The 57,671-nt window shown below is 61.2% G+C and carries 43 protein-coding genes, 1 tRNA gene and 2 pseudogenes (2 of these 46 cut by a window edge); 27 read left to right on the forward strand and 19 right to left on the reverse strand.

The genetic code is table 11. The annotated features are described in order from the left end of the window. The 10 genes from CCICO_RS04375 to CCICO_RS04420 form a co-directional block, all read left to right on the forward strand. Window positions 1–716, forward strand: partial view of a Gp37-like protein gene (locus CCICO_RS04375; RefSeq protein WP_301354962.1) — the 3' end only. It extends 967 nt beyond the left edge of the window; the window shows 716 of its 1,683 coding nt (coding positions 968–1,683); its start codon lies off the left edge, out of view; the stop codon is at window positions 714–716. Then, on the forward strand, window positions 713–1,072 hold the full coding sequence (locus CCICO_RS04380; RefSeq protein ID WP_301354963.1) for a phage gene 29 protein family protein: 360 nt from the start codon (window positions 713–715) through the stop codon (window positions 1,070–1,072). Before CCICO_RS04375 ends, CCICO_RS04380 begins: the two co-directional genes overlap by 4 nt. Continuing rightward, window positions 1,069–1,854 (forward strand): hypothetical protein, encoded by a 786-nt coding sequence (locus CCICO_RS04385; RefSeq protein ID WP_301354964.1) that lies wholly within the window; start codon window positions 1,069–1,071, stop codon window positions 1,852–1,854. Before CCICO_RS04380 ends, CCICO_RS04385 begins: the two co-directional genes overlap by 4 nt. Next, complete coding sequence (locus CCICO_RS04390) at window positions 1,854–3,848, forward strand: phage tail fiber repeat family protein (protein WP_301354965.1); 1,995 nt, start codon at window positions 1,854–1,856, stop codon at window positions 3,846–3,848. Before CCICO_RS04385 ends, CCICO_RS04390 begins: the two co-directional genes overlap by 1 nt. A 12-nt stretch (window positions 3,849–3,860) precedes the next feature. Continuing rightward, on the forward strand, window positions 3,861–4,211 hold the full coding sequence (locus tag CCICO_RS04395) for a hypothetical protein (protein ID WP_301354966.1): 351 nt from the start codon (window positions 3,861–3,863) through the stop codon (window positions 4,209–4,211). Next, window positions 4,208–4,717 carry a hypothetical protein gene (locus tag CCICO_RS04400; protein ID WP_301354967.1) on the forward strand — a complete coding sequence of 170 codons (510 nt, stop codon included), beginning with the start codon at window positions 4,208–4,210 and terminating at the stop codon, window positions 4,715–4,717. The genes CCICO_RS04395 and CCICO_RS04400 overlap by 4 nt, the downstream gene beginning before the upstream one ends. Window positions 4,718–4,753: 36 nt before the next feature. Further along, window positions 4,754–6,268, forward strand: a complete 1,515-nt coding sequence (locus CCICO_RS04405) for a glycoside hydrolase domain-containing protein (RefSeq protein WP_301354968.1) — start codon at window positions 4,754–4,756, stop codon at window positions 6,266–6,268. An 18-nt stretch (window positions 6,269–6,286) separates the two neighbouring features. Then, complete coding sequence (locus tag CCICO_RS04410) at window positions 6,287–6,658, forward strand: phage holin (RefSeq protein ID WP_301354969.1); 372 nt, start codon at window positions 6,287–6,289, stop codon at window positions 6,656–6,658. 77 nt (window positions 6,659–6,735) lie between these two features. Then, a complete protein-coding gene (locus CCICO_RS04415) occupies window positions 6,736–7,143 on the forward strand; it encodes a hypothetical protein (protein WP_301354970.1) in 408 nt (135 codons plus the stop codon). Next, window positions 7,136–7,480 (forward strand): hypothetical protein, encoded by a 345-nt coding sequence (locus CCICO_RS04420; protein WP_301354971.1) that lies wholly within the window; start codon window positions 7,136–7,138, stop codon window positions 7,478–7,480. The genes CCICO_RS04415 and CCICO_RS04420 overlap by 8 nt, the downstream gene beginning before the upstream one ends. Before the next feature lie 67 nt (window positions 7,481–7,547). On the opposite strand, the gene CCICO_RS04425 is transcribed toward CCICO_RS04420, so the two are convergent. The 3 genes from CCICO_RS04425 to CCICO_RS04435 all read right to left on the reverse strand — a co-directional run bounded on the left by CCICO_RS04425 (window position 7,548) and on the right by CCICO_RS04435 (window position 8,756). Continuing rightward, window positions 7,548–7,862, reverse strand: a complete 315-nt coding sequence (locus CCICO_RS04425; protein ID WP_301354972.1) for a hypothetical protein — start codon at window positions 7,860–7,862, stop codon at window positions 7,548–7,550. A 99-nt stretch (window positions 7,863–7,961) separates the two neighbouring features. Further along, window positions 7,962–8,354, reverse strand: a complete 393-nt coding sequence (locus tag CCICO_RS04430) for a hypothetical protein (RefSeq protein ID WP_301354973.1) — start codon at window positions 8,352–8,354, stop codon at window positions 7,962–7,964. Between the two features lie 33 nt (window positions 8,355–8,387). After that, the gene (locus CCICO_RS04435) at window positions 8,388–8,756 is read right to left on the reverse strand and encodes a hypothetical protein (RefSeq protein WP_301354974.1); all 369 of its coding nucleotides are present in this window, start codon (window positions 8,754–8,756) and stop codon (window positions 8,388–8,390) included. Window positions 8,757–9,336: 580 nt separating this feature from the next. Between CCICO_RS04435 and CCICO_RS04440 the strand changes: the two are divergent. Beyond that, window positions 9,337–9,804, forward strand: a pseudogene (locus CCICO_RS04440) (YflT domain-containing protein); the annotation flags it as partial. Window positions 9,805–10,143: 339 nt separating this feature from the next. On the opposite strand, the gene CCICO_RS04445 reads toward CCICO_RS04440, so the two are convergent. Then, window positions 10,144–11,232 carry a magnesium and cobalt transport protein CorA gene (locus CCICO_RS04445; protein WP_018020045.1) on the reverse strand — a complete coding sequence of 363 codons (1,089 nt, stop codon included), beginning with the start codon at window positions 11,230–11,232 and terminating at the stop codon, window positions 10,144–10,146. A 220-nt stretch (window positions 11,233–11,452) separates the two neighbouring features. Here CCICO_RS04445 and CCICO_RS04450 point away from each other — a divergent pair, with 220 nt between their 5' ends. Then, window positions 11,453–12,190 carry a hypothetical protein gene (locus CCICO_RS04450; RefSeq protein ID WP_156809872.1) on the forward strand — a complete coding sequence of 246 codons (738 nt, stop codon included), beginning with the start codon at window positions 11,453–11,455 and terminating at the stop codon, window positions 12,188–12,190. Window positions 12,191–12,373: 183 nt separating this feature from the next. Here CCICO_RS04450 and CCICO_RS04455 read toward each other — a convergent pair whose 3' ends face one another. The 3 genes and pseudogenes from CCICO_RS04455 to CCICO_RS04465 form a co-directional block, all read right to left on the reverse strand. Next, window positions 12,374–16,171, reverse strand: a complete 3,798-nt coding sequence (locus CCICO_RS04455) for a multifunctional oxoglutarate decarboxylase/oxoglutarate dehydrogenase thiamine pyrophosphate-binding subunit/dihydrolipoyllysine-residue succinyltransferase subunit (protein WP_018020043.1) — start codon at window positions 16,169–16,171, stop codon at window positions 12,374–12,376. Between the two features lie 193 nt (window positions 16,172–16,364). Next, window positions 16,365–20,126 carry an ABC transporter ATP-binding protein gene (locus CCICO_RS04460; protein WP_026161503.1) on the reverse strand — a complete coding sequence of 1,254 codons (3,762 nt, stop codon included), beginning with the start codon at window positions 20,124–20,126 and terminating at the stop codon, window positions 16,365–16,367. A gap of 680 nt (window positions 20,127–20,806) precedes the next feature. Next, window positions 20,807–21,577 (reverse strand): annotated as a pseudogene (locus tag CCICO_RS04465) (hypothetical protein); the annotation flags it as partial. 375 nt (window positions 21,578–21,952) lie between these two features. Here CCICO_RS04465 and CCICO_RS04470 point away from each other — a divergent pair. The 3 genes from CCICO_RS04470 (at window position 21,953) to CCICO_RS04480 (ending at window position 25,243) form a co-directional block, all read left to right on the forward strand. Then, entirely contained in the window at window positions 21,953–23,560 is a 1,608-nt protein-coding gene (locus CCICO_RS04470; RefSeq protein WP_018020040.1) for a carboxylesterase/lipase family protein, read from the forward strand. Further along, window positions 23,561–24,406 (forward strand): (2Fe-2S)-binding protein, encoded by an 846-nt coding sequence (locus CCICO_RS04475; RefSeq protein ID WP_018020039.1) that lies wholly within the window; start codon window positions 23,561–23,563, stop codon window positions 24,404–24,406. A gap of 150 nt (window positions 24,407–24,556) precedes the next feature. Beyond that, window positions 24,557–25,243 (forward strand): hypothetical protein, encoded by a 687-nt coding sequence (locus tag CCICO_RS04480; RefSeq protein ID WP_018020038.1) that lies wholly within the window; start codon window positions 24,557–24,559, stop codon window positions 25,241–25,243. 33 nt (window positions 25,244–25,276) lie between these two features. On the opposite strand, the gene CCICO_RS04485 is transcribed toward CCICO_RS04480, so the two are convergent. Continuing rightward, a complete protein-coding gene (locus CCICO_RS04485; protein WP_244264001.1) occupies window positions 25,277–25,831 on the reverse strand; it encodes a hypothetical protein in 555 nt (184 codons plus the stop codon). A gap of 93 nt (window positions 25,832–25,924) precedes the next feature. Here CCICO_RS04485 and CCICO_RS04490 point away from each other — a divergent pair, with 93 nt between their 5' ends. Both CCICO_RS04490 and CCICO_RS04495 read left to right on the forward strand, forming a co-directional pair. Further along, on the forward strand, window positions 25,925–27,178 hold the full coding sequence (locus tag CCICO_RS04490) for an MFS transporter (RefSeq protein ID WP_018020036.1): 1,254 nt from the start codon (window positions 25,925–25,927) through the stop codon (window positions 27,176–27,178). A 51-nt stretch (window positions 27,179–27,229) separates the two neighbouring features. Beyond that, window positions 27,230–29,215 (forward strand): DEAD/DEAH box helicase, encoded by a 1,986-nt coding sequence (locus CCICO_RS04495; RefSeq protein ID WP_018020035.1) that lies wholly within the window; start codon window positions 27,230–27,232, stop codon window positions 29,213–29,215. 198 nt (window positions 29,216–29,413) lie between these two features. Here CCICO_RS04495 and CCICO_RS04500 read toward each other — a convergent pair whose 3' ends face one another. The 3 genes from CCICO_RS04500 to putP form a co-directional block, all read right to left on the reverse strand. Next, window positions 29,414–29,887 carry a hypothetical protein gene (locus tag CCICO_RS04500; protein ID WP_026161502.1) on the reverse strand — a complete coding sequence of 158 codons (474 nt, stop codon included), beginning with the start codon at window positions 29,885–29,887 and terminating at the stop codon, window positions 29,414–29,416. A 31-nt stretch (window positions 29,888–29,918) separates the two neighbouring features. Then, the gene (locus CCICO_RS04505; protein WP_018020033.1) at window positions 29,919–30,671 is read right to left on the reverse strand and encodes an HNH endonuclease family protein; all 753 of its coding nucleotides are present in this window, start codon (window positions 30,669–30,671) and stop codon (window positions 29,919–29,921) included. 64 nt (window positions 30,672–30,735) lie between these two features. Continuing rightward, window positions 30,736–32,304 (reverse strand): sodium/proline symporter PutP, encoded by a 1,569-nt coding sequence (gene putP, locus CCICO_RS04510; RefSeq protein WP_026161501.1) that lies wholly within the window; start codon window positions 32,302–32,304, stop codon window positions 30,736–30,738. 582 nt (window positions 32,305–32,886) lie between these two features. On the opposite strand from putP, the gene CCICO_RS04515 reads away from it, so the two are divergent. From CCICO_RS04515 to CCICO_RS04535, 5 genes are all read left to right on the forward strand, one after another. Beyond that, window positions 32,887–35,964 (forward strand): DEAD/DEAH box helicase, encoded by a 3,078-nt coding sequence (locus CCICO_RS04515; protein ID WP_018020031.1) that lies wholly within the window; start codon window positions 32,887–32,889, stop codon window positions 35,962–35,964. A gap of 4 nt (window positions 35,965–35,968) precedes the next feature. After that, complete coding sequence (locus CCICO_RS04520; RefSeq protein ID WP_018020030.1) at window positions 35,969–37,114, forward strand: SWIM zinc finger family protein; 1,146 nt, start codon at window positions 35,969–35,971, stop codon at window positions 37,112–37,114. Between the two features lie 72 nt (window positions 37,115–37,186). Next, a complete protein-coding gene (locus CCICO_RS04525; protein WP_026161500.1) occupies window positions 37,187–38,341 on the forward strand; it encodes a metallophosphoesterase family protein in 1,155 nt (384 codons plus the stop codon). A gap of 9 nt (window positions 38,342–38,350) precedes the next feature. Next, window positions 38,351–40,999 (forward strand): AAA family ATPase, encoded by a 2,649-nt coding sequence (locus CCICO_RS04530; RefSeq protein WP_018020028.1) that lies wholly within the window; start codon window positions 38,351–38,353, stop codon window positions 40,997–40,999. Window positions 41,000–41,522: 523 nt separating this feature from the next. After that, window positions 41,523–41,930, forward strand: a complete 408-nt coding sequence (locus tag CCICO_RS04535; protein WP_083878316.1) for a MarR family winged helix-turn-helix transcriptional regulator — start codon at window positions 41,523–41,525, stop codon at window positions 41,928–41,930. A 310-nt stretch (window positions 41,931–42,240) separates the two neighbouring features. Here CCICO_RS04535 and CCICO_RS04540 read toward each other — a convergent pair. From CCICO_RS04540 to CCICO_RS04560, 5 genes are all read right to left on the reverse strand, one after another. Then, window positions 42,241–42,313, reverse strand: a tRNA-Arg gene (locus CCICO_RS04540). A gap of 168 nt (window positions 42,314–42,481) precedes the next feature. Then, entirely contained in the window at window positions 42,482–43,126 is a 645-nt protein-coding gene (locus CCICO_RS04545; protein ID WP_018020026.1) for a LutC/YkgG family protein, read from the reverse strand. 2 nt (window positions 43,127–43,128) lie between these two features. Further along, complete coding sequence (locus tag CCICO_RS04550; protein WP_018020025.1) at window positions 43,129–44,676, reverse strand: LutB/LldF family L-lactate oxidation iron-sulfur protein; 1,548 nt, start codon at window positions 44,674–44,676, stop codon at window positions 43,129–43,131. Continuing rightward, window positions 44,673–45,458, reverse strand: a complete 786-nt coding sequence (locus CCICO_RS04555; RefSeq protein ID WP_018020024.1) for a (Fe-S)-binding protein — start codon at window positions 45,456–45,458, stop codon at window positions 44,673–44,675. Before CCICO_RS04555 ends, CCICO_RS04550 begins: the two co-directional genes overlap by 4 nt. 553 nt (window positions 45,459–46,011) lie before the next feature. Next, a complete protein-coding gene (locus CCICO_RS04560) occupies window positions 46,012–47,685 on the reverse strand; it encodes an L-lactate permease (protein WP_018020022.1) in 1,674 nt (557 codons plus the stop codon). Window positions 47,686–48,028: 343 nt separating this feature from the next. Between CCICO_RS04560 and argS the strand changes: the two genes are divergently transcribed. The 4 genes from argS to thrB all read left to right on the forward strand — a co-directional run bounded on the left by argS (window position 48,029) and on the right by thrB (window position 53,659). After that, window positions 48,029–49,687: an arginine--tRNA ligase gene (gene argS, locus CCICO_RS04565; protein ID WP_018020021.1), complete on the forward strand. Its 1,659-nt coding sequence runs from the start codon at window positions 48,029–48,031 to the stop codon at window positions 49,685–49,687. Between the two features lie 166 nt (window positions 49,688–49,853). Beyond that, window positions 49,854–51,206, forward strand: coding sequence for a diaminopimelate decarboxylase (gene lysA, locus CCICO_RS04570; protein ID WP_018020020.1), 1,353 nt, complete (start codon window positions 49,854–49,856; stop codon window positions 51,204–51,206). A 186-nt stretch (window positions 51,207–51,392) separates the two neighbouring features. Continuing rightward, window positions 51,393–52,730: a homoserine dehydrogenase gene (locus tag CCICO_RS04575; RefSeq protein WP_018020019.1), complete on the forward strand. Its 1,338-nt coding sequence runs from the start codon at window positions 51,393–51,395 to the stop codon at window positions 52,728–52,730. 5 nt (window positions 52,731–52,735) lie between these two features. Beyond that, window positions 52,736–53,659, forward strand: a complete 924-nt coding sequence (gene thrB / locus CCICO_RS04580) for a homoserine kinase (protein ID WP_018020018.1) — start codon at window positions 52,736–52,738, stop codon at window positions 53,657–53,659. Window positions 53,660–53,760: 101 nt separating this feature from the next. Here the strand turns inward: thrB and CCICO_RS04585 are convergent, their stop codons facing one another. Genes CCICO_RS04585 through modA form a run of 3 tightly spaced genes read right to left on the reverse strand, consistent with a single transcriptional unit; the run spans window position 53,761 to window position 57,343 of the window. Next, window positions 53,761–54,504: a helix-turn-helix transcriptional regulator gene (locus tag CCICO_RS04585; protein ID WP_018020017.1), complete on the reverse strand. Its 744-nt coding sequence runs from the start codon at window positions 54,502–54,504 to the stop codon at window positions 53,761–53,763. Window positions 54,505–54,515: 11 nt separating this feature from the next. Beyond that, window positions 54,516–56,549, reverse strand: a complete 2,034-nt coding sequence (locus CCICO_RS04590) for an ATP-binding cassette domain-containing protein (protein ID WP_018020016.1) — start codon at window positions 56,547–56,549, stop codon at window positions 54,516–54,518. A 23-nt stretch (window positions 56,550–56,572) separates the two neighbouring features. Then, a complete protein-coding gene (modA, locus tag CCICO_RS04595; protein WP_167540153.1) occupies window positions 56,573–57,343 on the reverse strand; it encodes a molybdate ABC transporter substrate-binding protein in 771 nt (256 codons plus the stop codon). A gap of 202 nt (window positions 57,344–57,545) precedes the next feature. Between modA and CCICO_RS04600 the strand changes: the two genes are divergently transcribed. Continuing rightward, on the forward strand, window positions 57,546–57,671 hold the start of the coding sequence (locus CCICO_RS04600; RefSeq protein ID WP_018020014.1) for a MogA/MoaB family molybdenum cofactor biosynthesis protein. 468 nt of this gene lie beyond the right edge of the window; the window shows 126 of its 594 coding nt (coding positions 1–126); the start codon lies at window positions 57,546–57,548; its stop codon lies beyond the right edge, outside the window.

The following is a 57,671-nucleotide window of genomic DNA, read 5'->3' on the forward strand; positions in this document are numbered from 1 at the left end:
AGCACGCCGTCTCACGTTTCCTCGGCACTCATCCGCGCTACCCGTGGGTTGTTTTTCGCGACGGGGACTTTACGCCCGTGGAGTCTGGGTCGTGGACGTGGCAACCGGCGACGGTGGGGCAGATCACCGCTGGTGGTAGAAGTGCCCCCGGTGTTAATACCGCTGTATCCATGGTGACGCAGTTGGTGGGGAATCTGGTGGGCAGTGTGTTTTTGATGCCCGCCGCCGGCGGTATCGTCGACACCGCCTTAAAGCCCCTGTATGAGGATGTTTTTCTGGCGTTCGGCAGTGTGAAAAGTCCGCTGCGCACCATGATGGCCGGATGGTCCTACTATCACGAAGGATGGGCTGAGGGGGCGGAATCGGCGTGGAGTTTCAGTGGCCTTGTGGCTATGCGGGAGGCGTTTTACAAGACCCGCGCCCGTGATTTCGCGTCACTGTCCATCAATGATGGCGCGCCCTACATCATCGCGGATCAAGGTCGTGGCCACATCTGGGTAGGGGACAGGGCCGGTGTGTGGCTCGAGGGAATGCCGAATGGTTATTACCCCGTGCTGCGCATGTCTCAGGTCGTGATGTCGTGCACGCGGGATGAGCCGGTGAAACTCGTGGCCTCGTTCGGTGATCCGCGCGCCGATCAATCCCCGCTGGCTAGGTTGTTTGGCCAGTCGAAGCAGGTGTTCGAAACGCTGAAAGAGCTAGGAGTGTGGGCATGATACCGATTCATCAAGATAAGGCCGACATGTCGGATCCGGAGCAGCATTTGGGGTGGGCGTTGGCGTCTATCCCGCCGGCGGATTTCGCTGAGGATCAGCCGAGTCTGGTGTTCCCGCTGCTATACATTCCGTGGTTTTCCCGCTTTCTCTACATGTGTGGGTTTCGTCACCACGCTGAGCTGCAGACGGTGGAGCAGGTGGTGGATGAATCATCTCCGATCCGTAACGCCGGTGTGGCGTGGCGCCCGAAGGATGGATCATCCGAGAAGTCGGCCGGTGATGTGGATCTGACATGGCTTAGCGACGAGCAGGCCGAGGCGCTGCTGGATGCTCTGCAAGAAAGGCTGGGACGATGACAGCACCGCATGGTACACAGCCGGATGGTTTTATTGGCGTGAGCGGGCTGCATGCTATGCAGCAGATGACTGAGGAGGATGTGAAGCGCCGCCTCACAGCCCCGCTGCAGGGCGCGGTTGATGAAGCGCGCGGCAAATTCCTCGAGGGGTTGAAGGCGCATGTGTTTGCTCCTCTGGCTGCGATTTTCCGTGGGGAGAAGCCGGCGGGTTTGGCGGATGTTGCTGATGCTTTTCAGGACGGGCAAGAGGCGCTGCGTAACCGGCTGGATTTGTTGGATGGGGTTCGTGGCTATGCGCAGGCCTATATGTCGAAGAATGTTAATGGGGCGTGGGGGTCGGATAATACGCGCGCGTTGCCGTTTGATGCCCCGCTGGGGCCTTCACGCGGCGCGCATGTTGATGCCCGTAAGGGCGGGATCGTGCTGGATGAGAAGGGTTTGTGGACGATCTCTCTTTTTGTGACGGCCCGTTGGACTGCCTATTCGTCGTCGTGGCTGGATACCGATTCGGTGCGTGTGACGCTGCGGGTTCACCGGCCCGATGGGCGGGTGTATTCGGAGAAGAAGTTGCAGTATTTGGCTGGTAAATCGGCTGTGACGCCCACGATCTCGGTACCGGTAGTGGTGGACCAGCCCGGCTTCTACACCTCAGTGGAAGCGTACTCGTCCCGCTGGCGCTGGTGGGACGGGGGCACGCGTTTTTCGTCACTCGCAGCAGTGAAACACGACCACAGGGCGATCAATCCGGGCACGGATACGGTGCCCGACGAGAAGGAGCAGTAATGACGATCCTTGTATGCGATTTCCGCTCTATCGTGGGGGATGCGGTGCATGGCACTGTCACGATCGAGTCGGCGGTGGATAGGCCCGCGCAGCAAATACCTGGCGCGGTCATCACCCCCGTGCGTGAGGAGTATCCGCTGCGTGACGGGCAGTGCATCATTGATGATATCGACCCGGGGCCGGTGGTGCTTGAGCTATCGGCCGAGGGCGTGTTTCGCCGCTGGGAGATTAATATTCCCGAGGACGGCAGGCACCAGTTTTCCACGATGCTGGAGGATCAGGTTCAGTGGACGCCCGCGATTTTATCGCAGGTGCAGGAGCTAAATGCTGAGATGGCCCGCTACGCAGCGGCGGCTGGTAAATCGGCCACAGCAGCAAAGCAGGCAGAGACACGCGTAGCGGCCGTCGTGGCTGATGGCGCTGGCGCTTTACGCGTGGAGATCGCGGGAACGCTGCGTGAAGTTGATGAGCGCCTTGCGGCAGCAGCACGGATGAGGGATGAATCCCGCGCCGCTGTCGTGGAATCTACCCGCCAAGCCGATAGGTCCGAGAAGGCCGCAGATCGAGCCGCCGAGGACGCCCGCGCCAAGATTTCCCCACTCGTGGAACAATCCCGCGTGGATCGGGCGGCGGTGGAGGCCACAGCAGAACGCGTCGACGCATCCGCTCTAGCGGCCGCAGGTGACGCCGCAGCGGCACAGGATGCGCGCGGTGAAGCAGTCGATGCCGCAACCCGCGCCGGATACTCGGAGCAAGCCGCCGATAGGCACCGTGCACGCGCGATGGATGCCGCCGATACGGTGGAAGCATCGAAGGAGCATATCGACGCCGCCGAGGAGCGCGTGAACACTTCCCGCGATACGGCTGTGGATGCGGCGCGCCGGGCCGAATCGAGCGCCGATAGGGTGGATGTACACGAGGCCACTTCCCAGCAGTTAGGGCTGGTGAAGCTTGCTGGTGATTTGGCTGGTACGGCTGAGTCCCCGCAGGTGCCGCGCCTGTCTGAGCTGGATGGTAAGGCCGAGAAGACCCATGGACATGACGTCTCCGAGGTGGCTGGTTTGTCGGATGCTTTGGCTAAGCGTGCTCTGCGTGAGCACAGGCATCTGACTTCGCAGATTGATGGGCTGGATGGGGTGTTGGCCGGTAAGGCTGATACGGCCCATAAGCACAGCATGTCTGATGTGACTGGTTTGTCGGAGGCTATCGCTGGGCGCGCTGAGCGCTCGCATACGCACCCGACTTCGCAGATCACTGGGCTGGATGCTGCTTTGAAAGCAAAGGCCGAGCAGTCCCATAAGCATGTAAGTGCTGACATCTCGGATAGCACTGGGTCTATTTCTGCAGCTAACGTAGGAAAATCAATCAAGATTGAGTCTCCCAGCGGCACCAATGACGGGTACCTTTGGGTATCCGATAATGGGGTGCTTTACGTAAACAAGGGTGCGCTCGTGATCGCGAGTGAGGCTGAGGGTAAGCAGTACGGTACGCCGTCTGAATGGCATCACATCACTAACAAGAAGTACGTGGATGATTCCACGCAGCATGCGTCGTGGTCGAGCTCGCGGGTGTCTTTTAGAGATAATGGCAGCATTCGGCTTGGGTCCGGCGGCGGGGAAACCTATAAGTGGCGCGTGGATAGAGGCCGCTTTGAGCTTTACTTCGACATCCGCTGGGGGCGTAACGCGTCTAGCGGCGGGGGAGAAGTCAAGATCAAGATTCCTGTCAAAAACGCCTCCGGTATTGAGGCTATCGGTACGGGGTCTTATTGGTCGTCCGTGGGGAATTTCGGCTTTGTCATCACCCCTACGGTGGAGCCGAAGTCTAACGAGGTGAAGTTTCTCGTCGCCCACCACGGGGATACTTCAACGATGAAGCTGTTCAGGCTCTGGGACGGCAGAAATGGCAGTGGCACCGGAATCCCGGGCAACCCAGGATTCCGATTGGACGAAAATGGCAGTTCGATCAAGGGCATGATTAGCTTCCCCGCGTAGAAAGGACTCGCCTTGGCGACTTTGATTTGTGACGTGCGCTCCATCGTGGGCCGGCCGGTTCAGGGAACTGTGACCGTGTACGCCGATGCGGCGCGTAAGCACAGCTCCGAGGATGCGGTGATCGTCGGTGTGCGGGAAACTACAGCCCTCGTAGACGGCCAGTGCACCATCGAGAATATCCAGCCCGGCGCGGCTGTGGTGATCGTCGATGGTCAGGGGGTGCGGTTGACGCTGCGGCCGGTTATCCCCGATGGGGAGGTGAAGCTGTCCGAGGTGCTGCAGACGGTGGATTCTCCGCCTGTGGGTGTGTTGGATGATTTGCTGCGGCGTGTGGCCGTGCTCGAGGAGAGGATTAAGGAATGAGTGAGTTAAAGACGCTATCGATTGATGAGCTGTACCAGCTGCGCTCCGATATTGATGTGGAGCTTCGCCGCCGTGAGGCGCAGCCCCTCATCGACGAAGGACGGCAAGAACTCGTCGATGAGTTGTGGGCCGCTCACCCTGATTTGCGGCCTGAGTATGCGGTGTCGTGGGGTGATGACGGCATGGACGCGCCGGCGTGGGTCAAGCCCAGTTCGCCTGCGCAGGGTTACCCCATTGGTGCTGTCGTGTCCCACGGTGGTCATGTGTGGGTGTCGGAGCTGGCGATGAATACTGAGGAGCCGGCGGAAAGTGATTGGTGGACTCGGCGTGATTTGCTGCCCGGCCCGGAGGATGTGATCGACGTGGAGCTTGAGCCTGATGAGCAGGGTGATTTCGCGCCGGTAGACGATCCATACCGGCTGCCAGAGAGCAGTCCTGATGATGGCCCCGCGCCTATCGAGGAGCCGTATCGGCTTCCCGAAACAAGCCCAGAAGACCCCGCCTAGCGCGGGGTTTTCGCATAGAAACAAGGAGAATAAACGATGGCTACGGTCATTGACTATGCGGCTCGGTCGATATCGGCGGCCGCTATTCGTGACGCTGGGCATCTCGGCGCGGTGAGATACTGCTCCCCGCCGCGTGAAGCGTGGATGAAGGCCAAGCCTGTGTCTGCGCCGGAGATGCAGGAGCTTAAGAAGCACGCGCTGGATGTGGCGTTTGTGTGGCAGTACGGCGGCGCGAACAACCCCGATGTGATGCGTGGTGCCCGCGGCGGAGAGTTGGATGCCAAGGCGGCCGATGAGCAGTTGAAAACGGTGCGCCGTACCGGCTATCCGGTGTTTTTCGCCGTCGATTTCGACATCACGCTGGAGCAGTGGAATTCCGTTGCTGTGGAGTATTTCCGCGCCGCGTGCAAGGTGCTGGGGCGTGACCGCGTCGGTATCTACGGGCATTCGCGGGTGTGTGATTGGGCGCGCCAAGACGGGGTGATTGGCTCCGCCGGTGGAGGGAAATTCCTGCAGTGGCAGACCACGAGCTGGTCCCGCGGTGCGGTGTCGCCGCACGCGGTGTTGCTGCAATCTACCCACAACGTTACCGGCCCTGACGGGGTACAGGTCGACGTGAACCAAGTGCTGCACCCCTACTGGGGCCAGCACCCACCCAGCTTAAAGACAACTAACACGCCCCCGCCCAGTGCGGGGGCTTCGCATAAAAGGAGTGATGGGAACGTGTTGAAGCCACAGCACGGCAGACGTGGAGACCCCGTATGGCTCCCCGAGGTGTTACGCGCATTCGGGGTGCAGGTACGTGAAATGCCCGGCTGGAAACAGTGGGGAATGGGCGACTTCGACAATATCGAAGGAGTGGCCTGTCACCACACTGCTGGTGCGGCCACCTCTGCAGAGTACATTGCACGCAACCCGATGCTCGGCCACGGGCTATCGAGCCAGATTCACCTAGCGCGTGATGGTGTGGTGACGCTGTGCGGAGCGGGTATCGCTTGGCATTACGGCGCTGCTGATTCTTGGGCGAATGTGCCGCAGATTTTCAAGGGATATGTCACTCGCAAGTCGAATGGTAAGCCTACCTCGTTCACGGCCGCGAATGCGCTGATGATCGGTATCGAGGCGGTCAACAAGGGCGACGGCACACAACCGTGGCCGGAGAAACAACTGGACGCCTACGCCCGCACCTGCGCCGCGATTTGCTGGTTCCTCGGCTTGCCTGTGTCCCGCGTGATCGGACATAAGGAGGGCGCGCCCTCCCGAAAGATCGATCCGAACTTCGACATGGATGCCTTCCGCCGCCGTGTCGACGTGCATATCAAAAACCCCCCATTCCTTAACTCCCCGAAGGAGGCCCCCATGGCTATGCCACGGATCATTACATCCCTGATCAATCCGAAGGTGAAGTTCCAAGATGACTTCATGCTGTCGATTATTGACGCAACCTGCTGGAAGAACCACGCGCTGCTGCGCAAACTGTGCGAGGAATCCAACCTCGACCCCGATCAAATCATCAACGACGCTATCGCCGCCGACCGGGCGAAGCAGTAACAGAAAGAAGGAATAACTATGACTCTTGATTCTATCCGCGCCGCTGTGCCCGCCAGCTATCGCGGCACGCTGTACGCCGTGGTGGCCGCCGTAGCACCGGCCCTGATCGCGTGGGGCGTGCTCGGCGAGGAGCAAGCCGCCGCTGTGGTGGGTGTCGCGACCGCTGCGGTGACGCTGCTGTTTGCCGTCATCCACTCCACGAGCAGCGTACGCACCGCTGTTTATGGTGTGATCGCGGCCGTGACCGCCGCGCTTGCCGTGTGGGGCTACGGGGATCCCGCCCAGTGGGACACGATCCTAGCGATTGTCGCCCCCGCGCTGGGTATGGGTGTGGCCGCCGCTAACACCCCCGCCGGCGAGGACTACACCGCCGCACACGCCGCCGAATAACAGGAGGTCACATCATGCCGATCGAGCATTTACCTCCCCGCTGGAGGCGCGTAGCCAACCGCGTACGGAGCTGGGCTATGACCGACAGCGCCGTGATGATCATCCTCGGTATCGGCATGATCCTGCGCGGCTGCTCCTACGTGCCAGTGGTGCTCGGCGCCCCGCCCAGGTCCGGTAGCCACCCCGTGGAGTTCATACTGGACATTCAGCAAATCGGGTGGGCGTGGATCGTTATTGGTCTAGTCACATCGGTGCTGGCGTTCATGCACCATCCACGCCTTGATGCGCTCTTCCTCGGCCTTGCAGTGGGCCTGCACGTGATGTGGGGCGGCTCATTCGTTTTTGCAACAATCACGGGTGGATCCCCGCGCGGATGGGTCTCCTCCATCTCGTATTTCATGGTCGCAGCGATTGTGATGTGGGCTGTGTGGCGCGGAAAGCGCGGCGACATGCCCTCCGATAGAGAATGGGGGATGCATGGGTGAGAGCATGCTGGCGCTGGCCGGGACCTGTGTGATCGCGCTTGCGACGATCTGGTCCACGCGCGTCACTCAGAAGACCAAAAGGCATTCGGATGATCAGTCCAGCCAGGCAGATCAGATCAAGTGGTTGTCCGAGGAGGTGCGGAAAATGCGGACTGATTTGGATGAGGAGATCAGTAAGCGGCGCGCCTCGGAGTACCAGAATCACCTTCTGAAGCTTGCGCTACGGGACCATATCGCCTTCGTTGATGAAGTGGCGGTGTGGATCGAAAAGGGTGCTGTGCCGCCGCCGCCGGACCCGCCGTCCCCTGAACTGCGCAAACTACTAGAAACAGACTGAAATTAGCCCCCGCCGGGTAGGTCACATGGACCGCTTGGCGGGGGCTTTTTCTCGTGTTTTAGGTCTTCTACACCTGTGAGGCCTTGATGGTGATGCGCTCGATTGGGGTGTCCCATACTCGCGCGGCCATTCCTGCGGCGATTTCCTCAGTGACTTCGCGGCGCTCTGGGGCGTCTTCCCCCTCGTCCAGCGTGAAGGTGGAGGGGTCTGCCCAGTACACCTCGGGCCAAAAATCGGCGGCGAGGTCTTTATCGCCGAAGATGTCGTTCTCGGCGATGATCTGCTCCACCAGCCCGTCGAGGCTGCTGTCAGTCAGGATCTGCTCGCCGGCGCCGTCGATCTGGTGGGTCCAGCGAATGATCATGGTGTAGGTGGTGCTCATGGTGGGGTTCCTTTCGGTGTGTTCCTTTTTGCTTACACCTTCATATTACACAACATGTAGGTTGTAGTACAACATATGGGGGCGTGATGTGTGCCACATTTAAGATTTATTCTTCAGGCGATACACCTGCGTACTCGTCAACCCACTAGCCGCGATGATGTCCGTGCCGCGCGCACCAGCGGCAAAAGCATCACGAATCGCCTTATCCCGCTGCCACCGGGCCGCCTTCAGGGTGTCCTCGGCCTGCTCTACCTCCCGTGAAAGGTCCTCCACTAGCTCCAGCTCCCGGCGCGCCATGTCACCGCTCTCGTGGGCATTCTTCACCGCCTCGATGAGGAAGTCCCGATCATCGTCCGAGATGTCGTCACGGTCGATCGTGGTGCTGTCCGTCTTCTCTATCTGGGAGATGTAGTTTTCCACCGACTCTGCTGCGGCATGCTCATCCATGCCGTACTTGCCGGAGATGAAATATGCGATGTCCTGCGCGTCCATGGTGGGGTCCTTTCTTGGTGGTTGTGTTTGTCTTTAGGCGGCGTAGGCGAGGGGCTTGAGTTCGTCGATGAGGGCCGAGGCTTCGCGCACCGTCATGGCGTCGAAGTCCACCTCGCGGGTGTCGCCAGCCTTGGCGAGCAGCGACTGGATGTAGGAGCGCTGCTTCTCGGTGGGCTTAGCGGTGCTCTCTAACGGCGCGTTCTTGACCGGGGCGGCGAGCAGTGCCTCGATAATCTTGGAGGCCTCCCAGCTGGTGCAGGCACCCTCAAGCGCGGCATCGAGGTCTAGGCGCGGGTAGAGCTGCATGTCTACTGTCATGCCTTCGCCGTCTTGGTAGGCGCCGGTGCGGCGTGCCAAGGAGGCGATGAAGCTCTGCTGCTTGGGGGTGATGATCTTGGCCATTGGTGTGGTCCTCTCTGCTGGCTGTTTTCCTTGCCTTACATCTATAAGGTTACACCACATAGACGTTGCACCACAACATGCAGGGGTGTGGTGTGTGTCACACATAATAGGGCTACACATCCCCGCCCCGGCGCGCCCCTCGATCCCGCAAAAATCCCGCAAGCAGTGTGGGAGCCACAGGAATCACAGGACTAGTGGGACTAATGGCACTCTCTTGACCAGCGGAAATGACAGCACCGCAGGTAGGGGAATCAAATCCCTTATACTTAGACATTGTAACTGGCAGCCACACTGATCTTGGCACCACTCGTGCGGGTGCCGATTCCGTGGCTGCCGCTGTGGTGGAGGGGTGGGGATGGGGTGGAGGTGAGCGTCGATAAGCGCAGTGCAGAAGATGGACAATCTGCCTTTAAGAGTGGAACGTAGTGTTCGGGAACCTTCGGAGGGGTTCGGGCGTTAAAGCTAGTGTAAGGCCCCACACCACGAGCCACCGGCGGGAGCGAGGCATCGTGACTGCCGCAGAATTTTATGGGTGGCGCAGCGCCGCTCGAGCACAGACAAGAAGTTGGTAGATACTGCTATGACATCCCCCGCGAACAACGTGAAGGCGATGGCGATGAAGAAGCGCCCGGAAGGCTGGCCGGTTGCGAGCTTTGACAGCTACGACAAAGCCCAAGCCGCCGTGGATATGCTCTCTGACCAAGAGTTTCCCGTTAAGGACCTCACCATTGTTGGGGTCGATCTCATGGAAGTTGAGCGCGTCCAAGGCCGCCTGACTTGGGGCAAAGTCCTGTTAGGAGGTGCCGTCTCTGGCGCGTGGGCAGGTCTGTTCTTTGGGCTGCTCTTCGGTCTGTTTTATGAAAACTGGCTGGTGCCGCTACTTACCGGCGCGGTCCTCGGCGTGATCTTCGGGCTCGTTTCCGTGAGTGTTCCTTATGCCGCATCGAAAGGTAAGCGCGACTTCGCCTCCAGTACCCAGATCGTGGCCGGCCGCTACGACATTCTGTGCGAGCCGCACACTGCACGCCAAGCGCGTGACTCCATTGCCCGCTCCGAGATCGTTCGGCCCCGCAGCAACGCCCGTGGCGAGTGGCCGCAGCACGGCGGTGCGGCTCAGCCAGAGCACCAGCACCAGCACCAGCCGCAACACCCGCAGCCGCAGCAGAGTGGATGGCCGCAGAATGGCGGGTGGCAGCAGCCTCAGCAAGCACCGCAACAACCGCAGCAGCCGGAGCAGCCTGTGCAGCCGAGGCAGCAACCGCAACAACCAGAACAGGGCAGCGGATCTGGGGAGCCACATGACGCCCCGGAGTTCCCGCGAGGCTAAGCGGCCTGCATGTCTTTTCTAGCCACTGGCGTGTCCGCCAAGGTCTAGCACCTCACGGACTTATAGCCAGTGGTTTTTCTTGAGTACCCACCACATCAGCACCACTGCGGCGATCATGATGCCGAGCACAATGTAGTAGCTGTACTCATAGTGCAGCTCCGGCATGTGATCGAAGTTCATGCCGTACACGCCGGCGATCATTGTGGGCAGGGCGGCCATGCCGACAAGCGCGGAGATTTTGCGCATGTCTGAGTTCTGCTGCATGGTCACCTTCGCCACTGCGGCATCGATCAAGGCGGTAAGTCGCTCGTCGAGGGAGGCAATGGTGTCGGCGGCGATGAGCTGATTATCCAGCACGTCGCGGAAGTAGGACCGGAGCGGCTTTGTCAGCACATCCTTGTGGTTTTGGGTGAGGATGCGCAGGGCAGTGCTCAGCGGATCCACCGAGTGCCGCATCTCGAGGATCTCTCGCTTGAGCATGTAGATCTGGGAGATATCGATGGGGGAGTTCGGGGTGAAGACTTCTTCTTCGATTTCATCCACGTCGGTGGTCAATTCCCCAGCGATGCGCACATATTCGTTGACCACCAGATCCGACAGCTGCCACGCCATGGCCACCGGCCCCAGCTCGAGCTGCTCGGCCCACTCATCGAGTTCGCGGCGCCAGCGCTTGAGCCCGGTAAGAGGCCCGTGGCGGATCGCAATAATAAAGTTCGGGCCGAGAATCATCTGCAGCTCGCCGGTCTGGATGATTTCCTTAGCATCACGAACCCGCTCATGCTCTTGGTAGACCACGGTGCGCAGCACGAAAAACAGCTGATTATCGTAGCGTTCCACCTTGGGGCGCTGATGGGCTGTCACCGTGTCCTCCACGATCAGCTCATCCACCCCGTAGATCGCGGCGATGTGTTCCATCTGCTGCTCGTCGGGCTCGGCGAGCTCGAGCAACACATAGCAGTCCTCGTGCTCGTTGGCGTAGTGCAGAGCATTTTCGTAGGAGAACTCCTGGTTCAGCTCTCGACCGTGAGAGATCACGCGACACCGATCCACTGCCCGTTCCACGGGCACGCGCAGGCGGGACCCCACCGGGCGCGCGGGGGCTTCATCGCGGGAACCGCTCTTGCGCGGCAGACGAATCGGACCAACCATACGAGAACCTCCTAGACTCACACACACCACCGAGGTGTTGACCGCAGGCAAGTGTACCGCTGTACTGGGTTATTTCGGCAATTCCGCGCCGCCACGGGCGAGCAGAATAGCTGCGCTAGAATCAGCGGTGGTGTGCCGGCGTTCGCGCCAGCGTGCGCTTATCGACGCCACCTCGGCCCACCCCACCCTATTTTCCTAGCTAGATTGGCCTGCTTGCACCATGACCGTGACAATGCCCCGGCAGTTTCACCGCCTTGCACCCGCCGCCGCTCGGATGGGACGCACCGTGTGTGCCCTCGGGTTAGTGGGTGTGATTGCCAGCGGCTGTGTTGCTGAGCCGCATCGCGAGGTCAACGAGGTGGAAGTATCGCCAGTGCAGGTGATGGTGGATTCCTCGGATCAGGAGCAAGTGATCATGGGGGAGCTGTACTCGCGTGCACTCGCTTCGAGGGGACGCCAAACATTTGTGGACTTTGAATACGATCTCGGCACGGCGGAACGCATCCAAGCGGTAGAAACCAATCACGCCGATGTGGTGGTGGTCTGCATCGGCACGGCCCTCGAAGCACTTAATCCAGCCCGCGCCGAGGAGCTGTCGGCGGAGTACACCGCCAAGATCGATTCTGGAGAGATCACTCCCACAGACATCGACTTCTCAGAGACAGTGCTCGATAGCTTGCTTGGTTCCTTGCCGCGCAACGTGCACAACTCAAATTTCTCGCCCACCCACGGCTGCGCCGAAAGCGAGGAACTCGCGCTCCCGCAAAATATCATCGCCCTCTACCAGCGACCGTTGCTCAACCGTAAGGAATGGGACAAGCTGAACGTGGTCAACGGTGCTATCTCCGAGGCTTCGCTCAAAGAGATCGCCGAGGAGCTGAAAAATGGTGAGGACCAGGACGAGGTGTACACCACCTTCTTGTCCTCTAATAGGGTGCTCTCGAGCGGCGCTGATTAAAAGCTACTACGCATCAGAGTTGTGGCAGCAGGGCTCGTGCCTGCGAGCAATCGCCGCAGATGCGGCGTTGCTGTAGCGAGCAGCGAATTTCTCGCCTACAAGCATAAAAAAATCAGCCCCAAGAACCGAAGATATTCGGTGCCTGGGGCTGATGCGTAGTCTCCGCTCAGTGCGGGCTGGCCACTAGTCGGCGAAAGCCTCGTTGATCAGTTGCTTCTGCTCGAACTGGTGCACCTTAGCCATACCGGTGGAGGTAGAGGCCTGGGCGCGGCGCGAGACGCGGCGCAGCTTCGGCATATCCGGCAGCAGATCCGGCAGATGCAGAGCCAAGAACGGCCAGGGGCCCTGGTTGGCGGGCTCGTCCTGCACGAAGCGCACTTCCTTGGCGTTCGGGTAGCACTCGAAGGCGTCACGCAGACGGTTGTGCGGGATCGGGTGCAGCATTTCCATACGCACGATAGCGACATCGTCACGGCCGTCGTCGGCGCGGCGCTTTTCTAGGTCGTAGTACACCTTGCCGGAGCACAGCAGGATGGTGGTGACCTTCTCCGGATCGCCCAGCTGCTTGCCCTCGCGATCGAACTGGTTGGGGTCGTTGATCACGGACTGGAACTTGGTGACCTCGGTGAAGTCCTCCACTGAAGAGACAGCGGCCTTGTTGCGCAGCATGGACTTCGGGGTGAAGACCACGAGCGGACGGTGCAGGTCGCTCAATGCGTGGCGGCGGATGAGGTGGAAGTGGTTGGCCGGGGTAGTCGGCTGCGCCACAGTCATGGTGCCCTCAGCGCACAGCTGCAGGAATCGCTCGATGCGGGCGGAGGAGTGGTCCGGTCCTTGGCCCTCATAGCCGTGGGGAAGCAGCAGGATCAGCTTGGAGAGCTGGCCCCACTTGGCTTCACCGGAGGAGAGGTACTGATCGATGATGGTCTGGGCGCCGTTAGCGAAGTCGCCGAACTGGGCCTCCCACGCAACCACGGCATCCAAGTTGCCCACGGAGTAGCCGTACTCGAAGCCCATGCCGGCGAACTCGGTCAGTGCCGAGTTGTACACCATGAACTTGCCCTCGCCCTCTTCGCGGGCGACGTGGTCGATCGGGTTGTACTCCATGGCGGTGTTCGGATCGAACATCACCGCGTGACGCTGGGTGAAGGTACCGCGGCGGGAATCCTCACCGGCAAGGCGCACGGTGCGCTCAGCACCGATCGCTAGAGAACCGAAGGCGAGCAGCTCGCCCCAACCCCAGTCGATGCCACCCTCCTTGACGGACTGGGCGCGCTTCTTGGCCACCGGCTTAACGCGCTTGTGGATCTCGAAGCCCTCGGGCACGTTGATGTAGGCTTGGCCCATCTCTACGAGCTCTTCGCGAGTGATGGAGGTGTCCAAACCGTGTGGCAGCTCCTGCGAGGAGGTAATGCCTTCCTGTCCGGAGGCGTCGCGCTTCTCGGCCTCCTTGACCTCGTTGAACACAGACTCCATCTGATCGTGGAAGTCGCGGGCCGCGGCCTCGGCGTCGTCCTTGTTCAGATCGCCACGACCAATCAGATCCTGGGTGTAGCGGGCGCGCACGGTCTCGCGGCCGTCGATGAGCTCGTACATCTTCGGCTGGGTCATCGACGGATCATCGGCCTCGTTGTGGCCGCGACGGCGGTAGCAGATGAGGTCGATGAAAACGTCCTTGCCATAACGACGGCGGTACTCGGTGGCCAGCTGGCCCACCCAGTACACAGCCTCGGGGTCGTCGCCATTGACGTGGAAGACTGGGCAGCCGTAGGCCTTGGCCAAGTCGGTGGCGTAGTGGCTGGAACGGCCCGAGTCCGGGGTGGTGGTGAAGCCGATCTGGTTGTTCACCACGATGTGTACGGTGCCGCCAACGGTGTAGCCGCGCAGCTGCGCCAAGTTCAGGGTTTCCTGCACCACGCCCAGACCGGCGAAGGAGGCGTCGCCGTGCAGCAGCAGCGGCATGACAGAGAAGCCAGCCTCGCCCTTGTCTAGGATGTCCTGCTTGGCGCGGGCAATGCCCTCCATCACGGGGTTCACGGCCTCGAGGTGCGAGGGGTTAGCGGTGAGCGAGACCTTGATCTCGCCCTCGCCAAACATCTGGATGTGCTTGCCCTCGGCGCCAAGGTGGTACTTCACGTCGCCGGAGCCACCAGCGGCGGCCGGGTCGGCGTTACCCTCGAACTCGTTGAAGAGCTGGGCGAGGGGCTTGCCCACGATGTTGGCCAGCACGTTCAAGCGGCCGCGGTGGGGCATACCGATAACAACCTCGTCCAGGCCTTGGCCCGCGGCGGTGTCGATCGCGGCATCCATCAGCGGGATGAGGGACTCAGCGCCCTCGAGAGAGAAGCGCTTCTGGCCCACGTACTTGGTCTGCAGGAAGTTCTCGAATGCCTCGGCGGCGTTGAGCTTCTGCAGAATGTACTTCTGCTGGGCCACGGTGGGCTTGGGCATGCCGGCCTCAAGGCGGTCCTGCAGCCACGTGCGCTCATCATTGTCCAGAATGTGGGTGTATTCGGAGCCCACCTTCAGGGTGTAGGCGGCGCGCAGCTTGGTCACGACCTCGCGCAGAGTCATCTTCTCGCGCTGGTCGAAGCCACCCACGTGGAAGGTGCGGTCCAGATCCCACAGGGTCAGCCCGTGAGACTCCAGCTGCAGATCGGAGTGATCCGGAATCGGCATGCCGGGCTGGTGCCAGTTGAGCGGGTTGACATCGGCGATGAGGTGACCGCGAGAGCGGTAAGCCTCGATCAGCTGCATCACGCGGGTGTTCTTGTCCACCCCAGTGTTGGGCAGATCCTGACGCCACCGGATCGGGGCGTAGGGCACGCACATGCAGGTGAAGATTTCGTCCCAGAAGGTGTCATCCACCAGCAGCTGAGACATGGTGCGCAGGAATTCGCCGGACTCGGCGCCCTGAATCACACGGTGATCGTAGGTAGAGGTAATGGTCACGAGCTTGCCCACGCCCAGCTCGGCGAGGCGATCCTCGGAGGCGCCAGCGAACTCGGCCGGGTAATCCATCGAGCCCACACCCACGATGAGACCCTGACCCTTGGTCAGGCGCGGCACAGAGTGGCGGGTGCCGATACCACCCGGGTTGGTGAGGGAGACGGTGATGCCCTGGAAGTCCGGCATCTTCAGCTTGCCGGTGCGGCCACGCTCGACCACGTCTTCGTAGGCCTCTACGAACTGCTTGAAGTCAAGGTTCTCGCACTCGGCGATCTTGGCGACCACCAGGGAGCGCTCTCCGCCCTTACCCACCATGTCAATGGCGAGACCAAGGTTAATGTGCTCCGGCACCACCAGATTCGGCTTGCCGTCGATCACCTCGTAGGAGTTATTCATATCGGGGTGCGCCATGATGGCCTTGACCATGGCGTAACCGATGATGTGGGTGAAGGAGATCTTGCCGCCCACAGTGCGCTTAAGGTGATTGTTAATAACCGCGCGGTTTTCAAACATCAACCGAGCCGGCATGTCGCGCACCGAGGTGGCGGTCGGCAACTCGAGGGAGATGTCCATATTCTTTGCCACGGCCTTGGCAGCGCCCTTCAGCGGGAAATTGCCGGACTCGGGGCTGTCCTGAATCTTGGTCAGAGGCGACTGAGCGGCCTTGCGCTGCTTCTCCTTGGTGGCCTTGCGGGCCTGAGCGATCTCCATATTGGGATCAATCGCTGCTTTGCGGGCCTTCTCAGCGATGGGCTGGGGCTCGCTGTGCTGGGCCTTGTTCTTCGGACCGGCGGTGTTCTTAGGCGCTGCGGGGGCCTTAGGGCCGGAGCCCTCGGTGTCCTTAGGGGCAACCTTCTTGGAGCTCTTGGACGAGGAAGCGGGGGTGTTCTTGGGGGTGGGCTCTGCGGGGCTGCCCTCCTTCTCGAACAGCTCGCGCCATTCCTGGTCTACGGAGGAGGGATCCTCCTGGAACTGCTGGAACATCTGGTCTACCAGCCATTGATTTTGGCCGAAAGTACTAGCGCTGCTCACGGCAGGTGCTCGCCTCATTTCCTTGGGGTATTGGGTGATTCATACACAGTTTAGTGGTATTAGACCAGACTAACCGTGGCGGACCCCATTTGTCGCCTAAATCTGGGCGGAAATTCCATCGCTCGGGTGCGAGATCTGACCACCGCGCAAGCGACTGTGAGCGGGCTAACCACCCAAGGCACCATGCCCAGTTTTAGGAGGAAGTCCACATGCGCCAGTAGGTTCCCTTTTGGTTGAGCAGATCCTCGTGGGTGCCGTCCTCGATGATTGTGCCGTGATTCATCACGATGATCCGATCCGCCCTAGCGGCTGTGTTTAAACGGTGCGCCACCACCACGCTGGTGCGGGTGTCGGTGACTCGATCGGAGGCCTGCAGAATGGTGTTTTCGGTGGCGGGGTCCACGGTGGCGGTGGCCTCATCGAGCAGTAGCAGTGCGGGCTGGGTGAGCTCTGCACGGGCCAAGGCGACGAGTTGGCGTTGGCCGGAGGATAGGCCATGGCCTTTCTCGCCGACGCGTGCGTGAAAGCCGCCCTCGATCCCGGCAATCGCGGTCAATGCACCCACCCGAGCGGCTGCTTCAGTGATCTCCTCACGGGTGGCGTCGGGACGGCCGTAGGCGATGTTATCGGCGATCGTGCCACTAAACAGGTGCGCCTCTTGGGGCACCATGCCGAGCTGGGCGCGCCACTCGCGTAGCGGGAAATCACGGATGTCGATGCCGCTGGCCCGGACCGCCCCGAGACGGGGATCATAAAACCGCGCCGCAAGCTTGATGAAGGTGGACTTTCCGGCGCCGGTGTGGCCCACAACCGCCACGGTGCTTCCAGGTTCGAGCTCAACCGAGAGGTGTTCAGTGACCGCGGGAGCATCTGAGGTGTAGCTGAAGCTGACGTCGTCGAGTGCCAACGCGCCGGTGGCGGCGCGGGCGGCGTCGTCCCGCGTACCGGTGGAGACCACGCTGGGGGTTGTGCTGAGCAGGTCCCGGATGCGAGTGAATCCCACTTGGGCCTGTTGGTAGCTGTCGAAAACCTGGGAGAGCTGCTGGATCGGACCAAACAGGGCGCCGAGATACATGGCGAATGCAACGAGCACACCAGCGGAAATCTCGCCATCGCGCACCATGACAGCACCCCAGCCCACCACGGCCGCCTGGGCGAGCTGGGAGATCATATTGATGCCTGGGAAATAAAGAGATACTGCGGTGTGTGAGGCGATACGCAGCCGCTTGTACTCCGCAGCCTTGGCGCCGAAGTGGGTGAGGGTGCGCTCCACCGCGCCGTGCATTTGGCTGGTGCGTAGTGCGCCCACGGATTCTTGGAACTCGGCGTTCACGGCCGACACTTGTTCGCGGCTGCGCCGGTACAGCCGCGAGGAAATGTGGCGAAAGACCACGGTGGCTAGAGCCACGATCGGCAGCGCACACAACGCCACCAGCGACAGCGTGAGGTTGGTGGCCAGCAGCATCACCATGATTCCCACCACTGTGCTCAGCGCTACCACGGTCTGCGCGAGTCCAGTCTGGAGAAAGGAGCTGAGCGCATCAATATCGGTGGTCATGCGGGTCATGATGGTGCCGGAGAGGGTGCGCTCGAAGAAATCCATGGACAGCCGCAGAATGTGGCGGAAAGAGCGCACGCGCAACCCGTAAAGCAGGCGCTCTCCGGTGCGGGCGGTGACGATGGTTTGCGCCATCGCTGCAGCCCAGCTGAGTAGAATCATGCCGAGACCCGCTACGGCCACCAGCGCCAAGGTGCGGCGACTGCCTTCAGACACGCCATGGTCGATGGCATAGCGGATGAGGGTGGGCAAAGCGATGTCAGCGAGCACTCCGAGGATAAGCAGCACAATGCTGACCACGATCAGCCCTCGCACCGGGCGAAAGAGCCGCGTGAGGCTGAAGCCTTCCTCGGATTCATCCACGGCGATCTGAGGTTGTTCGGTGGCCTTGGGCAACTGGTCGATATCGGCGGCGAGCCTGGCGTTGAGTGGCTGAGACATCAACGCCCCGCGTCCACTAATGGCCGTGGTTTGGGAAGCGGCGATCGTGCTGCGCCCTAGGCGGTCATTCGTATCGGGTGCCTGTGGCCACAGCAGCTCGTCGCTGGGGCGTTCGTCCGAGTCGAAGGGCACAGGCCCATTCTCATCGCTGCGCTGCTGGAAGCCGAGATCCATCAGGTGTGCAAACTCGCGATTGTTGGAGATCTCCTCCAGGCTGCCGCAGGCGGTCACTCGGCCGCGATCGACAAGTGCCACCTTATCGGTGAGCTCCAAGGTGGAGGCGCGGTGCGCGATGGCGATGATCGTCAGCTCTGGGTAGTGGCGTTTGATGCCCTCATAGATTGCGGCTTCGGTAATCGCGTCGATAGCGGAGGTGGCATCGTCTAACACCACCACATCGGCGCCGCGAGCCAGAGCGCGGGCGAGGGCAATACGCTGACGCTGACCGCCCGAGAGATCGAGGCCTCGTTCATCGAGAACGGTGTCGAGCCCATCCTCCAGCTCGTCGACAAACTCTGCGGCGCAAGAGGCGTCGAGGGCCGTGCGGAGAGCTTCGTCCGAGATGTCGGCTCCCACGGTGATGTTTGCGCGAATCGAATCGGAGAACAAAAAAGGCTCGTCGAAGACGATGGCCACCCGTTCACGCAGTTCGGCGCGAGAGAGATCCCGTAGGTCAAAGGAGGTAGAGGTGGCGTCGATAAGCGTAATGCTGCCTGAATCGGGATCGTAGAAACGCCCCATCAGCTGAGCGAGCATGGTCTTTCCGGATCCACCCGGGCCCACGAGTGCCATGCGGGTGCCTGGAGGAACATGCAGGGAGATGCCGTTGAGAACTGAAGCCCCGCCGTCAGGCTGACGGAAGTAGACATTATCGACAGCGAGGCCGAGCCTGCGCGAAGGGAGGCTGACAGGATCGCGCGGTTCGGGCAAGGTGGGGCGTTGGTCGAGGACATCGAAGACCCGCTCGACCGAAGAAAAGCCCATGTAAATGCGCATGAGCATGCCGCTGGAGACGCGAGCCAAGCCGGTTAATGAGACGAGATAGGAGGAGAAAGTAACAAAAACTCCGAGAGTAATGGTGCCGTTGAGTACGAGTAGGCCGCCACAGGCCACGTTGGCCACCAGTGCTAGCTGCGGGAGCCGCTCGATGAAGGGGATATAGCGGGCGGTGAGGTGAGCCACGCGCATGCGCAAGGAGAACAAGCGGCGGCTCGCCGTGGCGAGGTTGTGGCTTTCGCGATCTTCTTGGCCAAAGGCCTTGACCACGCGAATGCCGCTGACGGCCTCTTCCACATGGCTTGCCACCTCCGCAGCTTGTTGCTGGGCAGTCCACGTAGCCGCGTAGAGCGGGCGCCGAGTGAGCACGGCGGCACACAGCACCACCGGAAGCGAGACCACCGCGATCAATGCAAGAAGGGGAGAGAGCCACATCATCACGGCAAGCTCGGCAATGATCTTCACCACCGCGCCGAGAGCCATGGGGGTCATGGCCAGAATGCCCTGGATTTGGTTGAGATCGGAGATCGAGCGGGACACCACCTCGCCGGTGCGGATGCGATCGTGGCCCGGTCCGTCGAGGCGAGAGAGCGCGGACAGGATGCGAACTCGGAGCAGATACTGCACGGAGATAGATAAACGCCCTGCCGAATAGCGGCGCCCTGCTTGGAAAACTAAACGAATGACCGCGGCAAGAACGAGCGAAATCACCACGATTCGAAGCGTGTCAGCCGTGCCGGAGACACCGAAGGGGGCGAAGAGGCCGCTGTGGCCAACGAATTCCGTCCACGAGGTAGAAGATCGCGCCCCGGTGGCGATATCTACCGCATTGCCAGTAAGAAGCGGCACGCTCAGCTCCACCACCACCTCGGCAAGGGTGCAGGCGAGAGCGAAAATCGTGACTGATTTCAGCTCCCACGCGGTGCTGAGCAAACGCCGCAGCGCCGGAAAAGCCTGCATCTGCTCGGCGGTATCGGTGGAGGAAGACGAGGTCTGGGCACTCGCACGGCTCGCTGAACTCTCCGCAGAACGTGCGCTTGGGGATGTGTTCATGGGTGCTAACTCCTCATTCTTCGCCGAGAATACCGCCAAACAGAAGGTGCCGAACGGCTTAGTGTGCGCTGACACGCCAACGCTGATAGCAGTGGTTGACACGCAACGCTGCCACTCGCTCGCTGCCGCCCCAGGGCCGCCAAAGTGCGCTTAGTCTCCGCGCGATCAGTCGGCATTCCGCCGCAACGATGCGCGACGTAGCCCGGAAGCTCGGATCCTGCTGGGCCGCAACGCATAAGGAAAACCCCGCCACCTATCTCGACCGACATGAATATTCGGGCGATCCACAGGAGGCGGGGCGTGGTGCTGTGTTGAGCTGGTCAGCGGTGCACCGTCGGATCTGGTGGTCCTAGGCCACGGCTTTATGCTTTGCCGTCGGTGGCGTCCTTCTTCTTCGGTACGAAAGGAAGTTTACGCACAGTCCCGGACACGCCTCCAGCAACCCCACGAGCAGCGCTGGCCACTCCGCCGCCCACGGTGCCGGCGGTGGAGGTGATGCGCTCCCAGCTGCGGGCTGCCACGCCCTCCTTCTGGTGGGCGTGCTCCACGGCCTCGGTGACTTCCTTGTCCAATTCGGCTATGTCTTGATCCTTGATCTCATCCACAGCCGGCAGGGCGGAGGGGAACTCCGCGGGGGCCGGACCAAGGGAGTCGTAGGTGTTACCGATGAGCTTCTTCGCCAGCTTGCGGTTGGCCACGGTGCCAATCACCGCGCCGATACCAAGCGGCATAACCTTGCCGATCCATGCAGCACGCAGGCGCTTATTGGTCTGCTTCAGCGCCTGCTTGAGCAGACGGTTATTCATCTTGCTCATAGAGGGACCAGAGAAGCGGGACAGGGTGGAGATAGTGGAATTGCCGCCATCTACGCCCAGGTCCCCGACGGCGGCGTCGACAAGCGCGGTACCGGAGGAGCCCATCACCACCACAAGGATGAGTGCTTTTCGACGCTCAGGGTCGGAAATATCCGCGCCACGCAGATATGCCGAAGCCATGGTGTAGAAGGCGGCGGCGTCGAGGAAGACCAAAGACTCCGCGCCCACCGCGGCAGCACCGGTGATGAAACCAATGCCTGGCACGGCTGCGGCCGCGCCGGCCGAGGCGCCCGAACCGGTGGCCAGGTAGGTAACGTGCTTATCCAGCATCTTCTGGATGTCCGACGGGCTGGCCTCGGGGTTGCGCTTGCGCAGCCAATTTACGTAGTTAGTGATCGACGAGGCCTGCATCTTGACTACGTGGTCGAGGGCCTTAATGAGCATCTTGCCCGATTTTCCGCTGCGCTCGTGCACAGCCGCAGGGTCAGAACCGAGAGCATCGGTGATGTCGTCAGTGTGCTCGTTATCTGAAGAGGTAGACATAATGAGAATTTTCTCCTTGTAAATACTGAAAAGTGTTGTGAGGAAATATCGTGTCGTGCGCGGAGTGACCGAATAATGAAGAATGGGCCATAATTGTCCGCACGAATCTGTTGAGAAGGAACCTACAGGCAGCGGGTGTGAGGGCACATCATTATCGGCGCAGAGCTGAGGGTGGTTAAATCCGCGCACAAGGGCACAAGCAACCTTAAACGACGAGTCGGCAGAACGTATATTCCACACGGCAACGTGAGCACAACTGTTATCTTTTCTCCACATTTTCGTGATCCCATGTCTTGGTGTGGGTGGCGACGCAGCGGAAGCACTCTGCTGCGTAGTAGCGCGCACCGAGCGGGATGAGCAACTACCGTAGAAGCTATGGAAACGCTGGTCCGAACCACCGCCGGCTACATCAAGGGCGTGGCGCGCTCCGGCCTGCTGACGTGGCGGGGTGTGCCCTACGCGGGGCTTGTCGACGGCGACCGCCGCTGGCGGGTACCCCATCCCGTCCAGCCCTGGGCCCGAGTGAAGGAGTGCACCGACTACGGCGCCAAGGCGTGGCAACCGGCGAGTTTGTGGGGAACCAAGCTTGTGGGCGGGCCCGACTGCCTCAACCTTGATATCGTGCGCCCCGACACCGATGAACAGCTACCCGTGGTGGTGTACTTCCACGGCGGCTCCTACCTAGTGGGATCCTCCCATGAGACCATGCTGCGTGGACACAACTTCGTGCGCGCCCTCGACGTGGTCTACGTGTCGGTGAACTTCAGGCTCGGAGTGTTCGGCTATCTCGATCTTTCCGAAATTGAAGGGCAGTGCGTACCCACCCCGGCGATGCACGATCAGCTCGCGGCCTTGCGCTGGGTGAAGAAAAACATCGCCGCTTTCGGCGGCGATAGCACCAATATCGCCATCATGGGCGAGTCAGCTGGCGCGGCGAGCGTGATCTCGCTGATGGCCTCACCCGCGGCACGGGGTCTGTTTCACAAAGCCATCGCGCAATCCGCGCCAGCGGCCTCCTTTCATTCCCAAGCCCAATCACGACGCTGGGCGCGTGCGCTCATGGATAACCTCAAGTTGCACGACCTCGCCGACATGTCGGTGTTGCGGGCCCTGCCGCCAGCCGATCTGGTGCGCGCCGGCAGCCTTTCCCAGCTCCGCCTGCGCGACATGCTCAACCTCAACTCGCCCTACGGGCCGGTGGTCGATGGCCACGTGCTGCCCCAGCACCCCCTCGACGCCTTCGCCGAAGGCCGCCAAGCGCCAGTGCCCCTGCTCATCGGCACCAACAACGATGAAGCCTCGGTGGCTAAAGCCCTGTACGTGCGTGAATCGGCCAGGTCGCGGTCGGCGCATCGCATGCTCACCGCCTTCGATAACCAGCGCGCCCACGAGGTTCTCCGCGAATACTCTGCCGCCTTCAGCCGAGAAGAGTTCGCCAACCTCCTCACCGACGCGGTGTTCTGGGTGCCCTCAGTGCGCCTCGCCGAAGCGCACGCGCGCATCGCCGACACCTGGATGTATCGCTTCGACTTCGCCCCCGTTGCATTGCGCCGCCTCGGCATCGGCGCAATGCACTCACTCGAACTCACCGCTGTCTTCGGCGATATGAATGCATCCAGGGTCTCAGGGCTGAACAAGCTCGGAGGCACAGCCGAGTTTGCGGCGCTTACTACCGAATTGCAGGCCTATTGGGGCAATTTCATCCATCACTCCAAGGTGGGATCTGGCTGGCCTCGTTACCGGGCTGCCGTGGCCGACCGGATGCCGCGCCGGGCTACCAAGGTGTTCGACACTCCATCGACGGTGGTGTATGACCCGGCGTCGCAGCGTCGACAAGCATGGGAGAACTATGATTTGCGGCAGTGGGGAGAAGACGATGCTGACATCACCAGCCCCACGCGCGTGGCAAGAACGCTGGCGATGCTCGAGTCGATTCTGCCGCGCACTACTCAACGCTCGCTGTCCCAAGAGGGGAGAAGGTAGATGAGTTTTACACCAGCATCGCATTGGTCTTTGCTAGTCCACGAGCATCCGCGCTTCAGCCAAGCCCTGATGCCGATGAGCGAGAACTCCGAGGTGTTGCTGTCCACGCAGCTTATCGACGCCAACCTCGGTACCCGGATCCGCGCGGCCATCGCCGCCACCCACCAGCTTTTTCCCATGGAGAAGGACAAACACTGTGCGCAACTGTGGTTTCACAGTTTTGTCACCACGCTGGTGGAACCGACCATGATGCTCGCTCTGGATCACGACCTCGTGGCGCTGTACTCGAGCGAGCACCCAGCCACCATGTTTGTGCAGACTCCTCACGGTGAGGGGGCCGGTTTTTGGTACGGCTATCACCCGAAGGAGGTGGTGGAGCCTTCGGCGGGGAGTTATCAGCAGCTCGGAGCGGGGTGGGCTGGCCTGTTTGAGCCGATCGTGAATGAGCTCACGACCACCACGGATGTCTCGGCCGCTGCGCTATGGGCCGTGGTTAGTGATGCGGTGTCGATGGGCGCTGCCGGAGCGGGTAATGAGGCCTTCGCCCCATACGAGGCAATTGCTGCCTGCTGTGCGGTGCTGGAGGGGATGCGTAGCGAACTGCAAGACAGGGCACGAGTGGCCGAGCCGCGCTTTCTCGACTTTGTGGAAGGAGAGTTTCGCCCTAGCGATGTTGAGCGGGCTATGCGAGAAGAGGAGCCCGAAGAAGATGTGGTTCTTAGCACTAAACGGCTGAGTTGTTGCATGATTTTTCACTCGCCCGGATGTGGCACGTGCGTGTCTTGTCCTAAACAAAAACCGGATGTCAAGCGCGAACGCATGGCCCAGCATTGCGAGGTGCTTTAATCGCCAGATTGGGCGGGGTACACACGGGGTACTTCTGCCTTTTTCGCTGCGGCGATTCCGCCTCATGGCAACTAGGCTGTAGTAGCGATAACCCCACCGGTGGTGGAGGGCTATCGACCAATTATCTATCCGGAAGGACAGCCTGCCTCCATGAGCTTTCTAGAGGACATTGCAGCGGCGCTAGACGATGCGGGTATTGAGTCCCGCGCCCATGACTGCACTCTCTTTGTTCCGATCACCTCTGAGGTGGAGATCCACTTTGTGGATATCGACCCAGACTTTCCTGCCGCCAACGTCTATATCGCCGCCGCCGATGTGGACGAAGAAGACGAGGACTTCGAGGCAGTGCTGGTGGCCGTGGTGTTCTCCGTGGATGACGCCGTGGCCACAGTGGACGAGCACATCGCCACCGACCAGGTGGTGACCATCCTGCGGGATGTACTAGACGGCACTGATGACCGCCTCGCGGACCTCGACTTTTTTCAAGATGAGGACGATGCCCACACTGTGCGGGCCGAGGTAGCAGTGAATTCCGAAATCCACGTGTGCGTAGATCTGGAAGAAGGCGTGCCCACGGCCACCGTGGACTTTATGGCCCTCGGCGATGACGACGAGGCTTGGGATGATGAGATTCTCAGCCTTGGTTCCTTCACCGACTATGACCGGCTCTTGGATGTCATCAGCTTGGCCGCTGAGCACGCCGAGGAGTGGGAGGAGCAGCTCGCGCCCATTGATGAGGATGCCAGCACGGGACCAGTTCCCAGATCTGCGCTCGGAGGGCTCTATGACACCGATGAGGAGGAGTACTTCGACCTCGACGAGGACGACGAGGACTAACCACCTGCGCCTGCAAGAGAGTCTGGAAATCGCCTAGGCCGCGTTGGTGCGTTGGACAAAGAAGGATGCGGGCGAGGGCACTGGGGTATAGGTGCTATCAACCACCCAGCAGTAGGTCGGCGCGGTGGGAGTGATGATCTCATGCACCATCGAGGCGGCATCATGCGGAATGAAGGCGCGCATCCACGCCTCGTACACCGCAGGCGGCACGCTGTCTCCGGTGGGGTTAGTAAACCGGGCGATCACCGCATAAGCCGGAGTGGGGGAGCCGGGGCCATGGGCGAGCGCGGCCGCCATGGCTGGATTGGCTCGGTAGCGAGTGATGTTGATCTTCAACTCGGGAAAGCCCGCTATGTCCACCGCAGGCAAGCTGAGAGTTGGTGGCCGCCACGTGCTGGGGGTACGGGCGAGCGAACGGGGATGGTGGATGGTAGACGCCACCCGTTCCACTATCTCCGGGTGGTCCCGCCTGATCAAAGCCAGTGCGGTGGCCGTGGAAACCGGCCGTTGGCCTGCGCGGCCTGTGGTGCTGTACCGCTGGGTGGGATTAAAGAACTGGGGAGTGCTGTTGCTGTTAATGTTTCGCATGGCCCGCATACTAAACAACGAGCACGACACCCCCAGGCGCCATGCGAACAGATGTTCGACAGTGGCGGTGTGGTGTCAGGAGGAGTGAGGCGCGTGCTGCGTCGGCAAGGATCCACCCGGAAGCCCGACAAGCATCCGGTTCCACCGTTGCCCAAGGAAATCTGGGCGCTGGTTGCGGCGGCCTTTATTATTGCCCTCGGTTTCGGCATCGTTGCCCCCATCATTCCGCAGTTTGCGCGCAGTTTTGATGTTTCCCTCGCCGCCGCCAGTGCGGTGGTGTCTGTATTCGCCGCCTCGCGCCTGTTCTTTGCCCCTGTCTCTGGCAGGGCGATTGATCGCATTGGTTCCCGCAAGGTTTATCTCACTGGCCTGGTGACCGTGGCCATCACCACCGGCTTGGTGGGGGCGACGCATCAGTACTGGCAGATCCTCGTGCTGCGCGGGATCGGCGGCATCGGCTCTACCATGTTCACCGTCTCGGCCATGGGTCTTATTGTGCGGATGGCTCCGCCAGCGGTACGAGGTAAGGCCTCGTCTATTTATGCCACTGGTTTTCTCGTGGGCAATGTCGTAGGGCCCGTGGTGGGCGCGGCGCTGTCCTTTATGGGCATGCGGGCACCGTTTTTTATTTATGGCGCAACAGTGCTCTTAGCGGCGGCAGTGGTGTATGTGATGCTCTCGGAAGAGGTCATCGGTAACTATGAAAAGGGTGATACCTCACCGCCGATGCACTTCCGGGAAGCGTGGCGGGACTCCGCCTACAAGGCTGTATTGGTCTCTGGCTTCGCCAATGGCTGGTCCAATTTTGGTGTCCGTGTGGCCGTGATTCCGCTCTTCGCTGCAGCCATGTTCCACCAAGCGGGCGCTGTGGCAGGTATCGCGCTTGCCTTCTTTGCCGGAGGAAACGCCCTCGCATTGCAATTTTCTGGCCGGCTATCCGATCGCTGGGGGCGCAAGCCGCTGGTGATCCCTGGTCTGGTGATCAATGCCGTGTTCACCGCCAGTATCGGGCTAACCCACGAGCCGATCACTTTGCTCACTGTGTCTGTATTTGCGGGCTTTGGTGCGGGTTGTCTCAACCCCGCTCAGCAGGCAGTGCTTGCTGATGTCGTGGGTAGGCATCGCTCCGGCGGGCGAGTGCTGGCGAATTTCCAAATGGCCCAAGATCTGGGGGCGATTACCGGCCCTATCGTGGTGGGGGCATTGGCAGAACACGCTGGGTATGAATGGGCCTTCGCTTCCTGCGGCGTAATTGGTTTGTGCGCCGCTACGGTGTGGCTCAAGGCGCGCGAGTCGCTGGATCTTAGCGTCGCGGAGGACGAGGAAACCGCTAGTCGCAAGGGTTAAGCACGGCGGCAATTGGCTATGCATCGCCGCGCGGCGTAACGTGGTGGGGCAATGAGTAACACCGATAACGTCACCGGAGACGTGGAACGTCCGGATCATATCGTTTCGTCGGACTCTCAGGATACTTCGCAAGGTGCGGCAGCACAGGCTGCCGATCAGCACAGCACCAGGGATGCGAACACTTCTGAGGACACCGGCTCACCCACCGGCTTTGAAAGCTTGGACTTACCCTCAGATGTGTTGGAGGCAGTCACCAAGGTTGGCTTTGAAACGCCGTCCCCCATTCAAGAGCAAACTATCCCCGTTCTCATGGGTGGCCACGATGTCGTAGGCCTCGCCCAAACGGGTACCGGCAAAACCGCCGCCTTCGCGCTGCCGATTCTGGCGCGCATCAATAAGGATGAGCGTTCGCCGCAGGCATTGGTCTTGGCACCCACGCGTGAGCTCGCGCTGCAGGTTGCCGATTCCTTCCAGTCCTTCGCCGATCACCTCGGCGGCATCAACGTCCTGCCGATCTACGGCGGCCAGTCCTATGGCATCCAGCTGTCGGGCCTGCGCCGCGGTGCACACATCGTTGTGGGTACCCCGGGTCGTGTGATCGACCACCTGCAAAAGGGCTCGCTGGACATTTCCGGCCTGCGCTACCTCGTGCTCGACGAAGCCGACGAGATGCTGCAGATGGGCTTCCAGGAAGACGTCGAGCGGATCCTCGCCGACACGCCGGAGGACAAGCAGGTAGCACTGTTCTCGGCGACGATGCCCAATGGCATCCGAAAGATTTCCCAGCAGTACCTCAACGAGCCACAGGAAATTACTGTTCGCTCGACGAGCCGCACGAACACCAATATCAACCAGCGCTACCTCTTGGTGGCGCACCGCAACAAGCTCGACGCCTTGACCCGCATTCTTGAGGTCACCGAGTTTGAGGCGATGATCATGTTCGTGCGCACCAAGTTCGAGACCGAGGAGCTCGCTGAGAAGCTGCGTGCTCGTGGCTTCTCCGCTCAGGCCATCAACGGCGATATTCCGCAGGCCCAGCGCGAGCGCACTGTGGATCAGCTCAAGGATGGCCGCTTGGACATCCTCGTGGCTACCGATGTTGCCGCCCGTGGTTTGGACGTGGACCGTATCAGCCACGTGCTCAACTACGATATCCCGCACGACACCGAGTCTTATGTGCACCGCATCGGTCGCACCGGCCGTGCCGGCCGCTCCGGCGAGGCCATTCTCTTTGTCACCCCGCGTGAGCGCCGCATGCTGCGTTCCATCGAGCGCGCTACTAATGCGCCGCTCAACGAGATGGACCTGCCGACCGTGGACGAGGTAAACGAGTCCCGCAAGGAGAAGTTCGCCGATTCGATCACCGAGGCCCTGGAGAATTCTCAGGTGAGCGTTTTCCGCTCGCTGGTGCAGACTTACTCCGACGAGCACGACATCCCGATGGTGGACATCGCCGCTGCTTTGGCTACGCAGGCCCAGGCTAGCGACGAGTTCCTGATGAAGGAGCCGCCGCGCGATAAGCGTAAGGATCGTTCCGATCGCCGCGACCGCGACTTCGACCGAGGTGGCCGTGATCGCGGCGATCGCGGCGGGCGTTTTGAGCGTTCGAACCAGAACATGGGGATCTATCGTCTCGCCGTGGGCAAGCGCCAGCACGTGCGCCCTGGGTCGATTGTTGGCGCATTGGCTAACGAGGGCGGCCTGAACTCTAAGGACTTCGGCCGGATCGTGATCAATGTTGATCACACTCTCGTCGAGCTGCCCAAGGATCTGCCGCGCGATGTGTTTGACCGCTTGGAAGATACCCGTATCTCCGGTCAATTGATCAACATCGAATCGGCCCCCGATGCTTCCTTGGATCGCGGCTATGGTGACCGCGGCGGGCGCGGCGGTGGCCGTGGCTTCGGTGGTCGAGGTGGCCGCGGTGGACGTGACGGTGGCCGTGGCGGCCGCGGTTATGATCGCCGAGACCGTGGAGATAGGGGAGACCGTGGTGACCGCCGCGGAAACTTCCGTCGCCGCGACGATCGCTACTAAAACTCCCGCAGCCATTGGTGGCTGAGCAGCATTAAGAGAACAACACCTCGCCGGTTTCTTTCACCGGCGAGGTGTTGTTTATTGCTATCTCCCGCACCGCACAGCCGTGCCCGCAGGCTTTCGAATTGAAGGGCGTAGGAGAAAAAGAACACTCCCCGTCGCATATGCGGCGGGGAGTGTGCGATGAGCAGCTGGGTGCTACATGGTCATCATCAAGGCAAAGACGATAATCCAGAGCAGGGAGAAAATGCCGCCGAACATAGAAAGCTGAGACTTGGCCTTGTCCCAGTTGTCCACGGTGGTTTTCTCCGGCATGTCATCTGAATCCAAAATTCCCAGCTCGGCGGCCATGGCCTTTTGGCGGGGCAGGATCATGAAGTACAGGATGGCCCACGCGATGATGGACAGCAGGATGGACGCGTGCAACAGTCCTTCCTTGGCCCACACATCGAGGTTAGAGAACATTACGCCGAAGCCCAGCAAGGGCACGAGCAGCGAGAGTAGACCGTAGGTGTTGCTGATGCGGTAGAGCAGTGCGGCGGATCCCTTGGCCTTGTCGTTGCCGTCATGTGCATGGGCTGCTTGCACATGGAAGGTGGATACGGCCACGGTAACCGGGCCCAAAAAGAGCACGGCGGAGAGCACATGGAGTGCCAGCATCACAGTAGAAATGATTATTCCTCTTTCACTAATGGGTGAATTGTCACTGGGTGGTGTGAACATCGCGCCGCAGCCTTGCCTGCCGGACGCGCTGGTGGTGCGCGGCGGGAAAACTGAGCGCAAACTGCGAGTTTAGTGAAAACCCCAGAACTTCGCTAACCCAGCAGCTGCGTTTCATTCGGGCAATATCCTTGTGCGGCAGCGCCAAGCCATAGCGCGCGGCCACATAGGCGAGGCGTTCGGAATACCAGCAGTGGTGGCGGTGATATGGCGGCATCCATACGGAGGGAAGCGCATCGCTTTTTTCTTGATTGGCGTGCGCACTCACGGCAACGATATTGAGCGGATCATTGGCGAAATCCTCGGCTTTTATGCTGGGCCATATTGCCGCGCCAAGATCCCACGCGGCCGCTAAAGGGAAAATGTGGTCGATCTGGATGTCCTCAGTGGCCGCATCGACTGTCTCTCCCGTGTAGAGATCACGCAGCGCCCCATGGGGTCTGCGCTCGCATGATGCCGTCACCCCAGCTGCGCGAAGCGTGCGATCACGGGTGGTGCAGCCTGGGCCGAGTTCGGGCTGGGCTCGCCACCCAGGACCAAAGAACTCTCGCTGGTATCCAGGGTGCTTGCTGCGTGCCTTGACGACGCTCACCTGAGGCAGTGTCTCGGCAAGTCCAGGCAGATGCGGCTCGGTGGATGGGTGTGCGGGGATGCGCCCGGCAAAGCCGATGATGAGCCAGATGAGCGTCGATAAGCCTAAAAGCACGCCCCAGCCGCGGCGTGAAGAAAGATCCATACCCTTCAATGACGAAAGGGAACCTCGTGGAGGTTCCCTTTGTCGTGCGTTTCGAGCTGTGAGCCTAGCTCTTGGTATCGAGCTGCTCGGCTGCCGTTTCGATGTTCATCTCGGGGTCTTTCTCAGCGATGCGGGCGAGCTTCGAGGCGGAGTCGAACTCCTCGAGCACTTGCTGGCTGGGCCCCTTGGACATGATGGAGACAAGCACCATCACGAGGGTGGCGGCGAAGAAGCCCGGCACCATCTCGTAGAGGCTATCGCTCAGCGAAGACATGCCCCAAGCGAAGGAGACCACGGCGCCGGTGATCATCCCGGCGATCGCACCGCCGGCGGTGAGACGACGCCAGTACAAGGAAGCGAGCACGATCGGGCCGAAGGCGGAACCGAAGCCCGCCCAAGCGAAGCCCACCAGGCCCAGAATCGAATCGGAGGGGTTGATCGCTAGCACGGCGGCGATTGCGGCCACCGCCACCACTGCGGTACGCGAGAGGTTCACCAGCACATTATCCGGCAGGCTGCGCTTGTAGATGATCTTGGTCAGATCCTCGATCAACGCGGAGGAGGTAACCAGCAGCTGCGAGGAGAGGGTGGACATGATCGCCGCCAGCACAGCGGTCAGCAGCAGACCTGCGAGCAGCGGGTAGAAGAGGATCCGCCCCATGTCTAGGAAGATCGTCTCGAAGGCGTCGCGGTCGGTCACCAGAATCGAGGGATCCTGGCCGAAGAAGGCGGTGCCGACCAACGCGGCGAAGGTGGCGCCGACGATGCACAGCAGCATCCAGCCCACACCGATCCAACGGCCGGTCTTGGCCTCGGAGGGGGCGCGCAGCGCCATGAAGCGGACGATGATGTGCGGCTGGCCAAAGTAGCCCAAGCCCCAGGCGAGGTTGCCGATGATTGCGGCGATCGAGACCCCAGAGATCATGTTGAAGTAGCTGGGATTGCCCGCGTCATAGGGGCCATAGGGCTGATTGGTAGCCCACGTGAAGATGCTGGACGGCTCGTCGAGGGAAAGAAGCGCCATGATCGGCACCACGATCAATGCCGCAAACATGATGGTGCCCTGGACAGCGTCGGTGTAGGACACCGCGAGGAAGCCGCCGATGAAGGTGTAGGCCACCGTCACTGCGGCCACAATGAGCATGCCGTCTAGGTAGCTGCCACCGAAGGTGGACTCAAAGTACTTGCCGCCCGAGACCATGCCGGAGGAGACATAGAAGGTGAAGAAAATAATGATCACCACGGCGGAGACAATGCGCAGAACACGGGATTTATCCTGCACACGGTTTTCCAAGAAACTCGGAACCGTAATCGAGTTGTTGGCGATCTCTGAATAGGAACGCAGCCGCGGCGCCACCCACGTCCAGTTGGCCCAGCAGCCAATCAGCAGGCCGATGGCGATCCACAGTTCCGAAAAGCCGGTGACAAACAGTGCACCGGGCAGGCCCATCAAAAGCCAGCCGGACATATCCGATGCGCCTGCCGACAGCGCAGCCACGAAGGGGTTGAGGCCGCGACCGGCGAGCACATAATCGTCGTACTCGTCTGTTTGTTTATAACTCCAATAACCAATCGCGAGCATCCCTAGCATGTAGATGATGATCGCGAGAATAAACCACGTATTTTCGCTCACGTCGTGCACTCCATTCTTGTTTTCTCCGATGCTACGCAACTTGTGTGCCTGCGCACAGGTCTGTAACGAGGGGCCGGGGCGATGCACGAACTCCGTGCATCGCTTCCTCGGGCGCCTATCGCCCGCGCGCAGCCCATATTCTTTGATCGACACGGCGTGGGCGCCCTCGCCTTGCGGCGATCGCCGACGCACACGCGCTTTAAGATCGTTGTCTTTACCATCGGGGTAGCTGCCACGCACTCCGCGTGGCTGATGTGCGTTGGCTGATACTACAGAGGAAGTGCTCTCATGTCTTGTTAAGGTTAGAAGCTAGGCTCTTATGAGGGGGATGGGATGTCTCGGCCTGTTCGCAGACCTCTCAGCTGCGGCGACGTTATACAAACCTAGCGATTCTCGGCGCATACAGGATGAATGCTGTGCGCTTCACGCCTCAGCAGCGGGGCTGCGTCACCGCCTAGCAGTGGCCGCCCGTCAATGCCTGCAACCTGCTGGCGCCGCGCCGGCTGCTGAAGGCGACTAGAATCGATCGCTTAGGACTTAAAGCCATAGAGCGAGCGAGATCTTTCAAGGAGGCTAGGCGTAGTGTCGTATCTTGTGCACGGTCTCTGGCACCGCGAAAGCGGGCTGATTCTGTGGATCGAACAGGTCCAAGGGCACAAGATCCTCACTCCCGAGCAGCTGGATGAAGGCGCCTTACCCTCGTCGCTTGCCACGCTGCTCGAGCCTTTAAGCTTTGCGCACCGATTTACCGCGCACCTGAGCACACCCAAGGGAAAGCGCGTGCGGCTTCCGATTCCCGTTGCCCGCTGTTATCCCGAGAAGGCTGTGGCCATCATCGAGGAACTTATCGTCCTGCTCGATGGGGAGCAGGGAGATAGCGTCGTCCCGCATATGGCTCCCGATCTGCTGTGGATTATTCAGTTCTATCGCGGCCTGAAGCAGTTTGTGTGCGCTGGTCGCATCGTGTTGCGCGTGCGCTGGGCGGATGATCATTGGTGGCCTCAGTGGCAGCTGTTGCCCTCGGGGCGTGAGCGCGTGTGGATTGCGCGGATGCAGCTGGCGATTCCGCACGTTCTCACCGCCAATGGCAGTGCGGCGGTGGCTGATGACATGGCTGAGGAACTCCCGCACTGGATCGCCTCCTATATTCTGCAGGACTTTGAGAAGCAGCCGCGTGCCCGCGAACTACACACTTTTACCCGTACGTTGCTGCGCTCTGAGTCCTTGCGCCGAGGCGGCCCAGCGCTCGCCAGCAAGCTCAACGAATGGAAGGATTCCATCACTGGCTCCCGCGCGGAGCTCATGGTGATCGTGGAGGATGCACCCACTGGCGAGGACCTTCTCCACGCCGGTATCGGTGGCGCACTCACCGATTCTGGGGAAGCAGAGGACGAAAGCGCGCCGGCGCCCCAGCTCTTTCCGGTACGCATCCAGGTGCGCTTCGGGGTGGATACACCACTACCGGTGCACGCTGAGCTTGTCGACGCCGCCTTCGCCACGAGGCTGCGCGATCTCTATAACCGCCTCTTGGAACTGGCCAGCACCCTGACCCGTCCCGAGGTGGAGCAACAATTCCTGCACCCAGAGCTTGATGATGAGAAAAAACGAGGCGACTGGGATCGTTTCTTAACGCTCGATCAGCTCGGCGATTTCTTGGCTGAAGATGTTCCTCGTTTGCGCAACGCGGGGCACACGGTGATGCTGCCGCGTTCCTGGGGCGAGCAGGAGCTGAGCGCCAAGCTCACCACCTCCAAGGTAGACAACCTCAACATGGCCCCGGTCTATGGCATGGATCAGCTGCTGAGCTATGACTGGACAATTTCCCTCGGCGGGGTCGAGCTTGATGAAGATGAGATGCAGCGCTTGATTGAGTCTTCCTCTGGATTGATCGAGCTGCGGGGATCGTGGGTGATAGCCGATAGCCGTAGCTTGGACTGGGTGCGCGCCTATGTGGAGATGGTGAAAAGCCACAGCGTGAGCGCGGACGATCCCGAGGCCGAGCTATCGAGTGCTGAGGCCAAGGCCAAGGACGCGGATGCGGCCACAGAGCGCTACCTCAGCGCGGCGGCACTGCGGGAGATGGCGCTGACCACCGCCGGTCAGCGCTATATCGAGTTCCGCGGTAGTGACTGGTTCAGCTCCCTGATGGGCGCCGATTCCGATCCCATTCCCACCCCAGTACGCAAAGACATTCCGCCCACGGTGCATGCCACCTTGAGAGATTATCAGCGTCGGGGTGTGGACTGGTTGTACTGGATGGCGCGCCACGAGCTGGGCGCGGTACTGGCCGATGATATGGGCCTAGGTAAGACACTGCAGCTGTTGACTCTTTTGGCTATCGAAAAGCATGAGGGGCTCAGTGAAGCGCCGACCATGGTGGTGGCCCCGACGTCTGTGCTCACTAATTGGCAGCGTGAAGCACACACGTTTACCCCAGAGCTGTCGGTGATGGTGTACCACGGAACCGATCGCCCCAAAGGCGAGGAATTTGTGCAACAGGCCCAGCAATGTGATCTCGTAATTACCAGCTATGGAGTGTTGTCGCGTGATGTCGAATGGTTCTGCGGATTGCACTGGCAGCATCTCGTGCTGGATGAGGCTCAGCAGATTAAAAACTCCAACACCCGCATGGCGCGGGCGGCGAAAGTGATTCCGAGCGCACACCGCATCGCGCTCACGGGTACCCCGATCGAAAACCGTTTGTCGGAGATCCATTCGCTCATGGATTTTTGTAACTACGGCATGCTGGGCAGTAGCTCGTTTTTCCGGAACCATTTTGCCCGTGCCATCGAGGTGTACGACGATCCAGATATGAAAGACGCGCTGCGTCGACTCACCGCGCCGTTTATTTTGCGGCGCCTCAAAACCGACCCCGCAGTGATCGACGATCTTCCCGAGAAAACCGAGAATGTATTGCGGGTGTTGCTGACTAAAGAACAAGCGGCGCTGTATAAGTCCTACGTGAATCGGGTCAAAAAGGAAGTAGAGGACGCCGAGTCCATGAAGCGGCGAGGTTTGATCCTTGCCGCCATGACCCGTATTAAACAAATCTGCAACCACCCAGCACATTTCCTCGCCGATGGCTCCTCGATCACTCACCGAGGAGTACACCGTTCAGGCAAGGTAGCCAAGCTCATTGAGCTTATCGACGCCGCCCTCGACAACGGCGAGAAAATGTTGGTATTTACCCAGTACCGAGCTTTCGGCGATATTCTCGTGCCGTATCTCAGCGAGCATGTGGGCCGCGAAGTGCCCTTCCTTCATGGCGGGGTAGCGAAGAAAAAGCGCGACGCCATGGTCAGCGACTTCCAGAACGATAACGGCCCGCCCATCATGGTGCTCAGCCTCAAAGCCGGCGGTACCGGGTTGAATCTGACCGCGGCAAACATTGTGGTGCACATGGACCGCTGGTGGAATCCCGCAGTGGAAAACCAAGCCACCGATCGCGCCTATCGCATTGGCCAGCGCAAGGATGTGTCGGTGTACAAGATGGTGTGTGAAGGCACCATGGAAGAAGCTATTCACGATGTCATCGAAGGCAAGCTTCAACTCGCAAGCGATATCGTCGGCGAAGGCGAGGGATGGGTCAGCGAGCTCAGCCAGGAGGATCTGGAGAAGCTGCTGAACTACCGCGGAACAGTCGACGAGGACGAGGAGTAAGACCATGCCCCGCTATACCTCACGCGACAATGTCATCTACGCCAACTTTGGTGCGAAGCGCCGCCAATCCTCGCAGCAGGACACCCCCTCGCAGACAGCTGATAGCCAACACTCCCGCGACACCGAGAAGCCCCATGAGCAGCGACCGTGGCTGCCCGTGGTGTCCCGCTTTATCGTGGACACGATTGAACAGCGGACTGATCACGGCCGCACCCAGCGCGGGCGCGACTACGCCCGTGGTGAGCACGTGATGCAGCTGAGCTATAAGGCGAATCTGATCACGGCCAATGTTCGCGGCTCTGTGCCAGATCCGTTTGAGGTTCGTCTTCACTTCTCCCCGGTGGCCCGCAGTGAACAGCGAGAACTCATTGATTACCTCGCATCCCTGCCCGACTATGTTCCTGCCTTTCTGCGCGGAGAATTGGATCGCCGCACCCAGCGTCTACTGGGGTTCACTGACCCCGCCACCATTACCGCCCAGTGCGACTGCCCTGATTCCCACCATGTGTGCAAACACATCGTGGCTGTAGCCCACGCAGCCGCCGCCGACATCTCTCGGCACAGCTATCGCATCTTCGATCTTCGCGGCTGGGATCCCGACACGGTTGAGCAGGCCGTGCAGCGCAGAATTAACGACGGCGGCCCCAGCGAGGAGATCACCGAACTCGAGCTGAGCGACCACGAACGAGAGACCGGTGCACAGGCTGCAGACTCCTCCTCAACTGGAGGAGGCGAGTCGACGTCCGCTCCAGCCGCCACGGAACCTGTCTCGAGCCAGCGCGCAGATACCTCGGCAGCATCTACGCGACCGCGCGGATCCAACAAACCTCGAGTGGATGCTGTGGCCTTTTGGGAGGGGGAAACCCTGCCGGGCCTGCCGAACCCGAAGGTGGAACCGGCGCTCGACGACTCCGATCTCTCCTTGTTACATGTGGCGATGCGTTCGGTGTCTTATACCTCTATCGATGAACTGCGGGCGATCACCGACATCGAGGACATGTACTATTTCCTCACCACGCAGGCAGATCCTGGAATGGGGGAGCCTGAACGTGAGGACTCTGTATCGGAGGGCTCCGTAGCGATGGACTCTGCCTCGGGGGACTCCGTAACGGGGGAGCACGCGGAAAAGGAGGAGCCTGAGAAGCGCTAGCCAGGCGCTGGTTCGAACATGAGCGCTAGAAAAAGAGGGGTGGGGGTCCGGTAGCTTTGCTATCAATAAGGCATGACGAGAACACGATTTATCCACACCTCCGATTGGCAAATCGGAATGAAGCGGGGTTTTCTTCCCGCAGAGGCGCACTCCCGTTTCGATGTTGACCGCATTACAGCGATCAAGAAATTAGGTGCTCTTGCCGTGGAGCAAGAGTGCGAGTTCATCGTGGTGGCCGGGGATGTCTTTGACGCCAATAGCCTTGATCCCACCACGACTGGCCGCACGGTGGAAGCACTGCGCTCGCTACCCGTGCCGGTGTATTTGCTGCCTGGTAACCACGATCCGCTCGTGGCCAATAGCATCTTCAGCTTTACGGACTCCATCGACAATGTGCATGTGATTCGCGATCACGCGCCTATCACGGTTCGCCCAGGAGTAGAGATTGTGGGGGCGCCCTACCTGAGTAAACGGGTATCCAGCGATATTGTTGCCGAGGCTTTGGCAGATCTGGCGCCGGCCGAGGATGGCAGCGTGCGCATCGCCCTTGGCCACGGCCAGGTGGAGTCACGCACGAATGAGGATGATCTGGCGTTGATCGATCTCGCTAATGTGGAGCGAGCCCTTGATGAGCGTGTGATTGATTATCTTGCCTTGGGGGATACACACTCCACTGCCGCTTTGGGTACTAGCGATCGGGTGTGGTTCTCCGGCAGTCCAGAGGTCACCGACTATCGCGATTTCTCCACAGTCGGAGGCGGCGAAACAGATTCGGGCAACGCGCTCGTGGTTGACATTGATGCCACGGGTTCGTCCTCATCGGTCGACGTGCAGAAGCGTCGCGTCGGCACATGGACATGGCATGCGCTGGAGTACGAGATCGCCAGCCGCGAGGATGCCGAGGCTTTTATTAGTGCTCTGCGCGAATACCCGGACAAATCGACCACGGTGATCAAATACGCCTTGGTAGGCACGGTCACTCTTGACACCATGCATTACCTCGAAGAAGAGCTGGCGAAGCTGGAAAGCATTTTCGCCGCGCTCTATAGGCGCGAGCGTACCCACAATCTCTTGCTTGCTCCTTCGGCGGAGGAGCTGGAGCAACTAGGCGTAGGCGGCTACATAGGCGCGGCGATGGCTGAACTTATCGAGCAGGCCGACCATGATGAACGAGCAAGTGACGCAGTGGGGTTATTGCACCGACTGATCGTCTCCGACCAGAAGTAGGGCAGAAGCATGCAGATTCATTCCATCGAGATCGACAATATGCGCTCGATCCAGCATCTCGAGCTGAAAGACATTCCCGAAACAGGCGTGTGCATGATCAGCGGCCCGAATGAGGTGGGCAAGTCCACCATTGTGGAAGCGATCAATCTAGTGTTAACGGAGAAGTCCACCGCCAATAAACAGTGGATACGGGATATGTGTCGAGTGGGAAGCAACGACCCGCTGAAGATCTCCCTGACTGCCACCATCGGTGAGCAGCACCTGACGATTACCAAGGAATATCCCGCTCGGCGCACCGCAACCCTAGTCATTCATTCTCCGCGCCCAGCAACCTACACCGACAGCCAAGCTAATGACATGCTCGGGCAGATTATTGACGAGCACCTCGATAAAAACCTGCGTTCGCTGTTGTTTGTGAAGCAGGGCGAGCTTGACCACACCTTGGGCGAGGTGGGGTTTAGTTCTTTGGAAAAACCACTTCGACTCGCCGGTGAAGATGGGGCCGAGTCGATCTCCCGCAGCTCTCAGTCGGAACTGATGGCGAAGGTACAGAAGCATGTTGAACGCTTCTACACCAAGAGGGGCAAGCCCAACCGTGAACTTAAGCAGGCGCTTGAAGCCGTCGACTCTGCCCGCCAACAGCACGCACAAGCCCAAGAGCAGATCGCCGATTTGAGTAGCTTGCTCGATAGCTTCGAGGCAACGGAGGCAGAATTAGCACGCCTGGAGCCTCAGATACCCGAGCTGCGCAAACAACTGGAAGCCTCCCAACGCACCGTTACGCAGGCGGAGAAGCGGGAATCGGTACGAGAGAACCTGCACACCAAAAAGAACTTCGCCGCAGCGAAGAAGAGCGAAATCGAGAAAAATGCGCAGCGACGCGTGCGGGCAGCCGAAGACGTGGCAGCTAGTGAGAAACTTGTGAGCGAGCTAGAGCAGACGCATGCTGTGTTGTCGGAACGCGCCACTGAGCATGCTGCACGATTGGCTCGCCTACGCGAGGATCTCGAGACAGCGATGCAGGCGGAAAAGGACAGCCAGGCCGAATGCCGAGTGTGGGAACAGCATCATCGCGCTGTACGCGGGCAGATTGCCCATCAGAACAACATCGAGTTCTTGGAACAGGTGGATTTATACACCGAAGAGATCGCCGAGCTCAACGACAAACTGCCGCAGATCGTCCCGACGGAGGAGGATCTTGCGCGGGCGGAGCGCATCACCGAGAAGATTCTCTACGCCCAAGCCACCGTGGCCGCAGCAAGCTCAACACTGAGTTTGTCCGGCGAGGCGGGCTCCGAGATCAGTATCAATGGAGACAGCCATACGCTCGGTGATAGCGCCACGGTGGTGACGATCAGCGAACGCACCACCATACGCATCGGAGGAGTCGATGCGGTCATCGAGCCCGCAGCCAATGTGGCGAGCGAAAAGGACACCCTAGATCAGCTCAAGCAAGAGCGTCGCCAACTCTTCGACACCTTTGATGTGGTATCGATTCAGCAGCTCAAGGACATCGCCGCGACAGCTGAGTCAATTACTGCCCGCATCGAGGGGCTAAAGAAGGACCGAAAACGGCATGTAGGCCCCCACGATGTGGAGGATATTCGCCGCGCCGTCGATACCTTCCGCCCTGAAGAGCTACCAGAAGGTATAACTGCCGATGAGGCAGGGGAGACCGCCCTCGAAGAGCGGCTCAGTGAACTTCGCCAGGTCGCGGAACAGGCCCACACTGCTAGCTCCGCCGTCCGAGAGAAGTATGACGAGGCCCGAAGCGAGAGCATCGACAAGGATGTGGCAGTAGCCGCGGAGAAGCTCAAGGATGCTCGCGATGAGCTTGATCGCCGCACTAAAGTGCATGAAGCCATTCTGGAGGAGCACAGCGAGGAAGCAGTTGAGGCTGAGCTGAGAACGTACACCGCCCAGCTTGCTGAGCTGGACGCGGCACTGGACGCTCTAGACGAGGACAGTGTCATCAGCCTCGAGGCTGCGCGCCGGGCTGCGGACCAGGATAAAACTTGGTTGTCGAACACACAGCAGAGTGTGACCGAGCAACGCGAGCGCCAATCGGAGATCAGGGGCCGAATCAACGGCCTAGAGGGAGCCGCCGAGAATGCTAAGAAGGCCGAGGCCGAACTAGAACGCCGAGAGAGCATCCTCGCCCGCACCCAGCACAAGGCGGATGTGGCGAAGCTATTGCTGGACACTCTCGAGCGCCACTACCGTGAAGTCACCCAACGCTATGCTGACCCGATTCGCAATGAGCTCGAGCGATTAGCGCGGCAGCTCCACGGCGATGATGTGGTTTATGAGTTTGGCGAGAACGGACTTACCGGCCGAGTCATGCATGAAAAGCAGGTGAATGTCAGTGAGCTTTCTGGCGGAGCCTCCGAGCAGCTCGGGCTCATGCTGAGGCTCGCGATCGCCAATCTCGCCGCCAAGAATGCTAGCGCAGGCGAGGTGGACACCGTCATGCCGGTGATCATGGATGACGCCCTAGGCAACTCCGATGTGCTTCGCCTCAAACGACTCTCAGGGATGATTGAGAAAGAGGCAGAAACTAAGCAAATCTTCCTCATGACGTGCGACCCGCAGCGCTTCGCCGCCATCGACAAGCGAAAGGAGTACCGCGTCCAAGATCTCAAGCGTGCTGCGAACTAGCAGAACGGCCACGAGGCCTGCCTCCCCCCACAACGCAAGGGAGCAGGCCTTACTTACTGCACTGTTCTCACCCTGGTGTGCTCTGCACCTGCTCGGCCCTATAGAGGCAGCAGGGCTAGGTTCTCACCAGCTCAGCGAGAGGCATTACGAATAAGTTGTTGTTTGCTGATCACCGCCTGAGTGGCTGGGCAGTTTTTCCTTACTAAGCAAAGGTGACTGGTCATGCATTAAGCGCTACTCTTAGAACAACTCATTTCGGCGCGAGCGCCACATGTGCCCTACGCGCCACGAGCTATTCCCTCATCTCCCGCTATGGGGTGAGGTGCCGTGGAAACGGCACCACCACTCACACCCTGCAGTGGAACATCACGGCCGCGTGGTGTGGTGCATTCACCCGCGACCGCTCACGCACCAACCGGCAGCGCACACCTGATGCGCGCGGAAAAGTTAAGGAAGATAAGGGATAGTGATTCAGCACGAGCCTCGCTGGCTAAATGACAATCAGCAAGCACTCTGGCGCCTCATGCTCGATGCCATACGAAAGCTCGAACGCGATATAGAGGAAACGCTGCAAGCCGAGGCCGAGCTCACCTCCCCTGAATTCGCTGTGTTGGTTGTGCTGTCCGAGTCCGAGGGCGAGCAAGCCCGAATCCGCGAAATCTGCGCCCACCTGAACTGGGATCGCAGCCGTGCCTCGCACCAGCTCTCGCGGATGCAGCGCCGCGGCCTGATCGAGAAGACCAAGTGTGTCGGCGATGGCCGTGGGGTGATCGTGATCATGACCGAGGAGGGCAAGCGACGCCTCAAGCAGGCAGTGCCCATGCACGTGGAGTCTGTCAACAGGCTGATCTTCGATCACATGAGCAACGATCAGGCCCAGCACCTTGATGTCTTTTTCAACCACGTGATGCAGGCCCAGCCCACCCCCTAGCGCTGGCTGATTCTGCTCGCTGCAGCAAGTAGGCGCATGCCCCGATGTTTCGGGGCATGCAGTACTAGCGGGGATTGTCGCAGCGCCTGTGCGCACCTTGATACTCGCGATATCGCCGCACTATCGCCGCGGTATCGGCCACAGCATGGCCGAAGAGTCGCTGTAATGTCGCAGTAGTATCGCAGTGCGCTTTCCCCAGGTGCGCCTTAAGGCCTGGCCGAGCAGAGCACCCGCACCCGCGTCCACCTACGCACCTGCATAGCTTGAGGGCCCGCACCCAAAAAAGGTGCGGACCCTCAAGCGTTATCTGTGCCCCCGACACGATTCGAACGTGCGACCTTTGGTACCGGAAACCAATGCTCTATCCCCTGAGCTACGGGGGCGAAAAAATATGCGTAGTAGCACGGCCTGCGCTGCTATGCACCGTACGTATGTTAGCACCTTCTGCGTGCTGCTATAAAAACACGCTTGAGACTAGCTACTACGCAGCAGAGTTGGGGCCTGATCGTGGATGGCGCTGCTGCGCCGAGCTGCCAGGCCCCAACGGGTGTTTAGTCCACCAGCACCACGATCAGGGTACGGGGCCCGTGCACACCTTCGACGCGGCTGAGCTCGATGTCGGAGGTGGCCGAGGGGCCGGAAATCATGGTGATCGGGCGGCGCCGGTCGAGGCGGGCGATCATCTCAGGCACGCCGTAGACCACGGTGTCCATGCGCACGATACAGATGTGGCAGTCGGGCACGAGGGTCAGTGCGCGGCGACCGTTGGTGTCATTGGACTCCAGACAGATGGTTCCGGTCTGGGCCGAGGAAGTGTGGGAGTCGGTGACTACCACGTCCACGGCATCGAGCAGGCGGGGGTCGCTGGTGACGTCGTCTGGGGTGGCGCTGCCACTGAAGCCGTCGAATAGCGAGGCGTCGAGCCCAGGGGCGTAGCGCACGTCTGTGGCGTTGCGCTCCTCGAGGAGGCGAACGATGGTGGCGCGCAACTCCTCTTCGCTGCTCTGCTCCACGATGGCCTTGTAATCCAACAGGCGGTCGATGAGCACTTCTTTGAGTTCCTCGCGGGGATAGTCGTGCTCGGTGATGTAGTTGCGCACCACCTCGTAGCCGCCGGTCGGTACGTTGGAGAGTTTCTGGGCGTTGCGGATGCGGCTGAGGATTTCCTTTTTGGCCTCGTCGTTACGCGTAGACATGGCTAGTTCTCCTCTTTCTCGTTGCCGGCATCGGCGGAGGCGGGCAGCCCCTCGCGCTTGGCGTCCTTGAGTAGCTGCTGGGCCTCCTCGGACTTGAACCAGTCACGGAAGGAGGTCTTGGCGGGTACCGCGGTGTCGCGAACGTCGGTCCAGCCGGCAAGGAAGCTGGGCATGTGGGTGATCTTTTTGTTGAAGCCGCCAAGGACTCGCCCCAGAGAGGCGGACTTAGTGGCGAGGCTCCAGATCTTGGCGTTGCCGAAGACCATGCCCATGGCGCCGAAGATGGCGCCTTCGATCTTGGGCTTGTCTGTTTCGATCTTCTGGTGGCGCAGCTCCAATAGGGCGGCGGGGATGTCGATCTTGACGGGGCAGACCTCGAAGCAGTAGCCGCACAGGGAGGAGGCATAGGGAAGCGAGGCGTTCGGGTCGTTGTGATCGACAATGCCGGTCAGTTGCGGCGAGAGGATCGCACCGATCGGGCCCGGGTAGGTGGAGCCATAGGCGTGGCCGCCGGCGCGCTCATACACGGGGCAGACGTTGAGGCAGGCCGAGCAACGGATGCACTTGAGGGCCTCGCGTCCGATCTCGTTCGACAGCGCGTGGGTGCGGCCGTTGTCCAACAGCACGATGTGATGGTTCTTCGGGCCGTCGTTGTCGGTCACACCGGTCCACAGGGAGGTGTAGGGGTTCATCCGCTCGCCGGTGGAGGAGCGCGGGAGCAGCTGCAGGAATACTTCGAAGTCTTGGAAAGTGGGCAGCAGCTTTTCAATGCCCATCACCGAAATGAGGGTGTCCGGCAGGGTGAGGCACATGCGACCATTGCCTTCGGACTCGACAATGCTCACGGTGCCGGTTTCGGCGACACCAAAGTTCGCGCCCGAGATGGCCACCTTGGCCTCCATGAACTGCTTGCGCAAAAACACACGGGAGGCTTCGGCCAGCTCCGGTGGGTTGGCGGGCAGGGAGTCATCGGTGTTGGGCATCTCGCGTACGAAGATGTCACGGATCTCGGCGCGGTTGCGGTGAATGGCCGGCACCAAGATGTGCGAAGGGAAGTCGTGTCCCAGCTGCACGATGAGCTCGGCCAAATCGGTTTCGCGGGCGGTGATGCCGGCGTCGCGAAGCTGATCGTTGAGTCCGATCTCCTGGGTGGCCATGGACTTGATCTTGACCACGTGGGTTTCGCCGGTCTCCTTGATCAGATCGGTGACGATCTGGCCGGCCTCCACGCCATCGCGGGCCCAGTGCACATGGCCGCCGTTGGCGGTCACGGCCGCCTCAAACTGCTCAAGCAGCTCGGGCATGCGGGAAGCCACGTCCCGTTTAATGCCGGAACCGGCCTCGCGCAGGTCTTGCCAGTCAGGAAGTTCCTCGACTACTTGCGCGCGCTTGTTGCGGATGGTGTGCGTGGCGTTATAGAGGTTGCGCCGCTGGGTGGCGTTGTAGAGGCCATCGTGGGCACCCTTTTGGAAGGAGCGTGAACCACGCAGGTAGCCAACGCCTTCCGGCGCGGTTGGGGGAACGGTGGGGTTTCCGAGGAAGGTGGTCACAGCATGAACTCCTTGGTGTAAGCGGCGGAATCCGGGGTCCACGGATGGTCCTTGGTGGAGGCGAGGATCTCGGCGATGTGCACGCTGCGGATGCCGCTGTGCTGGCGTGAGAGAGTCCCCGAGATGTTCATCAGGCAGGAGTAGTCCGCGGAGGTGACGTACTCAGCGAGCGTGGACTTAATGTTGCGGGTTTTGTCGCTCACCATGGCGGCGGAGGTTTCGGCGTTCTTTACGCAGAAGGTGCCGCCGAAGCCGCAGCATTCCTCGGAGAAGGGAAGCTCCACCAGGTCGATGCCTTCTACAGCGCGAAGCAGCCGGTAGGGGCGGTCGCCGAGTTGCAAAAGCCGACGCGAGTGGCAGGAGCTGTGATAGGTCACGCGGTGTGGGAAGAAGGCGCCAACATTCTCGCGCTGTTCCACATCGGTGAGGAACTCGCACAGCTCATAGGTTTTCTTGGCGGTCTGGGCTGCGCCGTCGCGCAGGGCCGCAGTGCCGTAGCGATCGGCGATGCGCTCATGTTCGTGACGCACTGCGGCCGCGCAGGAACCGGAGGGGCTGACAATGCAGTCGATGGAGGGGTCGGAGAAGGCGTCCACATAGTTTTCAATCTGTGGCACGGCTTCGCGCTGGTAGCCAGTGTTAATGTGCATCTGGCCGCAGCAGGTTTGTTTATCGGGGACCACAACATCGTGGCCGAGGCGAGACAGAATCAGCGCTGTCGCCTTGGCGATGTCCGGCCCGAGAACGTCACCGATACAGGTGGTAAAGATCGCGACTCGCACGGGCGCTCCTTTAACTAAAAGTTGGCTAACGATTATTGGCGCACAATGGCGTTTACATCATTCAGTGGCTGTGAGGTCTAGCTCGCGGCGGGGCCACATGCCTTAGTGCCTTGGACTGCCTGACGTGCCAAAGTCAAGAGGCCGCTGTGCATAGGGGGTAGCTTCTCGTCGCGGGCGAACGTGGGTACTACCAGCTTACGCCAGCACATCCTACGTTCGGACATGTCCAATCTACCCGAACTCCAGGCAGAATGTGAACCGATTATAGTTCCAAAAAATGCCGGTCCACCTGCATATATTTAAGAAACACTCCTGTTTCCTAATTGCATATGCCTCAGATGGGCCGGCTCAAGGGTGGGCTAGGGTGACCGCAAGCAGGCGTGCGCGCAACGGCCGGCCCAACGGGGGTAGAAAGCCAAGCGTTACCTAACCTTGTACTGCTGTGGTGCTTATCGACGCCACCTTGCTTGCGTATCCCATCAACCAGCCCACAAGCGTTGCCGAGTGGGCCGGTACTGGCAGCGAGGAGGCGTCGATAAGCGCGCTGGTGTGACTAGGGCACAACAGGTGCCATAAAGGACAGCACGTTGGTTTGGAGATAGACGATGGTGCACACCGCGAGCAAGAGGCCGAAGGACCACATCACCACGGACTTGAAGATGTCCGACTCGCGGCCTTCCATGTTCACGGCGGTGGCCGCAATCGCCAGGGACTGCGGGGAGATCATCTTGCCCACCACGCCGCCGGAGGTGTTGGCGGCAAGCATGAGATCCGGGTTGAGGCCCGCGTGGTGCGCGGCAGTCACCTGCATTTTGCCGAAGAGCGCATTAGCGGAGGTATCCGAGCCGGTCACTGCAGTGCCCACCCAGCCGAGAGTGGGGGCGAGGAAGGCATAGGCGCCACCGAGGGAGGCCACGAATTCACCGATGGCGATGGTCTGGCCGGAGTAATTCATCACATACGCCAGGCCCAGAACCAGCACGATCGTCAGCGCGGACCAGCGCATGCGGTAAGCGGTGTCGGTGAAGGCGTGCACAACCTGGCCAGCGTGGAGCGGATAGGTGCCGTTCTCATTAAAGAAGGCGTAGATCACGGCCACGATGAGACCCGAGATCAGCAGCAGCGTGCCCGGGTTGGCGATGATGGCGAAGGTGTAGGCGGACTTAATCGGCTCGCCGTGGGCGTTGACCAAACGACCGGCCAGCAGCGGCCACTCCACACTGATCTTGATGGATTTCAGTGCCTCGGGGATGGTGGTGCCCAAGTTAGCGATACCGAAGACAACGGTGACCACGCCGTAGGGCATGAGCGCCATCCACACTCGGCGGGCGGGTAGCTCCTCGGCCACGGCGGCCGGGGGAAGTTCCATGCGCTCACGTAGCGCGTCGATGCCGCGCGGGGTCCAGAATTGCAGGAAGATGAAGGCCACACCGAGAGACACGATGCAGGCGACCACGTCGGTGAGCTGGTAGGCGAAGAAGTTCGAGGTGGCCCACTGGGCAATAGCGAAGGCGCCGCCGATGACGAACGCTGGGATCCATGCTTCGCGCACACCGCGGATGCCATCGAGGATGAAGAGCAAAATGGCGGGAACAAAGATGGCGATCAGCGGGGCCTGGTGGCCCACGATGGCTGCGATATTGGCAGTTTGTTCGGTGGTGCGATCGGCTACGTCGCCGGCGGTGGTGATCGGAATTGCCACCGCGCCGAAGGCCACGGGGGCGGTGTTGGCCAGCAGTACGGCGGTGGCTGCGCGCAGCGGCTTCACGCCGAGAGCGAGGATCATGGTGGCGGTAATGGCCACGGGGGCGCCGAAGCCGGCAAGGGCCTCCAACAAGCCGCCGAAGCAGAAGGCAATAAGGATGGCTTGGATGCGTACATCGCCATCGCCGAGCTTGTCGAAGGTGCGGCGCAGATCCTCGAAGCGGCCCGAGGCCACGGTGATCTGGTAGAACCAGATCGCCATCACGATCACCCACACGATGGGCAATAGGCCGAAAAGGCCGCCGCGCAGGGCGGACATCAGGGCGAGCTCGGTGGGCATGCTGAAGCCGAAGATGGCCACCAAGATTGCGGCCACGGTGGCGGCAGCCGCGGAGACGTGAGCCCGGGCTTTGAAGCCGATGAGCAGAACGAAGAAGGTGACCAGGGGGATGGTTGCCACCGCGGCGGAGAGGCCGAGGCTGCCTCCCACTGCGTCAGTGACCACGGTAAATGTGTTGTTCACCGCAACTCCTTATGTGTGCTGTACCTGTATATGTCTGCTGTATCGGTTCAGTAGCAATTCACAGATGCCCCTGGCGCTGGCTGCCGACAATGGGGGTAGTGCGGCAGGTGCTTGACGCGGGCCAGTATCGCACTCACAGTGTGAAATCCTGCACATCGATACGGGGTGTGAGAGACATCGACAGGTGGGATGTGATGTTTATAACCATTGTTACGTAGGATGTCGTGATTCCAAAAACTTCCTGAGGTGCTCTATGTCTCATTTCAGGATTTTTTAAGAATATGCAGGGTGTTTGTGCAGGAAATGGTGGAGCAAACGGGGGTATGAGATACACTAATCCGCTATGACACCTGCCGATCTTGCTGCATTAATCCGAAGCACTGCTGAATCCGTGTTCGCCGAGCACGACCTCGATTCCTCTGTCCTTCCTGAGACAGTGACTGTCGAGCGTCCGCGTAATCCTGAGCATGGTGACTACGCCACCAACCTCGCCTTGCAGGTGGCCAAGCGGGCAGGGGCACAGCCCCGTGAGCTCGCCCAGTGGTTGGCTGAGGCGCTCGCGCAGCACGAAGGCGTCTCCGAGGCCGAGATCGCCGGCCCCGGCTTCCTCAACATTCGGCTCAACGCCGCCGCCCAAGGCGCGATCGTGGCCGAGATTCTCGCGGCCGGTGAGCGCTACGGCCACGCCGATACTCTCGCAGGTCAGCGCGTGAACCTAGAGTTTGTTTCCGCCAATCCCACCGGCCCCATTCACCTTGGTGGTACCCGCTGGGCTGCGGTGGGCGATTCCTTGGGTCGAGTGCTCGAGGCCAGCGGAGCGCAGGTGACCCGCGAGTACTACTTCAATGATCACGGCCGGCAGATCGACCGTTTCACTCATTCGCTCATCGCCGCCGCTAGGAATGAGCCAGCCCCGGAGGATGGCTACGCCGGTGCATATATTGCGGAGATTGCCTCTGCGGTCATGCACCGAGTGCCGGGTGTGCTCGAGCTGCCCGAGGCAGAGATGCATGAGGCCTTCCGCGCCCACGGGGTGGAGATGATGTTTGCGCACATTAAAACCTCCCTGGCAGAGTTCGGCACCACCTTCGACGTGTACTTCCACGAGAACTCGCTGTTCGAATCCGGTGCGGTGGACGCCGCAGTGCAGACGCTGAAGGACAACGGCAGCCTGTACGCATCCGACGGCGCCTGGTGGCTGAAGTCCACCGATTATGGCGATGATAAGGACCGCGTGGTGATCAAATCGGATGGCGATGCCGCCTACATCGCCGGCGATATCGCCTATGTGGCCGACAAGATCGACCGCGGCCATGATCTCTGCATCTACATGCTGGGCGCAGATCACCACGGCTATATCTCTCGCCTGCGCGCCGCCGCGGCCGCTCTGGGCTACCGCCCGGAGCAGGTTGAGGTGCTCATTGGCCAGATGGTGAATTTGGTGCGAGACGGCAAGCCCGTGCGCATGTCCAAGCGTGCCGGCACGGTGATCACCCTCGATGATCTCGTCGAGGCCGTGGGCGTGGACGCGGCCCGTTATGCCATGATTCGTTCCTCCGTGGACCAAAGCCTCGATATTGATCTCGAGCTCTGGGCCTCGCGCTCCTCCGACAACCCGGTGTTCTATGTGCAGTATGGTCACGCACGTCTGTGCTCGATTGCGCGCAAGGCTGCCGAGTTGGGTGTGAGCCTCGAGAACGCAGATATCGATTTCTCGGTCCTTGACAGTGAGCGGGAAGGCGATCTTATTCGCACGCTAGGCGAGTTCCCAGCGGCGATTGCGTCCGCCGCTGACCTGCGCGAACCACACCGCATCGCCCGCTACGCCGAGCAGCTGGCCGGCACTTTCCACCGTTTCTACGACACCTGCCAGATCCTGCCGAAGGCCGGCGAGGAGACCTCCGAGCTGCACATTGCGCGCCTGGCGCTCGCCGCCGCAAGCCGCCAAGTTCTCAGCAACGCGCTCGGGTTGTGCGGGGTCACCGCGCCGGAGCGCATGTAGCGTACGGTAACCTCGTTCACCACGAACTCCCGACCGCAGATGGCAGCGATCGCTTATCGACGCCACCTCGCCGCCCACTTTCGCGCCTAGCGAAACGGCGGCCTTGGCGGTGGGTGGGCGTGAGTACCGCCGATCACAAGACGATTTAGAGTAAAGAAGCCCTTTGATGAACGACTTCAACAGCATCCCCTCTCACGTGTGGCCGCGCAATGCCGTGCGCCAAGACGATGGCGTGGTCACTATCGCTGGTGTGCCCCTTCCTGAGATCGCGGACACCTACGGCACCCCGTGCTACGTGATCGATGAGGACGATTTCCGGAGCCGCTGCCGCGATATGGCCGAGGCTTTCGGCGGCGGCGAGAACGTGCACTATGCATCGAAGGCTCTGCTTACCGCCACCGTGGCGCGCTGGGTCGACGAAGAGGGGCTGTGTATGGACGTGGCCTCCCTCGGTGAGCTGCAGATTGCGCTCGCCGCGGGTTTTCCGGCCGAGCGTATTACCGCCCATGGCAATAACAAGTCCGTCGCTTTCCTGCGCGCCATCATCTCCGAGAAGGTGGGCTCGGTTGTTCTCGACAACGCCGGCGAGCTCGAGCTGCTGGATGAGCTCAGCGCCGCCTCCGAGCACATCCAGGATGTGCTCATCCGGGTGAAGCCCGGGATCGAGGCCCACACCCACGAGTTCATCGCCACCGCCCACGAGGATCAAAAGTTCGGTTTCTCTCTCGCCTCGGGCTCCGCCATGGAGGCTGCTCGGGCTGCGGCGCGTGCCGAGAACCTCCGGCTGGTGGGCCTGCACTGCCACGTGGGCTCTCAAGTGTTCGACGCCGAGGGCTTTTCCGTAGCAGCGGAGCGGGTGCTCGGCTTGTTCAGGCAGCTGCACGATGAGCTACCGGCGGATGAACTCGCCCAGCTCAGCGTGCTCGATCTCGGTGGCGGCTACGGTATTGCCTACACCGAAGATGAGGAGCCGCTGAACGTGCGCGCAGTGGCGGCCGATGTGATTGGCCGCGTCGCCGAAGTCGCCGACCAGCTGGGCATTCCGGCTCCCTCGGTGAAGGTTGAGCCCGGGCGAGCAATTGCTGGGCCGGCGGCTGTGACCCTCTACGAGGTCGGCTCCGTCAAGGATGTCCACGTGGACGAGGACACCACCCGCCGCTATGTGGCCGTGGACGGCGGTATGAGCGATAACATCCGCCCAGCGCTCTATGGCGCGGCCTACGACGGCCGCCTTGTCAGTCGCTTTGCGGAAGGGGAGTACACCACCACCCGCATCGTCGGCGCGCACTGCGAATCCGGCGACATCCTGATCCCCGAGGCCTCTTATCCCAACGATCTCGGCCGGGGTGATCTCTTCGCCATCGCCGCCACCGGCGCCTACTGCTATGTGATGTCTAGCCGCTATAACGCGTTTCTTCGGCCGCCGATCGTTAGCGTGCGCGGTGGGCAGGCGAAACTCATGGTGCGCCGCGAGACAGTGGAAGACATCTTGGCCCTAGAAAACACCGGCGAGCACTAGTCTCGCGCGGTGGCGGCTCATCGCCAGGCGGGCAGTGTGAGGCCTGGGCCACACCCACGGCGGGAGCACAGCGGGAGGTTTATACTTGCCTCACGTTCCGCCCGTCGAGGCGAGGGCGCTAAGCCCATCCGCTGAGAAACACCGACTTGAGACAGCAACTATTTCACTAAAGGGGAACATCGATTCATGTCTGAGAACGCAGCAGTCACCTTCAAGCCCGGCAAGGGCGCTGGCTCACCGGTTGGCGTCGCGATTCTGGGACACGGCACTGTCGGCAGCGAAGTGCTGCGGCTGATGGAGCAAGACGCCGACGCCCTCGAACACCGCATCGGCGGCCCGCTGGAGCTGAAAGGTGTGGCTGTTTCCGATATCGATAAGCACGCCGATGCGGTACCCCGTGAGCTGCTTACCACTGATGCGATGTCGCTGATCAACCGCGACGACGTAGACATTGTGGTGGAAGTCATCGGCGGGATCGACTACCCCCGCGAGCTAGTGCTGGCCGCGCTGCGCGCCGGCAAGTCTGTGGTGACCGCCAACAAGGCCTTGGTTGCTGCACACTCGGCAGAACTCGCTGAGGCCGCCGACGCGGCCGGGGTGGATCTGTACTTTGAGGCTGCCGTGGCCGCCGCAATCCCCGTTGTGGGGCCGCTGCGCCGCTCCTTGGCCGGCGACCAGGTGGAGCTGGTTATGGGCATCGTCAACGGCACCACCAATTTCATCCTCGACGGCATGGATTCCACCGGCGCGAACTACGACGACATGCTGGCCGAAGCCACCCGCTTGGGCTATGCCGAGGCCGATCCCACCGCCGATGTGGAAGGCCACGACGCCGCCTCGAAGGCCGCTATTTTGGCATCGTTGGCGTTCCATACCCGAGTGACCGCAGATGATGTGTATTGCGAGGGCATCACCCAGATTTCCGCCGAGGACATCGCGGCAGCTAAGGACGCCGGCTACATCATCAAGCTGCTTGCTGTGTGTGAACGATTCACCAACGCTGAGGGAGTCGAGGAGATCGCGGCCCGCGTGCACCCGACCCTCATCCCGCGCTCGCACCCATTGGCCAGCGTGAACAAGTCCTTCAACGCGATCTTCGTGGAGGCCGAGGCCGCCGGTCGCCTCATGTTCTACGGCAATGGTGCCGGCGGCGCCCCCACCGCCTCTGCCGTGTTGGGCGATCTGGTGGGTGCCTCCCGCAACAAGGTCCACGGCGGACGCGCCCCGGGCGAGTCCACCTATGCGAATTTGCCCATCGCCAGCTTCGGTGAGGTGCGCACCCGCTACCACGTGGACATGGAAGTCCAAGATCGAGAGGGCGTGCTTGCTGAGATCGCTACGAAGTTCGCCGAGAACAAGATCTCTATCCGCACGGTGCGCCAGGAGGAGTTCGAAGACCACGCCCGCCTGATCGTGGTTACCCACTCCGCTACCGAGGCTGATCTGGCCACCACAGTTGATGCTATTAAGCAGCTCGACGCGGTGCGCACCATCCGCAGCGTGATCCGCATGGAAGGACGCTAAGTGCCATGAGCACCGATTTGGTTCCCGGTACTCGGGTGAGTGTGACCGTCCCGGCATCCTCTGCCAATCTTGGCCCCGGTTTCGACACCCTTGGCGTGGCGCTGGGCCTCTATGACACGGTGGATGTGGAGGTCACCTCCTCTGGGCTTGAGGTGGATATCTTCGGCGAGGGGCAGGATGATCTTCCCCGCGGTGAAACCCACCTCGTTGTCAAAGCGCTGCGCAGTGGTCTGGCTGCTGCGGGCATGAGCGCTCCCGGCTTGAAAGTGACGTGCCACAACAGCATCCCTCAATCGCGCGGCCTTGGTTCTTCCGCGGCAGCCGCCGTGGCGGGAGTCTGCGCCGCCAACGGCTTGGCCGGTGATCCTCTGAGCACTGAGGAGATCGTGCAGCTGGCGTCAGCCTTTGAAGGACATCCCGATAATGCGGCCGCTTCGGTGTTGGGAGCCGCGGTGGTGTCGTGGACAGATATCCCCGTGGACGGGCGCACCAAGCCGCAGTACCACGCGGTCTCGCTGCCGGTGCATGAGTCCATTCGTGCCACCGCGCTGGTGCCGGATTTCTACGCCTCCACTGACGCAGTGCGCAAAGTACTGCCCTCGGACGTCACCCATATCGACGCGCGTTTTAACGTCTCCCGCACCGCGGTCATGGTGATGGCTCTCCAGCACCACCCCGAGCTGCTGTGGGAAGGCACCCGCGACCGGTTGCACCAGCCCTACCGGGCCGATGTGCTGCCCGTGACCGCCGAGTGGGTCAATCGTTTGCGCAATCGCGGTTATGCAGCCTATCTTTCGGGCGCCGGCCCCACCGTGATGGTGCTCTCCACCGATGCGGTGGAGCCCTCGATCCTTGATGATGCCCGCGCCGCCGGGTTGAAGGTCATGGAACTATCGGTGGCGGGCCCCGTGCGCGTCGAGCGCGCCTAGACGCCGTATCTGCCCTAGGACTACGCAGCAGAGTTATCAGCTTGGTAGGCCTAGGGATTTTTGTGCTGTGAACAGGAGCAAGTCAGGCCTTGGGGCCTCGGTTAACTCTGCTGCGTAGTAGCACAGTGAAGTTGAATATCGCATTGGCCAGGGCGCACAAAGGGCAGCAGTGTCACGGTGGTGGCGCTGTGCTCATCTGCGCCTATTGCGGCTTGAGCAAAGCCGTGGTGGATGGAGCACACCAAGGGATCGGGCCGGGCGGATTCGGAGACAAAGGGGCAGCGGTTGAGCGAGATGGTGCGGGTATGGGGTTCGGCGGGGTCGTCTACAGGGGCGTCCGGATCGTAGCCGGTGCGTCGCATCAGGCTCACGAGGGCTGACAACTGATCGGAGTGGTTGTGGCTGTGTTCTGCCGTGTGGCCGACGCGGCGAGCCCAGCGGCGTCCGAGCTCGACAGCTCGGCGATGGGCGGCGTGAGTATCGTCGTCCGCGGCGAGCAGCTGGGCGAGTTCATTGACCAGCTCGATTTGTTCGCCTGTGATGGCCGCAGAGTCAGGGATGCGGGCGTGGACCACTAGGCTGGGCCGGCCGCGGCCAGCTCGGGCTGCACTGGTGCTGGTGCGCACGGCACCGCGTTGGAGAAGTTCATCAATGTGTCCACGCACGGTATTAATGTGCATGCCGGTGTCGGCCGCCAGGGTGCTCAATGTGGCGCCGTTGGGGTAGGTGCGCACCGCCTCGAGCACGAGGCGTTGTTTGGCGCTCAGTGGCAGCGAGTCGTCGAACAGCGCGCGTGTGGGCGCAGGTCCGGCAGCGGGTGAGGACTCAGCATGCGGGGTGGGCATGGTGCGCCATTTTACCCGTGGTCGAACGATCGACCATGCTCGGTGGGGTCCATGGGGTGCACTGTGGTGGCGAGCGCTTTGAAGCTGCACGAGACCTCAGTGCCGATAGCAAGCCCGAGCTCGGCGACGCTGCGCGCTGTCACCGCGGCCCGCAGCCGCTGCGTACTCTCGGCCAGCTGCACATGCACGCTCACCTGGTCGCCGCTGTGCTCCAGCGCCACGACGGCGCCGTTGAGGCAGTTTCGAGCGGAGGTGCCCGAAGGCGCTGCGGTGGTGGCAATGCTTACGGCCGTGGGCGAAAACAGCACGGCAACATCGCTGGCAGGCTCAAGAGGCGCGGTGTGGGGTGCGGTGGAGGCATCGGGCGCATACGTGGCCTCGATACCCTGGCCGGAACAAGACACGGTGATGAGCTCCGAGCTAGATGAGACCACCGTGGCGTGGAGTCGGTTGAGACCGGCGAGATAAGCCATGAAGGCGGTCGGTGGCTGTTGCATCATCTGCTCGACGGGGCCGAAGGCGGTGATATCGCCAGCTTCGAGGACTGCTGCGTAGTGGGCCAAAGTGGCGATGTCGACCACGTTGTGGCTGATGAGGATCACCGTGCGGTGGTGGGAGCAGGCCTTGAGCACTGCCCGCCAGCGGCTGGCGCTCGCAGCATCGAGGGCAGCCATGGGCTCATCGACGATAAGTGTGTGCGGGCGAGCCGCCAAACCGCGCAGCAAAGCCACCTGGGCTTGCTGCCCGCCAGAGAGCGATCCAATGGGAAGATCAGCAAGGTCAGACAGCCCGGCTGCGGCGAGCAGCTCGCTAGCGGTGTTCGCGCTACCGCAGACCACGCTCACAGCGCGGTGTACCCGCATCCTGGGAGGCAGCGCTGAGTCTTGGGTGAGAAGCACAATGCCGCGGGCGTGGATGGGAACCGGTGCGGTTCTATGCCGAGCTGCCAGCCGGGCGCTTCTCCAGAGCCTTGGCTGTGAGCGATCGACGCCAGGGTCGAGCACGGTCTCGCCGAGTGTGATCTCTGTGCCTGTGAGCTCGCCGACGATAAGCCGCGCCACGGTGGTTTTGCCCGCACCGTTTTCCCCGACCAACGCGGTGGTGCGGGCAGCGGGGAAGCTGCGGCGCTGTGCCGCAGGTCCGAAGGTGAGCGTCTCAGCCGGTGCGATCGGGGCAGTCAGGGCTGCGAGCGCGCTGGTGTTGATGGGCTGAAGGGTGGCGGTGTGGGCTGCTCCGGTGAAGCGGGGGCGCAACCACAGCCACGCGCCCCCTAGAGCCGCTCCCAGTACGGCGATAGCCAGCAGCATCAATACGGCCGCCAGTACCAGAGCGCGTTCGGGATCGATCTCGCGCTCCAGATAGATCCCAATCGGCAGGGTACGGGTAATTCCTGGGTAAGAGCCAGCGAAGGTGAGGGTGGTGCCGAACTCGCCGAGTGAGCGCGCACAGGCTAAGCCGGCGCCGCTAGCCAGGGCGGGAGCGACAGTGGGGATGAGGATATGGCGGGTGATCGCTCCAGTACTCATCCCCACCGATCGCGCCGATGATTGCACTCTAGGGCTGAGTTGGGCGAGAGCCTGTTCGATGGTGATCACTACGAAAGGCAGCGCCACGAACACGTGGGAGGCCACCACGCCCGGGAAAGCGAAGGCAAAGCGCAGTCCAAGCGTATCGAGCACGGGCGCGCTTATCCCGTACACCCCCAGCAGGGAGGTAAGCGCCATCCCACCCACCACAGGTGGCAGCGCTAAAGGCAGCAGCACCAATAACCGAGTGAAGCTACGCCCGGCGCGCAGCGTGTGCAGCCACAGCGCCACCGCCAGTCCGAGGACAGTAGCGATGACGGTGGCCCACACGGCCGAGGTGACCGTCACGGAGATTAATTCGCGGGTGGGGGGTTCGCTAAGAATCTCGGGTACTCGCTGCCACGGCACCCGCCATAGCAGGGCAAGTACCGGGGCAATGATCACGCATAGACCGCACCACGCCGCAACGATGACGGGAATGGTTTGGCGGGAGCGGGCGCTAGTGAGCTCGGCGGGCATGGCGCTGTGTGTACACCCCGTGGTTAGTTGGTGACGGGGTTGAAGCCGTGGTTGGACCAGGCTTCGTCGGCGGCGGTGCTGCGCAGTGCCTTGAGGAAGTCAGCGGCCTCTTCTTTCTTCTCGCTGGTCGATACCACTGCGGCGAGGTAGTGGTTAGGCGCGGCGTCGGCGCCCGGGATATCGAAGGTGCGCACGGCATCCCCGGCGGCGAGCGCATCGGAGGCGTAGACCAAGGCGGCATCCGCGCCGCCGGAGGTGACCTTGCCCAGGGTGTCGGTGACGTTCGCCTCGAGGGAGGCGGGTGTGAGGGAGGGGAGGGCGGCGTCGATAAGCCGCGCAGAAGCTGCGCCGCACGGCACCTGCTCGTCGCAGACTACAACGGTGGCATCGAGGAGGGACTCGTCGAATCCGGTGATGCCGGCGGTATTATCGGCGGGCACCACCAGCACCAGATAGTTGCTGGCCACTACTTCTGGGGCTTCAACCACACCCTGATTGACAGCCTGATTCATGGTGCGCTCGTCGGCGGTGATGAGCACATCGGCCGGTGCGCCATCGACAAGCTGCTGCACCAACGCGGAGGAGCCGGCGTTTTGGATCACAAGCTCTGCGGGGCGGTCCAACTCGGCGGCGAGGTCCGCGAAGTCGTCACTGAGCACTCGGGTGGAGGCGGCGGCGAAGACATCCAGCTGCGTGGCATCGGGGCTTGGGGCGTCTGCAGTGTTGGATGAGCAGGCACTCAACACCCCCGCTGCGGCGAGCACGCTTGTCAACGTCGTCAGGAATCTGCGCATGACCATATGGTACACAGCACGCACCGCCGTCTGTGCAGGCCCAAGGGGCTAGATTCGCCAGACTCTGAGCAGCACTTCGGCCCCGATATCGGTGGCCTAGAGTAGGCACTACGCATCAGCCTTCACGCCAAGCGGACAGCATCTAGCCAACACATCCCTCAACCTACGACAGCCTCAATCTCAGCATAAGGAGAGCCGATCCGTGAACGAATCTCACGCCCACTGCGAATCCGACGCCCACCGCAGCCCCCGCCCACTGGAGTCCATGCCGGAGATTCCAGGTGCTGTCATCACAGTCTCAGATCGCTGTGCCCGCGGCGAACGGCAG

The sequence above is a fragment of the Corynebacterium ciconiae DSM 44920 genome (assembly GCF_030440575.1).
Classification (GTDB): domain Bacteria; phylum Actinomycetota; class Actinomycetes; order Mycobacteriales; family Mycobacteriaceae; genus Corynebacterium; species Corynebacterium ciconiae.

What these genes read in the sequence shown, in the direction of transcription:
- CCICO_RS04380 (WP_301354963.1), top strand. Translation starts at nt 713, where the DNA reads ATGATACCGATTCATCAAGATAAGGCCGACATGTCGGATCCGGAGCAG.
- CCICO_RS04385 (WP_301354964.1), top strand. Translation starts at nt 1,069, where the DNA reads ATGACAGCACCGCATGGTACACAGCCGGATGGTTTTATTGGCGTGAGC.
- CCICO_RS04390 (WP_301354965.1), top strand. Translation starts at nt 1,854, where the DNA reads ATGACGATCCTTGTATGCGATTTCCGCTCTATCGTGGGGGATGCGGTG.
- CCICO_RS04400 (WP_301354967.1), top strand. Translation starts at nt 4,208, where the DNA reads ATGAGTGAGTTAAAGACGCTATCGATTGATGAGCTGTACCAGCTGCGC.
- CCICO_RS04405 (WP_301354968.1), top strand. Translation starts at nt 4,754, where the DNA reads ATGGCTACGGTCATTGACTATGCGGCTCGGTCGATATCGGCGGCCGCT.
- CCICO_RS04410 (WP_301354969.1), top strand. Translation starts at nt 6,287, where the DNA reads ATGACTCTTGATTCTATCCGCGCCGCTGTGCCCGCCAGCTATCGCGGC.
- CCICO_RS04415 (WP_301354970.1), top strand. Translation starts at nt 6,736, where the DNA reads ATGACCGACAGCGCCGTGATGATCATCCTCGGTATCGGCATGATCCTG.
- CCICO_RS04420 (WP_301354971.1), top strand. Translation starts at nt 7,136, where the DNA reads ATGGGTGAGAGCATGCTGGCGCTGGCCGGGACCTGTGTGATCGCGCTT.
- CCICO_RS04425 (WP_301354972.1), bottom strand. Translation starts at nt 7,862, where the DNA reads ATGAGCACCACCTACACCATGATCATTCGCTGGACCCACCAGATCGAC.
- CCICO_RS04430 (WP_301354973.1), bottom strand. Translation starts at nt 8,354, where the DNA reads ATGGACGCGCAGGACATCGCATATTTCATCTCCGGCAAGTACGGCATG.
- CCICO_RS04435 (WP_301354974.1), bottom strand. Translation starts at nt 8,756, where the DNA reads ATGGCCAAGATCATCACCCCCAAGCAGCAGAGCTTCATCGCCTCCTTG.
- CCICO_RS04445 (WP_018020045.1), bottom strand. Translation starts at nt 11,232, where the DNA reads ATGGTTGGTCCGATTCGTCTGCCGCGCAAGAGCGGTTCCCGCGATGAA.
- CCICO_RS04450 (WP_156809872.1), top strand. Translation starts at nt 11,453, where the DNA reads ATGACCGTGACAATGCCCCGGCAGTTTCACCGCCTTGCACCCGCCGCC.
- CCICO_RS04460 (WP_026161503.1), bottom strand. Translation starts at nt 20,126, where the DNA reads ATGCAGGCTTTTCCGGCGCTGCGGCGTTTGCTCAGCACCGCGTGGGAG.
- CCICO_RS04470 (WP_018020040.1), top strand. Translation starts at nt 21,953, where the DNA reads ATGGAAACGCTGGTCCGAACCACCGCCGGCTACATCAAGGGCGTGGCG.
- CCICO_RS04475 (WP_018020039.1), top strand. Translation starts at nt 23,561, where the DNA reads ATGAGTTTTACACCAGCATCGCATTGGTCTTTGCTAGTCCACGAGCAT.
- CCICO_RS04480 (WP_018020038.1), top strand. Translation starts at nt 24,557, where the DNA reads ATGAGCTTTCTAGAGGACATTGCAGCGGCGCTAGACGATGCGGGTATT.
- CCICO_RS04485 (WP_244264001.1), bottom strand. Translation starts at nt 25,831, where the DNA reads ATGCGAAACATTAACAGCAACAGCACTCCCCAGTTCTTTAATCCCACC.
- CCICO_RS04495 (WP_018020035.1), top strand. Translation starts at nt 27,230, where the DNA reads ATGAGTAACACCGATAACGTCACCGGAGACGTGGAACGTCCGGATCAT.
- CCICO_RS04505 (WP_018020033.1), bottom strand. Translation starts at nt 30,671, where the DNA reads ATGGATCTTTCTTCACGCCGCGGCTGGGGCGTGCTTTTAGGCTTATCG.
- CCICO_RS04520 (WP_018020030.1), top strand. Translation starts at nt 35,969, where the DNA reads ATGCCCCGCTATACCTCACGCGACAATGTCATCTACGCCAACTTTGGT.
- CCICO_RS04525 (WP_026161500.1), top strand. Translation starts at nt 37,187, where the DNA reads ATGACGAGAACACGATTTATCCACACCTCCGATTGGCAAATCGGAATG.
- CCICO_RS04530 (WP_018020028.1), top strand. Translation starts at nt 38,351, where the DNA reads ATGCAGATTCATTCCATCGAGATCGACAATATGCGCTCGATCCAGCAT.
- CCICO_RS04535 (WP_083878316.1), top strand. Translation starts at nt 41,523, where the DNA reads ATGCTCGATGCCATACGAAAGCTCGAACGCGATATAGAGGAAACGCTG.
- CCICO_RS04545 (WP_018020026.1), bottom strand. Translation starts at nt 43,126, where the DNA reads ATGTCTACGCGTAACGACGAGGCCAAAAAGGAAATCCTCAGCCGCATC.
- argS (WP_018020021.1), top strand. Translation starts at nt 48,029, where the DNA reads ATGACACCTGCCGATCTTGCTGCATTAATCCGAAGCACTGCTGAATCC.
- lysA (WP_018020020.1), top strand. Translation starts at nt 49,854, where the DNA reads ATGAACGACTTCAACAGCATCCCCTCTCACGTGTGGCCGCGCAATGCC.
- CCICO_RS04575 (WP_018020019.1), top strand. Translation starts at nt 51,393, where the DNA reads ATGTCTGAGAACGCAGCAGTCACCTTCAAGCCCGGCAAGGGCGCTGGC.
- thrB (WP_018020018.1), top strand. Translation starts at nt 52,736, where the DNA reads ATGAGCACCGATTTGGTTCCCGGTACTCGGGTGAGTGTGACCGTCCCG.
- CCICO_RS04585 (WP_018020017.1), bottom strand. Translation starts at nt 54,504, where the DNA reads ATGCCCACCCCGCATGCTGAGTCCTCACCCGCTGCCGGACCTGCGCCC.
- CCICO_RS04590 (WP_018020016.1), bottom strand. Translation starts at nt 56,549, where the DNA reads ATGCCCGCCGAGCTCACTAGCGCCCGCTCCCGCCAAACCATTCCCGTC.
- modA (WP_167540153.1), bottom strand. Translation starts at nt 57,343, where the DNA reads ATGCGCAGATTCCTGACGACGTTGACAAGCGTGCTCGCCGCAGCGGGG.